At 71.4% G+C, this 55,867-nt stretch carries 50 protein-coding genes, 7 tRNA genes and 2 pseudogenes (2 of these 59 cut by a window edge); 16 read left to right on the top strand and 43 right to left on the bottom strand.

Annotated elements, in window-relative coordinates; genetic code table 11:
- Positions 1-396 carry the 3' portion of a response regulator transcription factor gene (locus Q8A52_RS24575; RefSeq protein ID WP_316755207.1) on the top strand. The gene continues 231 nt to the left of window position 1, outside the view, so only the last 396 of its 627 coding nucleotides appear in the window; the start codon falls outside the window, past its left edge; its stop codon occupies positions 394-396.
- Positions 397-676: 280 nt separating this feature from the next.
- Here the strand turns inward: Q8A52_RS24575 and hisS are convergent, their stop codons facing one another.
- Positions 677-1,939 (bottom strand): histidine--tRNA ligase, encoded by a 1,263-nt coding sequence (gene hisS, locus Q8A52_RS24565; protein WP_316755205.1) that lies wholly within the window; start codon positions 1,937-1,939, stop codon positions 677-679.
- A gap of 11 nt (positions 1,940-1,950) precedes the next feature.
- The gene (locus tag Q8A52_RS24560) at positions 1,951-2,661 is read right to left on the bottom strand and encodes an MBL fold metallo-hydrolase (RefSeq protein WP_316755203.1); all 711 of its coding nucleotides are present in this window, start codon (positions 2,659-2,661) and stop codon (positions 1,951-1,953) included.
- 168 nt (positions 2,662-2,829) lie between these two features.
- Here Q8A52_RS24560 and Q8A52_RS24555 point away from each other — a divergent pair, with 168 nt between their 5' ends.
- Both Q8A52_RS24555 and Q8A52_RS24550 read left to right on the top strand, forming a co-directional pair.
- Positions 2,830-3,651: a peptidylprolyl isomerase gene (locus Q8A52_RS24555; RefSeq protein ID WP_316755202.1), complete on the top strand. Its 822-nt coding sequence runs from the start codon at positions 2,830-2,832 to the stop codon at positions 3,649-3,651.
- A gap of 144 nt (positions 3,652-3,795) precedes the next feature.
- Entirely contained in the window at positions 3,796-5,025 is a 1,230-nt protein-coding gene (locus tag Q8A52_RS24550; protein WP_316755199.1) for a DUF349 domain-containing protein, read from the top strand.
- A gap of 105 nt (positions 5,026-5,130) precedes the next feature.
- On the opposite strand, the gene relA is transcribed toward Q8A52_RS24550, so the two are convergent.
- The 19 genes from relA to pgsA form a co-directional block, all read right to left on the bottom strand.
- Positions 5,131-7,662 (bottom strand): GTP pyrophosphokinase, encoded by a 2,532-nt coding sequence (gene relA / locus Q8A52_RS24545; protein ID WP_316755197.1) that lies wholly within the window; start codon positions 7,660-7,662, stop codon positions 5,131-5,133.
- Between the two features lie 792 nt (positions 7,663-8,454).
- Positions 8,455-8,994 carry an adenine phosphoribosyltransferase gene (locus tag Q8A52_RS24540; RefSeq protein WP_316755195.1) on the bottom strand — a complete coding sequence of 180 codons (540 nt, stop codon included), beginning with the start codon at positions 8,992-8,994 and terminating at the stop codon, positions 8,455-8,457.
- Positions 8,991-10,100 (bottom strand): protein translocase subunit SecF, encoded by a 1,110-nt coding sequence (gene secF / locus Q8A52_RS24535; RefSeq protein WP_316755193.1) that lies wholly within the window; start codon positions 10,098-10,100, stop codon positions 8,991-8,993. The genes Q8A52_RS24540 and secF overlap by 4 nt, the downstream gene beginning before the upstream one ends.
- Position 10,101: 1 nt before the next feature.
- Positions 10,102-11,898, bottom strand: a complete 1,797-nt coding sequence (secD, locus tag Q8A52_RS24530) for a protein translocase subunit SecD (protein WP_316755192.1) — start codon at positions 11,896-11,898, stop codon at positions 10,102-10,104.
- A gap of 140 nt (positions 11,899-12,038) precedes the next feature.
- Complete coding sequence (gene yajC, locus Q8A52_RS24525) at positions 12,039-12,536, bottom strand: preprotein translocase subunit YajC (protein WP_316755190.1); 498 nt, start codon at positions 12,534-12,536, stop codon at positions 12,039-12,041.
- Between the two features lie 167 nt (positions 12,537-12,703).
- Entirely contained in the window at positions 12,704-13,774 is a 1,071-nt protein-coding gene (gene ruvB / locus Q8A52_RS24520) for a Holliday junction branch migration DNA helicase RuvB (protein WP_316755189.1), read from the bottom strand.
- A 33-nt stretch (positions 13,775-13,807) separates the two neighbouring features.
- Positions 13,808-14,413, bottom strand: a complete 606-nt coding sequence (gene ruvA, locus Q8A52_RS24515; RefSeq protein WP_316755187.1) for a Holliday junction branch migration protein RuvA — start codon at positions 14,411-14,413, stop codon at positions 13,808-13,810.
- Positions 14,410-14,949: a crossover junction endodeoxyribonuclease RuvC gene (ruvC, locus tag Q8A52_RS24510; protein WP_316755184.1), complete on the bottom strand. Its 540-nt coding sequence runs from the start codon at positions 14,947-14,949 to the stop codon at positions 14,410-14,412. Before ruvC ends, ruvA begins: the two co-directional genes overlap by 4 nt.
- Before the next feature lie 154 nt (positions 14,950-15,103).
- Positions 15,104-15,856 carry a YebC/PmpR family DNA-binding transcriptional regulator gene (locus Q8A52_RS24505; protein WP_316755182.1) on the bottom strand — a complete coding sequence of 251 codons (753 nt, stop codon included), beginning with the start codon at positions 15,854-15,856 and terminating at the stop codon, positions 15,104-15,106.
- A 49-nt stretch (positions 15,857-15,905) separates the two neighbouring features.
- Entirely contained in the window at positions 15,906-16,511 is a 606-nt protein-coding gene (gene pdxT / locus Q8A52_RS24500) for a pyridoxal 5'-phosphate synthase glutaminase subunit PdxT (RefSeq protein ID WP_235458862.1), read from the bottom strand.
- Between the two features lie 20 nt (positions 16,512-16,531).
- Positions 16,532-17,437, bottom strand: a complete 906-nt coding sequence (gene pdxS / locus Q8A52_RS24495; protein ID WP_316755177.1) for a pyridoxal 5'-phosphate synthase lyase subunit PdxS — start codon at positions 17,435-17,437, stop codon at positions 16,532-16,534.
- Between the two features lie 137 nt (positions 17,438-17,574).
- Positions 17,575-18,006, bottom strand: a complete 432-nt coding sequence (locus Q8A52_RS24490) for a lasso peptide biosynthesis B2 protein (protein ID WP_316755175.1) — start codon at positions 18,004-18,006, stop codon at positions 17,575-17,577.
- The gene (locus Q8A52_RS24485; RefSeq protein WP_316755173.1) at positions 18,003-18,236 is read right to left on the bottom strand and encodes a lasso peptide biosynthesis PqqD family chaperone; all 234 of its coding nucleotides are present in this window, start codon (positions 18,234-18,236) and stop codon (positions 18,003-18,005) included. Before Q8A52_RS24485 ends, Q8A52_RS24490 begins: the two co-directional genes overlap by 4 nt.
- Before the next feature lies 1 nt (position 18,237).
- Positions 18,238-20,073 carry a lasso peptide isopeptide bond-forming cyclase gene (locus Q8A52_RS24480; RefSeq protein WP_316755171.1) on the bottom strand — a complete coding sequence of 612 codons (1,836 nt, stop codon included), beginning with the start codon at positions 20,071-20,073 and terminating at the stop codon, positions 18,238-18,240.
- Positions 20,074-20,106: 33 nt separating this feature from the next.
- Positions 20,107-20,247, bottom strand: coding sequence for a lasso RiPP family leader peptide-containing protein (locus Q8A52_RS24475; protein ID WP_316755169.1), 141 nt, complete (start codon positions 20,245-20,247; stop codon positions 20,107-20,109).
- Positions 20,248-20,464: 217 nt separating this feature from the next.
- The gene (locus Q8A52_RS24470) at positions 20,465-21,010 is read right to left on the bottom strand and encodes a LemA family protein (protein WP_316755167.1); all 546 of its coding nucleotides are present in this window, start codon (positions 21,008-21,010) and stop codon (positions 20,465-20,467) included.
- A 173-nt stretch (positions 21,011-21,183) separates the two neighbouring features.
- Positions 21,184-22,344 carry a glycosyltransferase family 4 protein gene (locus Q8A52_RS24465; RefSeq protein WP_316755165.1) on the bottom strand — a complete coding sequence of 387 codons (1,161 nt, stop codon included), beginning with the start codon at positions 22,342-22,344 and terminating at the stop codon, positions 21,184-21,186.
- Entirely contained in the window at positions 22,341-23,249 is a 909-nt protein-coding gene (locus Q8A52_RS24460; RefSeq protein ID WP_316755163.1) for a phosphatidylinositol mannoside acyltransferase, read from the bottom strand. Before Q8A52_RS24460 ends, Q8A52_RS24465 begins: the two co-directional genes overlap by 4 nt.
- Entirely contained in the window at positions 23,246-23,932 is a 687-nt protein-coding gene (gene pgsA, locus Q8A52_RS24455; protein ID WP_316755162.1) for a phosphatidylinositol phosphate synthase, read from the bottom strand. The genes Q8A52_RS24460 and pgsA overlap by 4 nt, the downstream gene beginning before the upstream one ends.
- A 284-nt stretch (positions 23,933-24,216) precedes the next feature.
- Between pgsA and Q8A52_RS24450 the strand changes: the two genes are divergently transcribed.
- Both Q8A52_RS24450 and Q8A52_RS24445 read left to right on the top strand, forming a co-directional pair.
- Positions 24,217-26,415, top strand: coding sequence for an elongation factor G-like protein EF-G2 (locus Q8A52_RS24450; protein ID WP_316755160.1), 2,199 nt, complete (start codon positions 24,217-24,219; stop codon positions 26,413-26,415).
- A 217-nt stretch (positions 26,416-26,632) separates the two neighbouring features.
- Positions 26,633-28,279, top strand: a complete 1,647-nt coding sequence (locus tag Q8A52_RS24445; RefSeq protein ID WP_316755158.1) for a hypothetical protein — start codon at positions 26,633-26,635, stop codon at positions 28,277-28,279.
- A gap of 105 nt (positions 28,280-28,384) precedes the next feature.
- Here Q8A52_RS24445 and Q8A52_RS24440 read toward each other — a convergent pair whose 3' ends face one another.
- The 4 genes from Q8A52_RS24440 to Q8A52_RS24425 form a co-directional block, all read right to left on the bottom strand.
- Positions 28,385-28,945 (bottom strand): HIT family protein, encoded by a 561-nt coding sequence (locus Q8A52_RS24440; protein ID WP_316755156.1) that lies wholly within the window; start codon positions 28,943-28,945, stop codon positions 28,385-28,387.
- A 108-nt stretch (positions 28,946-29,053) separates the two neighbouring features.
- Complete coding sequence (thrS, locus tag Q8A52_RS24435; RefSeq protein WP_316755154.1) at positions 29,054-31,030, bottom strand: threonine--tRNA ligase; 1,977 nt, start codon at positions 31,028-31,030, stop codon at positions 29,054-29,056.
- A gap of 160 nt (positions 31,031-31,190) precedes the next feature.
- Complete coding sequence (locus Q8A52_RS24430) at positions 31,191-32,426, bottom strand: hypothetical protein (RefSeq protein WP_316755152.1); 1,236 nt, start codon at positions 32,424-32,426, stop codon at positions 31,191-31,193.
- The gene (locus tag Q8A52_RS24425; protein ID WP_316755150.1) at positions 32,423-32,989 is read right to left on the bottom strand and encodes a DUF4365 domain-containing protein; all 567 of its coding nucleotides are present in this window, start codon (positions 32,987-32,989) and stop codon (positions 32,423-32,425) included. The genes Q8A52_RS24430 and Q8A52_RS24425 overlap by 4 nt, the downstream gene beginning before the upstream one ends.
- Positions 32,990-33,157: 168 nt before the next feature.
- On the opposite strand from Q8A52_RS24425, the gene Q8A52_RS24420 reads away from it, so the two are divergent.
- A complete protein-coding gene (locus tag Q8A52_RS24420) occupies positions 33,158-33,883 on the top strand; it encodes a 3'-5' exonuclease (protein WP_316755148.1) in 726 nt (241 codons plus the stop codon).
- 239 nt (positions 33,884-34,122) lie between these two features.
- Here the strand turns inward: Q8A52_RS24420 and Q8A52_RS24415 are convergent.
- Together Q8A52_RS24415 and Q8A52_RS24410 are read right to left on the bottom strand one after the other, a co-directional pair.
- Positions 34,123-34,194, bottom strand: a tRNA-Val gene (locus Q8A52_RS24415).
- Between the two features lie 39 nt (positions 34,195-34,233).
- Positions 34,234-34,680, bottom strand: coding sequence for an SRPBCC family protein (locus tag Q8A52_RS24410; RefSeq protein ID WP_316755146.1), 447 nt, complete (start codon positions 34,678-34,680; stop codon positions 34,234-34,236).
- 102 nt (positions 34,681-34,782) lie between these two features.
- Between Q8A52_RS24410 and Q8A52_RS24405 the strand changes: the two genes are divergently transcribed.
- Positions 34,783-37,191, top strand: coding sequence for an SCO7613 C-terminal domain-containing membrane protein (locus tag Q8A52_RS24405; protein WP_316755144.1), 2,409 nt, complete (start codon positions 34,783-34,785; stop codon positions 37,189-37,191).
- A gap of 130 nt (positions 37,192-37,321) precedes the next feature.
- Here the strand turns inward: Q8A52_RS24405 and Q8A52_RS24400 are convergent.
- From Q8A52_RS24400 to Q8A52_RS24390, 3 genes and pseudogenes are all read right to left on the bottom strand, one after another.
- Positions 37,322-37,714 (bottom strand): annotated as a pseudogene (locus Q8A52_RS24400) (ABC transporter substrate-binding protein); the annotation flags it as partial.
- Between the two features lie 275 nt (positions 37,715-37,989).
- Positions 37,990-38,061, bottom strand: a tRNA-Val gene (locus Q8A52_RS24395).
- 63 nt (positions 38,062-38,124) lie between these two features.
- Positions 38,125-38,577, bottom strand: a complete 453-nt coding sequence (locus Q8A52_RS24390) for a TIGR02611 family protein (protein ID WP_316755142.1) — start codon at positions 38,575-38,577, stop codon at positions 38,125-38,127.
- A 191-nt stretch (positions 38,578-38,768) separates the two neighbouring features.
- Between Q8A52_RS24390 and Q8A52_RS24385 the strand changes: the two genes are divergently transcribed.
- Complete coding sequence (locus tag Q8A52_RS24385; RefSeq protein WP_004002642.1) at positions 38,769-39,182, top strand: SsgA family sporulation/cell division regulator; 414 nt, start codon at positions 38,769-38,771, stop codon at positions 39,180-39,182.
- A gap of 273 nt (positions 39,183-39,455) precedes the next feature.
- Positions 39,456-40,016, top strand: coding sequence for a CGNR zinc finger domain-containing protein (locus Q8A52_RS24380; protein WP_316755140.1), 561 nt, complete (start codon positions 39,456-39,458; stop codon positions 40,014-40,016).
- An 83-nt stretch (positions 40,017-40,099) separates the two neighbouring features.
- Here Q8A52_RS24380 and Q8A52_RS24375 read toward each other — a convergent pair whose 3' ends face one another.
- Together Q8A52_RS24375 and Q8A52_RS24370 are read right to left on the bottom strand one after the other, a co-directional pair.
- Complete coding sequence (locus tag Q8A52_RS24375) at positions 40,100-40,252, bottom strand: hypothetical protein (RefSeq protein ID WP_263206696.1); 153 nt, start codon at positions 40,250-40,252, stop codon at positions 40,100-40,102.
- 190 nt (positions 40,253-40,442) lie between these two features.
- Positions 40,443-40,877, bottom strand: coding sequence for a hypothetical protein (locus tag Q8A52_RS24370; protein WP_316755137.1), 435 nt, complete (start codon positions 40,875-40,877; stop codon positions 40,443-40,445).
- A 224-nt stretch (positions 40,878-41,101) separates the two neighbouring features.
- On the opposite strand from Q8A52_RS24370, the gene Q8A52_RS24365 reads away from it, so the two are divergent.
- Complete coding sequence (locus tag Q8A52_RS24365) at positions 41,102-41,629, top strand: DsbA family protein (RefSeq protein ID WP_316755135.1); 528 nt, start codon at positions 41,102-41,104, stop codon at positions 41,627-41,629.
- Positions 41,630-41,631: 2 nt separating this feature from the next.
- Here the strand turns inward: Q8A52_RS24365 and Q8A52_RS24360 are convergent, their stop codons facing one another.
- From Q8A52_RS24360 to Q8A52_RS24350, 3 genes are all read right to left on the bottom strand, one after another.
- Positions 41,632-42,456 (bottom strand): GNAT family N-acetyltransferase, encoded by an 825-nt coding sequence (locus Q8A52_RS24360; RefSeq protein WP_316755133.1) that lies wholly within the window; start codon positions 42,454-42,456, stop codon positions 41,632-41,634.
- 73 nt (positions 42,457-42,529) lie between these two features.
- Positions 42,530-43,351 (bottom strand): aminotransferase class IV, encoded by an 822-nt coding sequence (locus Q8A52_RS24355; protein WP_316755132.1) that lies wholly within the window; start codon positions 43,349-43,351, stop codon positions 42,530-42,532.
- On the bottom strand, positions 43,348-44,400 hold the full coding sequence (locus Q8A52_RS24350) for a chorismate-binding protein (protein ID WP_316755129.1): 1,053 nt from the start codon (positions 44,398-44,400) through the stop codon (positions 43,348-43,350). Before Q8A52_RS24350 ends, Q8A52_RS24355 begins: the two co-directional genes overlap by 4 nt.
- A gap of 177 nt (positions 44,401-44,577) precedes the next feature.
- Here Q8A52_RS24350 and Q8A52_RS24345 point away from each other — a divergent pair.
- The 5 genes from Q8A52_RS24345 to Q8A52_RS24325 all read left to right on the top strand — a co-directional run bounded on the left by Q8A52_RS24345 (position 44,578) and on the right by Q8A52_RS24325 (position 45,026).
- Positions 44,578-44,650, top strand: a tRNA-Gly gene (locus tag Q8A52_RS24345).
- Positions 44,651-44,688: 38 nt separating this feature from the next.
- Positions 44,689-44,762: transfer RNA gene (locus Q8A52_RS24340), tRNA-Cys, on the top strand.
- Position 44,763: 1 nt separating this feature from the next.
- A tRNA-Val gene (locus Q8A52_RS24335) sits at positions 44,764-44,835 on the top strand.
- A gap of 35 nt (positions 44,836-44,870) precedes the next feature.
- Positions 44,871-44,942, top strand: a tRNA-Val gene (locus Q8A52_RS24330).
- A 12-nt stretch (positions 44,943-44,954) separates the two neighbouring features.
- Positions 44,955-45,026 (top strand) — tRNA-Val (locus tag Q8A52_RS24325).
- A 53-nt stretch (positions 45,027-45,079) separates the two neighbouring features.
- Here Q8A52_RS24325 and Q8A52_RS24320 read toward each other — a convergent pair.
- The 4 genes and pseudogenes from Q8A52_RS24320 to Q8A52_RS24305 form a co-directional block, all read right to left on the bottom strand.
- On the bottom strand, positions 45,080-45,382 hold the full coding sequence (locus Q8A52_RS24320) for a TFIIB-type zinc ribbon-containing protein (protein ID WP_316755127.1): 303 nt from the start codon (positions 45,380-45,382) through the stop codon (positions 45,080-45,082).
- 80 nt (positions 45,383-45,462) lie between these two features.
- A complete protein-coding gene (locus Q8A52_RS24315; RefSeq protein WP_316755125.1) occupies positions 45,463-46,578 on the bottom strand; it encodes a phosphotransferase in 1,116 nt (371 codons plus the stop codon).
- 243 nt (positions 46,579-46,821) lie between these two features.
- Positions 46,822-47,013 (bottom strand): hypothetical protein, encoded by a 192-nt coding sequence (locus Q8A52_RS24310; RefSeq protein WP_316755123.1) that lies wholly within the window; start codon positions 47,011-47,013, stop codon positions 46,822-46,824.
- 203 nt (positions 47,014-47,216) lie between these two features.
- Positions 47,217-47,517 (bottom strand): annotated as a pseudogene (locus Q8A52_RS24305) (hypothetical protein).
- A gap of 196 nt (positions 47,518-47,713) precedes the next feature.
- On the opposite strand from Q8A52_RS24305, the gene Q8A52_RS24300 reads away from it, so the two are divergent.
- Positions 47,714-49,048, top strand: coding sequence for a serine/threonine-protein kinase (locus Q8A52_RS24300; protein WP_316755121.1), 1,335 nt, complete (start codon positions 47,714-47,716; stop codon positions 49,046-49,048).
- Between the two features lie 221 nt (positions 49,049-49,269).
- Here the strand turns inward: Q8A52_RS24300 and Q8A52_RS24295 are convergent, their stop codons facing one another.
- The 4 genes from Q8A52_RS24295 to cobT all read right to left on the bottom strand — a co-directional run.
- Entirely contained in the window at positions 49,270-49,701 is a 432-nt protein-coding gene (locus tag Q8A52_RS24295) for an NUDIX domain-containing protein (protein WP_408649242.1), read from the bottom strand.
- 11 nt (positions 49,702-49,712) lie between these two features.
- Entirely contained in the window at positions 49,713-50,531 is an 819-nt protein-coding gene (locus tag Q8A52_RS24290) for a TrmH family RNA methyltransferase (RefSeq protein WP_316755119.1), read from the bottom strand.
- Positions 50,532-50,594: 63 nt separating this feature from the next.
- Positions 50,595-51,839, bottom strand: a complete 1,245-nt coding sequence (cobA, locus tag Q8A52_RS24285) for a uroporphyrinogen-III C-methyltransferase (RefSeq protein ID WP_316755117.1) — start codon at positions 51,837-51,839, stop codon at positions 50,595-50,597.
- Between the two features lie 144 nt (positions 51,840-51,983).
- Positions 51,984-55,867, bottom strand: the 3' portion of a protein-coding gene (gene cobT / locus Q8A52_RS24280) for a nicotinate-nucleotide--dimethylbenzimidazole phosphoribosyltransferase (protein WP_316755115.1). 124 nt of this gene lie beyond the right edge of the window; only the last 3,884 of its 4,008 coding nucleotides appear in the window; its start codon lies off the right edge, out of view — the gene reads right to left on this strand; its stop codon occupies positions 51,984-51,986.

The raw sequence follows: 55,867 nt of genomic DNA, 5'->3' as shown, positions 1-55,867 counted from the left end.
GTGATCGTGCTCACCACGTACGAGACCGACCGCGACATCCTGCGGGCCGTGGAGGCGGGGGCGGCGGGCTATCTGCTGAAGGACCTGCCCCGCGGCCAACTGGCAGACTCGGTACGGGCCGCGGCCCGGGGCGAGACCGTCCTGGCACCGTCGGTGGCGGCCCGCCTGGTGGACCAGCTCCGCGCCAGGCCGGAACGACCGCGGCTGTCGGAGCGGGAGAAGGCGGTGCTGCGGCTGGTGGCGGAAGGCTGCACGAACGCGGAGATCGGGAGACGTCTGTTCATCGGGGAGTCGACGGTGAAGACGCACCTGCTGCGCATCTTCGGAAAGCTGGGAGTCGACGACCGAACAGCCGCCGTGACGAACGCCATGCGCCATGGACTGCTGGACCACTGACACAGCGCACCGGACACCGAGCGGACGCCGGCTTCGGGCGGCGGCCCACGCGGCGGCAGCCGCACATGGACACAGCATCGGTGAGTCGACGGTGAAGACCCATCTGCCGCGCATCTTCGGCAAGTTGCGCGTGGACGACCGGACTGCGGCGGTCACCGGCGCGATGCGGCACGGGCTGCTCGACCAGTGAGCGAAGCGAAGGGGCGCCGGATTCCCGGCGCCCCTTCGTGAACCGCCACCGGCCCAGCCGCTTGCTGTACCGGCCCAGCCCCTTGCTGTACTAGCCGAGCCTCGACTCCAGCTCCGCCACGATCTCGTTCACGCCGATCGCCGTCTGCTCACCGGACTCCATGTCCTTGAGCTGGACGACGCCCTCGGCGAGGTCGCGCTCGCCGGCGATGAGCGCGTAGCGGGCCCCACTGCGGTTGGCGTTCTTCATCGCGCCCTTGAGCCCCTTCACGCCGTAGGAGAAGTCGGCCGCGACACCGAGCCTGCGCAGCTCCGTGACCTTCGCGAACAACAGCCGACGGGCGTCCTCGCTCAGCGGGACCGCGAAGACCGAGGTCGAGGACGGGAGGGCGAGCTCGAGGCCCTCCGCCTCCAGGGCCAGGACCGTGCGGTCGACGCCCAGCGCCCAGCCCACGGACGGAAGTGCCGGGCCGCCGATCATCTCCGACAGGCCGTCGTAACGGCCGCCGCCGCCCACCGCGGACTGGGAGCCCAGACCGTCGTGGACGAACTCGAAGGTCGTACGGGTGTAGTAGTCCAGGCCGCGCACCAGCTTCGGGTCGTCCTCGAAGGCCACGCCCGCCGCCGTGATCAGCTCACGGACCTCCTCGTGGTAGGCCTTGCAGGCGTCGCAGAGGTAGTCCCGCAGGAGCGGCGCGTCCCCCAACTGCTTCTGGACCGACTCACGCTTGTCGTCGAGCACCCGGAGCGGGTTGATGTCGACGCGGCGGCGCGTGTCCTCGTCCAGGTCCAGGCCGCGCAGGAAGTCCACCAGCGCGGCCCGGTACACCGGACGGCACTCCTTGTCGCCCAGGCTGTTCAGCAGGATGCGGAAGTTGCGCAGGCCCAGCGAGCGGTACGCCTGGTCGGCCAGGATGATCAGCTCGGCGTCCAGCGCCGGGTCCTCCGCGCCGATCGCCTCGGCGCCGACCTGGGAGAAGTGCCTGTAGCGGCCCTTCTGGGGTCGCTCGTAGCGGTAGTACGAGCCCGAGTACCAGAGCTTGACCGGGAGGTTGCCCGCCTTGTGCAGGTTGGCCTCCAGCGCCGCGCGCAGCACCGAGGCCGTGCCCTCGGGGCGCAGGGCGAGCCGGTCGCCGCCCTTGGTCTCGAAGGCGTACATCTCCTTCGTCACGATGTCGGTCGACTCGCCGACACCGCGCGCGAAGAGCTCCACGTTCTCGAAGCCGGGCGTCTCGATGTAGCCGTAGCCGGAGTTGCGCAGCGGCGCGGCGATCGCCTCGCGGACCGCGAGGTACTTGGCGGACTCCGGCGGGATCAGGTCGTACGTGCCCTTGGGGGCCTTGAAGGTGCTCACGGAAGGTCTCGTCACATTCCTCGTCGGGGAGCGTCGACATTCGCTCCCAGGCCGGCGGCCACCTGCCGCAGATACGGGTTGGTGGCGCGCTCCTGGCCGATGGTCGTCTGGGGGCCGTGGCCGGACAGCACCACGGTCGAGTCGTCGAGCGGCAGGCACACGCGGGCCAGCGAGTCGAGCATCTCGGCCATGTCACCGCCGGGCAGGTCGGTGCGTCCGATGGAGCCGGCGAAGAGCAGATCGCCCGAGAAGAAGACCGACGGGATGTCCGCGGTCTCGGGCATCTGGAAGGTCACCGACCCCTTGGTATGGCCGGGCGCGTGCGCGACGGAGAGTTCCAGACCCGCCAGTTCCAGCCTGGCGCCGTCGGTCAGCTCCTTGACGTCGTCGGGCTCCCCCACGGTCAGCTCGCCGATGAGCGGCATGCCGATGGAACGGCCGAGCGCCTTTCCGGGGTCGCTCATCATGTACCGGTCCTCGGGGTGGATCCACGCGGGTACGTCGTGCGCGCCGCACACCGGGACGACCGAGGCCACGTGGTCGATGTGGCCATGGGTGAGGACGACGGCGACGGGCTTGAGCCGATGCTTCTTCAGCGTTTCCTCGACTCCTTGGGCGGCCTGGTGGCCCGGGTCGATGATCACGCACTCCTCACCGGCGGCGGGGGAGACGAGATAACAGTTCGTCCCCCAGGCCCCGGCGGGGAACCCGGCAATGAGCACGATCGTCCTTCGTTGTGTCGATACGGGCGGGCTGATGCTGCTGTCAGAGCCTACCGGCGCTGCCGATTCCTCAGCGAACCCATATACGGTACGGGGCTACACGCTGCGATCGGCTCACAGGACGCACGCGTACCGGTCGACACACGACACTCATGAGGAGAGAACCCGGTGGTCAGCCAGGAACAGCGGAAGCGTCAGCTCGCCCGGGAGAAGTTCTTGCGGCAGCAGCAGCGGCGCACGACCGCGCGGCGCAAGGCACGTATGCGCAACTCCGTGATCGCGTCGGCGCTCGGCGTGATCGTCATCGGCAGTGTCGCCCTGTACACGACCGGGGTACTCAAGAACGACGACGACAAGACGAACGCGAGCGCGCACGTCACGCCCAGCGCTTCGGCGCCCAGCAAGGCGCCGGACCCGTGCGAGAAGGCCGCCGCGGGCTCCGTGAAGAAGCTCAGCTGGAAGAAGGAGCCGGCGGTCACGATCGACAAGTCGGCCAAGTACACGATGAAGCTGGCGACGACGTGCGGTGACATCGACGTCGCGCTGAAGACGTCCGCGGCGCCGCACACCGTGAACTCGTTCAACTTCCTCGCCGGCCAGGGCTACTTCGACCACACCAAGTGCCACCGGCTCACCACCAACGGCATCTACGTGCTCCAGTGCGGCGACCCGACGGGCACCGGCAGCGGCGGTCCCGGCTACACGATCCCGGACGAGAACCTGAAGGACAGCAGCCTGAAGGCCAACGTCTACCCGGCGGGCACGGTCGCGATGGCCAACACCGGCCAGAAGCACACCGGTGGCAGCCAGTTCTTCCTGGTGTACGCGGACTCCCAGTTGCCGCCCAGCTACACACCGTTCGGTACTGTCGACGCGGCGGGCCTGAAGGTGCTGAAGAAGATCGCCACCGCGGGCGAGAACACGGGCGCCGGTGACGGGGCCCCGAACGCGACCGTCGTGATCAACAAGGCGACGGTCACAAAATCCTGAACGACATGACGGCCAGCTGCGGAATTTCGGTCGCGCGGGATGCGGACAGGCAACCCGCCGGTCGCCTATGTTGGCCGTGACGAAACTGTGGACGATGCCCGGGGGCGCCGAGACCCCTCGCAGGCATCATGTGGAGGAGGCGCTGTGAGCAGCGACCCGTGGGGCCGCGTCGACGAGACGGGGACCGTGTACGTGCGTACGGCCGACGGCGAGCAGGTCGTCGGTTCCTGGCAGGCCGGCTCCCCCGAGGAGGCGTTGGCCTACTTCGAGCGCAAGTACGAGGGCCTGGTTGTCGAGATCGGCCTCCTCGAAAAGCGAGTGCAGACCACCGACCTGTCGGCGAAGGACGCCCAGACCGCCATCGACCACTTGCGGGAGCAGGTGGAGGCGCACCACGCGGTGGGCGACCTGGACGCGCTGCGGGCCCGGCTGGACAAGCTGGTGGCGACCGTCGAGTCGCGCCGCGAGGAGCGCAAGGCACAGCGGGCGAAGCAGTCCGACGAGGCCCGCAAGGCCAAGGAGGACCTGGTCACCGAGGCGGAGCAGCTGGCCCAGTCCGACCAGTGGCGGGCGGCCGGCGAGCGGCTGCGCTCCCTGGTGGACACCTGGAAGGGGCTGCCGCGGCTGGACCGCAAGTCCGACGACGAGCTCTGGCACCGCTTCTCGCACGCCCGCTCGGCGTTCTCCAAGCGCCGCAAGGCCCACTTCGCGCAGCTCGACGCGCAGCGCGAGGATGCCCGCAAGGCCAAGGAGAGACTGGTCGCCGAGGCCGAGGCGCTGTCCGACTCCACGGACTGGGGTCCGACGGCCGCCCGCTACCGCGAGCTGATGGCGGAGTGGAAGGCCGCGGGCCGCGCCCAGCGCGAGCACGAGGACGATCTGTGGAACCGCTTCCGCGGCGCCCAGGACGTCTTCTTCGCCGCCCGCAGCTCGGTGTTCGCCGAGCGGGACGCTGAGCAGTCGGAGAACCTGAAGCTGAAGGAGGAGCTGGCCGAGGAGGCCGAGAAGCTCCTTCCGATCACGGACCTGAAGGCCGCGCGGGCCGCCTTCCGCTCGATCAACGAGCGCTGGGAGGCCATCGGCCACGTCCCGCGTGACGCGCGCCCGAAGGTCGAGGGCCGGATGCACGCGGTCGACCGGGCCATCCAGGAGGCCGAGGAGGCCGAGTGGCGCCGGACCAACCCGGAGGCACGCGCGCGTGCCGAGGGTCTGACCGGTCAGCTGCAGGCGGCCGTGGACAAGCTGAAGGGCCAGATCGAGCAGGCCCGCGCCCAGGGCAACACGTCCAGGGCCGACAAGCTCGAGAAGGAGCTGGAGGGCCGCCAGGCGCTCCTGGACCAGGCTCTGAAGGGTCTGCAGGAGTTCGGCGGCTGATGGGCTGCTGACCACGCCTCACGCTTGCGAGAGGGCTCCCGTACGCGATGTACGGGGGCCCTCTCGTCGTATGCGCCGGTGTGATGCGCTACCGCGGTGCGGAGATCATGACCGGCTGCGCGCCGAGGTCACGCGGTACACGTCGTACACGCCCTCCACGCCGCGTACGGCCTTCAGGACGTGTCCGAGGTGCTTCGGGTCGCCCATCTCGAAGGTGAAGCGGGAGGTGGCGACGCGGTCGCGGGAGGTCTGGACGGCCGCGGAGAGGATGTTGACGTGCTGGTCCGACAGAACGCGGGTGACGTCCGACAGGAGCCGGGAGCGGTCCAGCGCCTCGACCTGGATGGCGACCAGGAAGACCGAGGACTGGGTGGGCGCCCACTCGACGTCGAGGATGCGCTCGGGTTCGCGGGACAGTGACTCCACGTTGACGCAGTCGCTGCGGTGAACCGATACGCCGCTACCGCGTGTGACGAAGCCGATGATCGGGTCGCCGGGTACGGGCGTACAGCAGCGGGCCAGCTTGACCCACACGTCGTCGACGCCCTTGACCACGACGCCCGGGTCGGCGCTGGAGCGGCGCTTGCGGCCTCGGGTGCGCGTGGGCGGTACGGACTCGTCGATCTCCTCGGTGGCGGCCTCCTCGCCGCCGAGGGCCTGGACGAGCTTCTGCACGATGTTCTGCGCGGAGACATGGCCCTCGCCGATCGCCGCGTACAGCGCGGAGATGTCCGAGTACCGCATCTCGTGGGCCAGCGTCACGAGCGAGTCGCCGGTCAGGATGCGCTGGATCGGCAGGTTCTGCTTGCGCATCGCGCGGACGATGGCGTCCTTGCCCTGCTCGATCGCCTCGTCGCGGCGTTCCTTGGAGAACCAGGCCCGGATCTTGTTGCGGGCGCGCGGCGACTTGACGAAGCCGAGCCAGTCACGGGACGGACCCGCACCGGGCGCCTTGGAGGTGAAGACCTCCACCAAGTCGCCGTTGTCCAGGGTGGATTCGAGCGGTACGAGCCGGCCGTTGACCCGTGCTCCTATGGTGCGATGGCCGACCTCGGTGTGAACCGCGTAGGCGAAGTCGACCGGAGTGGCCCCGGCCGGCAACGCTATGACATCGCCCTTGGGAGTGAAGACGAAGACCTCGTTGCGGGACAGGTCGAAGCGCAGCGACTCCAGGAACTCGCCGGGGTCCTCGGTCTCCTTCTGCCAGTCGAGCAACTGGCGCAGCCACGCCATGTCGTTGAGGTGGTCGTCCTTGCCCTTGCCGGACGACTTGGGCGCGTCGGTGCGCACCTTGGAGGCGCCGGCGACGGCCTCCTGCTTGTACTTCCAGTGCGCGGCGATGCCGTACTCGGCGCGGCGGTGCATGTCGAAGGTGCGGATCTGGAGCTCAACGGGCTTGCCGTTGGGGCCGATCACCGTCGTGTGCAGCGACTGGTACATGTTGAACTTGGGCATCGCGATGTAGTCCTTGAACCGGCCGGGGACCGGGTTCCATCGCGCGTGCACGGTGCCGAGGGCCGCGTAGCAGTCGCGGACGGTGTCGACAAGTACACGAATCCCCACCAGGTCGTAGATCTCCGCGAAGTCCCGGCCGCGGACGATCATCTTCTGGTAGACGCTGTAGTAGTGCTTCGGGCGGCCGGTGACCGTCGCCTTGATACGCGCGGCGCGCAGGTCGGCCTGGACCTCGTCGGTCACTATGGCCAGATACTCGTCACGCTTCGGTGCCCGCTCGGCCACCAGCCGTACGATCTCGTCGTACATCTTGGGGTAGAGGATCGCGAACGCGAGGTCCTCCAGTTCCCACTTGATGGTGTTCATGCCGAGGCGATGGGCGAGCGGCGCGTAGATCTCCAGGGTCTCGCGCGCCTTCTTCTCCTGCTTCTCGCGCTTGAGGTAACGCATGGTGCGCATGTTGTGCAGGCGGTCGGCGAGCTTGATGACCAGGACGCGCGGGTCCTTGGCCATGGCGACGACCATCTTGCGCACGGTCTCGGCCTGCGCGGCCTCGCCGAACTTGACCTTGTCCAGCTTGGTGACGCCGTCGACGAGGAGGGCGACGGTGTCGCCGAAGTCGCGGCGGAGCTGGTCGAGGCCGTACTCGGTGTCCTCCACGGTGTCGTGCAGCAGGCCGGCCATGAGGGTGGCCGGGTCCATACCGAGCTCGGCGAGGATCGTGGTCACCGCGAGCGGGTGGGTGATGTACGGGTCGCCGCTCTTGCGCTTCTGGCCGCGGTGCCAGCGTTCGGCGACCTGGTAGGCGCGTTCGATCTGGCGGAGCGTGGCATTCTCGATCTTGGGGTCGTTGCTGCGCACTATCCGCAGCAGCGGCTCGAGAACCGGGTTGTACGGGTTCGCTCGCTGGACGCCGAGGCGGGCGAGGCGGGCGCGGACGCGGTTGGAGGAGCCGGAGCGGGCGGGCTGGCCCGCGGAGGGGCGGACCACGGGCGGCTGCGCGGAGCGCTCGGGCGGGGCCGGTTTGGGGCGCGAGGCCGCGGCCGGCTTCTCGACGGGCGCCGGCTGGGCGTGCTCGACCGTCCCGCGGGTGTCGTTCTTCGCGTGCGGCGCGGGCTTGGCCGCCGATGCCGAGGCGGACTCGGGCTTGGCGGCGGTCAGGTGCTGGGCCTCGTCTGGCAAGAGGACTCCTCGTGCGCGATCCGGGTCCCCCGGTCAGGCTCCGGAGACCCCATGGTAGCGATCCTGAGCTCCGGCATCGCGTTCAGGCCGATGTGAGGACCGACTACCAGAGAAACACGAGAGGCTGCCGCCGGATTCCACCGGGGCGGCGGGCGGGTGGTCGGCGGGTGTCCTGGGGGTTGCGAGAGCCTTGCGGCGGCCGCCCGGGACCGAAGCCGATTTCCGCGGACGCAGGCTTGCGGCAGCCGCACCGAGGGCGAAACCGACTCCGCAGGCACACACGGACTCCGCAGGCACACACGGACGAACGGCTGCCGCCGGACCCACGCGGGCCGCCTGCCGGCGCTCGGGGCGCTCGGGGATTGCGGACGCCCCGCGGCAGCCAGCCGGTAACGAAGCCGATTTCCGCGGACGCAGGCTTGCGGCAGCCGCACCGAGGGCGAAACCGACTCCACGGACGCAAGAACGAAAGGCTGCCGCCGGACTCGACGTGGGTGCCTGCGGGCGCTCGGCGGCTGGCCTGGGGGTTCCGGAAGCCGGCCGACGACCGCCCCGAAGGCGTAGGCGACTCATCGAACGCACGGACAAAAGGCTGCCGTCAGATTCCACGCGAGCGTTCGACGGCCGGCCTGCGGATTGCGGAAGGCTTGTGGGGGCTGCCCGTGGGGTGGCGACGGGGCCCTTCTGGGTGTTGCCGGTGGGAGCGCTCACGGTGCTGCCCAGGGACAACGCGGTCGAACGCGAACGGCCGCCCCGGGTGCCGGGGCGGCCGTTCGGTCGGTTCTGCGGGGCTCAGATCTGGAGGAGAGCCTCCAGGGGAGCTCCGTCCAGGGCCCCCTCCAGGCGGGAGCGGCCATCGAGGAAGCCGAGTTCCATCAGGACCGCGACGCCCGCCACCTCGGCACCCGCCCGGTGGATGAGCTGGATCGCGGCCTCGGCCGTGCCGCCGGTGGCCAGCACGTCGTCGACGATCAGGACACGGTCGCCGGACGTGAGGTCCTCCGCGTGCACCTCGATCTCCGCCGAGCCGTACTCCAGGTCGTACGCCTGGCGCAGCGTGGCACCGGGAAGCTTGCCCGCCTTGCGCACGGGGATGAACCCGAGGCCCGCGCGGACGGCGACCGGGGCGCCGAGGATGAAGCCGCGGGCCTCCAGGCCGACGACCTTGGTGGCACCGGTGTTCCCGCCGATCTCCGCCAGCGCGTCGGTGAGCGCGGTGAACGCCGCCGGGTCGGCCAGGAGCGGAGTGATGTCCTTGAACATCACACCCGGCTCCGGGTAGTCGGCCACATCGCGGATACGGCTGAGCAGCAGTTCCTCGATGTCCGTCATCGGCGCTTCCCCGAGGGTCGCCCACGGCCCCGGCTGCGGGACGCGGACTGGCTGCGGGGGCCGACGACGGCGGCGGCTGCGTCCTCCGGCTCATCAGTGTCCATGGAGCGGCTCTCCGCCAGCTCCTCCTCCGCGGCGGCCTGGGCCCGCTTGGCCAGGACTCGCTTCCGGAGGGCCTTCATCTGCGGCTCGCGCTCCTTGAGGTCGGCGACGAGCGGCGTGGCGATGAAGATCGAGGAGTACGCACCGGCCGCGAGGCCGACGAACAGCGACAGCGAGATGTCGTTGAGCGTGCCGGCGCCGAGGAAGCCGCCGCCGATGAACAGCAGACCCGCCACCGGCAGCAGCGCGACCACCGTGGTGTTGATCGAGCGGACCAGGGTGCCGTTGATCGACTGATTGGCGATGTCGCTGTAGGTGAAGCGCGTCTGCTTGGTGATGTCCTTCGTCTGCTCCTTGAGGCTGTCGAAGACGACGACCGTGTCGTAGAGCGAGTAACCGAGGATCGTCAGCAGACCGATGACCGTACCGGGGGTGACCTCGAAGCCGACCAGGGCGTAGATACCGGTCGTGATCGTGATGTCGTGGATCAGCGCGACGAGTGCCGCGACAGCCATGCGCCACTCGAAGGCGATCGCCAGATAGATCACGACGAGGACCATGAAGATCGCCAGGCCCTGCCAGGCCTTGGAGGCGATCTGCTCGCCCCAGCTGGGGCCGACCAGGTCGGCCGCGAGCTTCTCCGGGTCGAGGTTCAGGTCCTTGGCCAGCGTCTGCTTGACCTGGTCGGACTTCTCCGTCTCGATGCCGGCGATCTGGATGCGCATGCTGCCGTTGCCGAGCTTCTGCACGATCGCCGCATGGCCGGAGGCGTCCTTCGCGTACTCCTCCGCTTGGGACACCGAGACGGTCATGCCCTTGGGCGTCGTGAAGACCGCTCCGCCCTGGAACTCGATGCCCATGTTCAGGCCGCGCACCGCCAGGCCGACGATGGCCGTGATGGTGATCAGGATGGAGATGCCGTACCAGAGCTTGCGGTGGCCGATGAAGTCGTAGCTGACCTCACCACGGTGCAGTCGGGCGCCGAGGTTGCCGAGTTTCGACATCTCACGCTTCCTTCGGGTCGACAGGGCCGGCGGCAGGACCGGCGGGACGGCGGGTGCGGCGCAGCGGAGCCTTGGCACCCAGGCTCTTCGGGTCGAGGCCGGACCACTTGTGGCCGTTCGCGAAGAACTTGCGGCGGGCGAGCAGCGTCATCAGCGGCTTGGTGAAGAGGAAGACGACGACCACGTCGAGCACGGTGGTCAGGCCGAGCGTGAACGCGAAGCCCCGCACCTTGCCCACGGTGACGATGAACAGCACCGCGGCGGCCAGGAACGACACGAAGTCGGAGACCAGGATGGTGCGCCGGGCACGCGGCCAGGCCCGCTCGACGGCGGGTCGCAGCGAGCGGCCCTCGCGGATCTCGTCCCGGATGCGTTCGAAGTACACGATGAACGAGTCCGCGGTGATACCGATGGCCACGATGGCACCGCAGACCGCCGGCAGGTTCAGCGCGAAGCCGATGGCCGGACCGAGCAGCGCCATGATCACGTAGGTGAGAATGGCGGATACCAGCAGCGAGGCCATCGCGACGAGCGACAGGCCCCGGTAGTAGACCACCAGGTAGATCACGACCAGGGCGAGGCCGATCGCGCCGGCGAGCAGGCCGGCGTGCAGCTGGTCGCCACCGAGCGCGGCGGTCACGGTGGTGACGCTCTGCTCCTGGAAGGACAGCGGGAGCGCACCGTACGAGAGCATGTTGGCGAGGCTCTGGGCCTCCTGCTGCGAGAAGCTGCCGGAGATCTCCGCCTGGCCGCCGGTGATGGACTGCCGGACGTACGGGCTGGAGACGACCTCGCCGTCGAGGACGATGCCGAACTCGTTCTGCGGCTGCTGCTTCTTGGACAGTTCCGCGGTGATGTCCGCGAACTTCTTGGCACCGCTGCCGTTGAAGTTCATCTGGACCTGCCAGCCGGAGGCGCCCTGGGTGTCGTACACGGCCTGGGCCTTCTTGACCTCGGTGCCGTCCACGGCGGCCGGGCCGAGCACGTACTTGTACCAGACCTTGTCGATCTGTCCGCAGGCCACCGTGGGCTCACCGGGCTTGGCCTTCTTGCCGGCGGTGGCGCGAGCGGTGGGCTTGGAGCAGTCCAGGGCGGCGTACTCGGCCTGCAGCTTCGCGGCGGCCGTGGCGTCGGCGCCGCCGCTGGCGGAGGCGGACGGGCTCGCGGAGGACGAGGGGCTCCCGGAGGACGAGGGGCTCCCGGACGCGGAGGACGACGGCGTGGCGTCGGCCTTCAGGGCGTCGGTGACGGCACGGCCCTGCGAGGTGGCGCCGGCCGTCGGGGACGCGGAGGAGGGCGAGGAGGCCTTCTCGTTCGAGGACGCGCTGCTCGACGGGCTCGGCGAGGAGCTGCCGCTGGAGGAGGCGCTCGGCGAGGGGCTCGCCGAGGCCGGCACGCTGGCCTGGCTGGCCAGGACGGGCCGGAAGTACAGCTTCGCGGTGGTGCCGACCTGCTCCTGGGCCTCCTTGGAGTTGGTGCCCCTGGGGATGTTGACGATGATGTTGTCGGTTCCCTGGGTCTGCACCTCCGCTTCGGAGACGCCCAGGCCGTTGACACGGCGGTTCATGATGTCGACCGCGGTGTCCATGTTGGCCTTGTTGATCGCGGACCCTTGGTCGGCCTTCGCCTTGAGCGTAATGCTCGTGCCACCGGCAAGGTCGATGCCGAGACGCGGGGTGGTGTGCCCAGAGGCGAACATGCCTCCGGTGAGCGCCACGATGGCGATCAGGATGAGGGCCAGCGAGCGCCCCGGCTTGCTCTGGGCGCTCGCGCTCCGGCCCCTCTTAGGTGCTGCCACCTTCTCGTACTCCCTCTCGGGCCGCTTCGCGCCGGTCGGCGCGGTCGGCCATGACATGGTGTCGGGATCCCGTCCGGGAAACAGACGCGCCCGGGGCGCGCTGGGCGCGAACGGATCGCGCCGCGCTCCCCGGGACGTGACTACTTCGCGTCGGAGTCGCCGTCGGTCTTCTTCGGCTCGTCGTCGGCCTTCGCCTCGGCGGACTCGGCCTGGTCGGCCTGCTCGTCCGCCTCGTCCTTCTTACCGAGGTCGACGGCCTTGTCGTCGGAGGCGGCGGCAGCGTCGGCGGCGGACTCGTCGGTCTCGGTGAGGGAGGAGGCGTCGTCCGGGACGACGTCGGACTTCAGGTCGTGCTCGATGCCGTGGACGATGCGGTTGTACTCGTCGTCGGTGAGGACGGCGCCGATCGCGTTCTTCGCGAAGAGAAGCTCGACACCCGGGCCGGCGTCAAGGAGGACCGTGTCCTCATTGACCTCCTTGACCGTCGCGTACATGCCCCCGATCGTGCGGACGCCGGAACCGGGCTGCATCTCGTTCCGCATGTTGGCGGCCTGCTGCTGCTTCTTCTTGGCCGAGCGCGTCATCAGGAACATGGCCGCGATGAGCACGATGAACGGGAGAAGGGTCAAGGTATTCACGGGACGGGATTTCCTTCGCACGACCGCGGCGGGGAGCGGCCTGGTGGATGGGGGTGTGGTTGACGCCGCCGGTAAGAGCGGCATCGGCGGAGTCTAAGCGAGTCCGCATGCATGGAACAACGCTCAGCATGGCACCTGGGTTCCTGCCCCGGCCAATGCCCTCGCCGTCAGGTACCGAAGAGCCCCTGTTGTCCGGTCCCCGAGGCGGTCGGGCCGGGTGGGGTGAGGCCGAGATGCGCCCATGCCGCGGGCGTGGCGACGCGTCCGCGCGGGGTCCGGGCGAGCAGACCCTCCCGGACGAGGAAGGGCTCGGCCACCTCCTCTACGGTCTCGCGCTCCTCCCCCACCGCGACGGCGAGCGTCGACAGGCCGACCGGGCCGCCGCCGAACAGCTTGAGCAGCGCCTGCAGGACGGCGCGGTCCAGGCGGTCGAGACCGCGGGCGTCGACCTCGTAGACCTGCAGGGCGGCCGCGGCGATCTCCTTCGTGATGATCCCGTCCGCCTTGACCTGCGCATAGTCGCGGACCCGGCGCAGCAGACGGTTGGCGATGCGGGGCGTGCCGCGGGAGCGGCCGGCGATCTCGGCGGCGCCGTCGGACTCGATCTCGACGTCGAGCAGGCCCGCGGAGCGGTGGACGACGCGCTCCAGTTCGTGCGGCTCGTAGAACTCCATGTGCGCGGTGAACCCGAAGCGGTCGCGCAGCGGGGGCGGCAGCAGGCCCGCGCGGGTGGTGGCGCCGACCAGGGTGAACGGGGGCAGCTCGAGCGGGATGGCGGTGGCACCGGGGCCCTTGCCGACGATGACGTCGACGCGGAAGTCCTCCATCGCCATGTAGAGCATCTCCTCGGCGGGCCGGGACATGCGGTGGATCTCGTCGAGGAAGAGGACCTCGCCCTCCTGGAGGGAGGAGAGGATCGCGGCGAGGTCGCCGGCGTGCTGGATGGCCGGGCCGCTGGTGATGCGGATGGGAGCGCCCATCTCGGCCGCGATGATCATCGAGAGGGTGGTCTTGCCGAGGCCGGGAGCGCCGGAGAGCAGCACGTGGTCGGCGGTGGCGCCACGCGCGCGTGCGGCGCGCAGGACCAGGTCCAGCTGCTCGCGGACCTTCTCCTGACCGATGAACTCGCCCAGGTCCTTGGGACGCAGCGCGGCCTCGACGGCCTGGTCCTCACGGTCGGCGACAGGGCCCACCAGCCGCTCGGCGGCGGAGGTGTCGGTCGTGTCGTCCCAGTTCACTGAGGTCTCCTAGCTGAGGGTGGCGCAGATGGGTCAGCGGGCGCGGTTCAGGGTCTGCAGGGCGGCCCTCAGCAGCTGACCGACCTGCAGCGTCCCTCCGGCCGCCTCGGCCTGCGGTGCCACTGCGGACACGGCCTCGTCGGCCTCGCGGGTCGCGTAGCCGAGGCCGATGAGGGCCGCGTGCAGCTGGTCGCGCCAGCCGCTGGTGACCGGTGCGCCGATCGCGGGGGCGCCGACGGGCTCGCCCAGGCGGTCCTTCAGTTCCAGCAGCAGCTTCTGGGCGCCCTTCTTGCCGATGCCCGGGACGGCGACGAGGGCCTTCTCGTCCCCCGTGGCGACCGCCCTGCGCAGCGCGTCCGGCGTGTGCACGGCGAGCATCGCCTGGGCCAGGCGCGGGCCGACTCCGCTGGCGGTCTGGAGCAGCTCGAAGACCTGGCGCTCGTCGTCGTCCACGAAGCCGTACAGGGTCAGCGAGTCCTCGCGGACGACCAGGGAAGTGGCGAGCTTGGCGGGCTGGCCCATGCGGAGCGTGGACAGGGTGTTCGGCGTGCACTGGACGGCCATGCCGACCCCGCCCACCTCGATCACCGCTGCGTCGGGAGCGAGTGCGGCGACCGTGCCGCTGACGAAGGCGATCATGCCGTACGGCCTTTCGTTGCTTGGGCTGCGTGCAGGGCGACGGCCTGCTGGAGTCGGTTCTGGGCGGGGGCACGCCAGATGTGGCAGATGGCGAGGGCGAGGGCGTCGGCGGCGTCGGCGGGCCTGGGCGGCGCGCCGAGCCGCAGCAGACGGGTGACCATGGCGCCGACCTGGGCCTTGTCGGCGCGGCCGCTGCCGGTGACGGCGGCCTTGACCTCGCTGGGGGTGTGCAGGGCGACGGGGATGCCGCGGCGGGAGGCGCAGAGCAGGGCGACGGCGCTGGCCTGGGCGGTGCCCATGACCGTACGGACGTTGTGCTGGCTGAAGACGCGCTCCACGGCGACGAGCTCGGGCCGGTGTTCGTCCAGCCACTGCTCGATGCCCTGCTCGATGGTGACCAGCCGGTGTCCCAGGTCGGCGTCCGCCGGTGTACGGACGACACCCACGCCGAGCATGGTGAGCGGGCGTCCCGCCACGCCTTCGACCACCCCGACACCGCATCGGGTCAGTCCCGGGTCCACCCCCAGTACGCGCACCGGCCCCTCCCTCTCGATCTCCCCCAGCTACTACCGCTGGGCGGTACCCCCGGTTTGTGCAGGCTATCGGGTACCACCGACAACGGCCGACACGGCGACGGGCCGACGGGGTGTGTCCCGTCGGCCCGTTGAGGCTGTGGAGGTCGCGACAGCGTTACGCGTCGACCTTCTCCATGATCTCGTCGCTGACGTCGAAGTTGGCGAAGACGTTCTGCACGTCGTCGCTGTCCTCGAGGGCGTCGATCAGCTTGAAGATCTTCTTGGCGCCCTCCTCGTCAAGTTCGACCTGGACGGACGGCACGAAGCTGGACTCGGCGGAGTCGTAGTCGATGCCGGCCTCCTGGAGGGCGGTGCGGACCGCGACCAGGTCGGTGGCCTCGCTGATGACCTCGAAGGTCTCGCCGAGGTCGTTGACCTCCTCGGCACCCGCGTCCAGGACGGCACCGAGGACGTCGTCCTCGGTCAGCTCGCCCTTGGGCACGATGACGACGCCCTTGCGGCTGAACATGTACGACACCGAGCCCGGGTCGGCCATGTTGCCGCCGTTGCGGGTCATGGCGACGCGCACGTCGGAGGCGGCACGGTTGCGGTTGTCGGTGAGGCACTCGATGAGCACCGCGACACCGTTCGGGCCGTAACCCTCGTACATGATCGTCTCGTAGTCGGCGCCACCGGCCTCGAGACCGCCACCGCGCTTGATGGCGGAGTCGATGTTCTTGTTCGGGACCGACTGCTTCTTGGCCTTCTGGACGGCGTCGTAGAGGGTCGGGTTGCCTTCGAGGTCGACGCCGCCCATACGCGCCGCGACCTCGATGTTCTTGATCAGCTTCGCGAAGAGCTTGCCGCGCTTGGCGTCGATCACGGCCTTCTTGTGCTTCGTCGTGGCCCATTTAGAGTGGCCGGACATCTGCCTGTCTCCTTCGCGTAACCCATCTCTGCAACGAACTCCAGAGATCCTACAAGGACTCCGGTGTCCGGTCGGCGCGCACCATGTCGACGAACAGGGCGTGCACGCGGTGGTCGCCGGTCAGTTCCGGGTGGAACGACGTGGCGAGCGCGTTGCCCTGGCGGACCGCGACGATGTGGCCGTCGTGCTCGGCGAGCACCTCGGCCTCGGCACCCACGGACTCGACCCAGGGGGCGCGGATGAAGACGCCCTCTACAGGATCGCCCTCGACACCGCGGACGTCGACCGCCGCTTCGAAGGACTCGTTCTGCCGTCCGAAGGCGTTGCGGCGCACGATCATGTCGATGCCGCCGATGGTCTCCTGGCCCGAGCGCGGGTCGAGGATCTTGTCGGCGAGCATGATCATGCCCGCGCAGGTGCCGTAGACCGGCATGCCGTCCCGCACGCGCGCGCGGAGGGGCTCCATCACTCCGAAGAGGATGGCCAGCTTGGAGATGGTCGTGGACTCGCCGCCGGGCAGGACGAGACCGTCCACCTCGGCGAGTTCTTCGGGGCGCCGCACCGGCCTGGCCACGGCGTCCGCCGCGGCCAGGGCGATGAGGTGCTCCCGTACGTCGCCCTGGAGTGCCAGGACGCCTATGACAGGAGTGCTCATGGGGTCTCTACCAGGGCCTCTTACCAGCCGCGGTTGGCGTAGCGCTCGGCCTCGGGCAGGGTGTCGCAGTTGATGCCGACCATGGCCTCGCCGAGGTTGCGCGACGCGTCCGCGATGATCTTCGGGTCGTCGTAGAAGGTGGTGGCCTTCACGATGGCGGCGGCGCGCTTGGCGGGGTCACCGGACTTGAAGATGCCGGAGCCGACGAAGACGCCCTCGGCGCCGAGCTGGCGCATCAGCGCGGCGTCGGCCGGGGTGGCCACGCCACCGGCGGAGAACAGCACGACCGGGAGCTTGCCGAGCTCGGCGACCTCCTTGACGAGCTCGTACGGGGCGCGCAGCTCCTTGGCGGCGGCGTACAGCTCGTGGTTGTCGAAGCCGCGCAGGCGGGCGATCTCGTTCTTGATCTGGCGCAGGTGGCGGACGGCCTCGACGACGTTGCCGGTGCCGGCCTCACCCTTGGAACGGATCATCGCGGCGCCCTCGGCGATACGGCGCAGGGCCTCGCCCAGGTTGGTGGCACCGCAGACGAAGGGGGTCGTGAACGCCCACTTGTCGGAGTGGTTGACCTCGTCGGCCGGGGTGAGGACCTCGGACTCGTCGATGTAGTCGACCCCGAGGGCCTGCAGGACCTGGGCCTCGACGAAGTGGCCGATGCGGGACTTGGCCATGACCGGGATCGAGACGGCGTTGATGATGCCCTCGATCATGTCCGGATCGGACATACGGGCCACGCCGCCGTCCTTGCGGATGTCGGCCGGGACCCGCTCCAGGGCCATGACGGCGACGGCGCCCGCGTCCTCGGCGATCTTCGCCTGCTCCGGCGTGACGACGTCCATGATCACGCCGCCCTTGAGCTGCTCGGCCATGCCGCGCTTCACGCGGGCGGTGCCGGTCTCGGGAGCCTGGTTCTCGATGGTGGACACGGGTGACCTCACTGAGTGAAAGACAGTTTCTGCTGCAGAGCAGGAAACGTGAGTGGACCAGTCCACAGCAAGGGCCAATGGCGAGCCGGTGGATCCTTTTGGGTCGGCCCGCGTACGGTTTCCCCCTTCCCGCGAGGTCAGCGATCCGGGTCGTGGGACACCGGCGCGATGGACATCAGGGTCTTGAAGTGGCCCTTGGGGTGGCCTTCGCCGACGAGTTGGCCCTCGGCCTCGACCCAGGCGTGGGCGGCGAAGGGGTGCGTGCGCACGCCGGTGCACCAGGTGGGCCAGGTGCCGCGCACCCGGCAGAGGAGGGCGGTGGCGATCGAGCGTTGCAGACAGCCCTGCCCGGCACAGCGCAGGCTGACGGACACGACCGCCTCGCGGGCCGTGAGCGCCTGGGCGAGCGTCGCCGGCGCCGCGCCGCGGCGGGCGAACTCCAGGACGGCCCGCAGTCGGGCGGGTTTGACCCTGGCCAGCAGCCGGGCAACGCCGACCACCAGCAGGGGAATTACCCGGCGGTGCGGAGGAAGCCTGCGCCGTTCGGCCAGCACGACGGACATGCTCACGAGACCACCAGCTTTGCGCCGCTCAGGCGCTCGATCACGGCGGTCACGTCGCGCTCGGCCTGCTGGAGGTCGATGCCGTACCGGTCCGCGAGCTCGGCGGCGATGCCGACGGCCTCCTGCCCGTCCAGCAGACCGTGGAGCACGCGGGCGCCGGTGTTGTTCAACTGCCAGTACTGTCCGGTGCGTTCGTTGAGCAGAACCGTTCCGTCGTCGGTGTCGGTGCTGATCACGTCAGGATGAAGACGCACGGGCGTCGAACCTCCAGGCAAGGGCGGGTCGGGTGGCGGCGCGCAGCCAGGTCTCGCAGCCGATCAGGGGTTCCAGCGCGATACTCGTGGCGTTGTCCGGCTGCGGCGCGAGCAGCCGAGCGCGCAGTTCGCCGGGGTCGATCAGTCCGTGGGCGGCCAGGGCCGAGTCGTCGAACAGCTCCAGGATCCCGGGCAGATTGCGGCGGAGCCCCCTGTTGGCCTCGTCGCTGAACTCGCCCTTGGTGGAGCGGCCCAGCACGGCCTGCGGCACGACGCCGCGCATCGCCTCGGCCAGCAGGGGCTTGTACCGCCATGGCCCGGCGTGCTCGTGCACCCGAACCGCCAGGACGGCTTCGACCACGCGGTCATCGAAGAACGGCGAGTCGAGCTGCACACCGGCGTCGGCGAACACACGGGCCAGCAACCGGTACCAGGGGGCGCTGGAGCGCATAGCGACGAGCAGTTGGTGCTGGGCCAGGTCGGTGGAGAGCGGCCGCACCCGGCTCGCGGTGTGCCGCAGGGCCTCGCGGGTCGCCTCGATCGCCGCGCTGGTGGCCCACGCCGGTGCCCGCATCGGCCACACGCCCCACCCCAGGGCGGGCCGGCGTCGTGGCGGGGGCGGGGCGGTGAGCCCTTCGGCCTGGGCCCGCCACCAGGCAGCCTCGTCACCCGGGCGGGCCAGCGCGGCCATGGTGGGCAGCACGGGCCAGCGTTTCAGGGCGGCGTAGCCGCGGACATGCCGCAGGGCGGTCAGCGGGCGGCGCCGGAGCAGCCCGTGAAGGTAGCCGGGGAACGGCGTGAACAGCTCGTCCCCGCCATGTCCGGCGAGGTGCCGGCGCGAGCCTGTGCCGGCGAGCAGCCGCGCCGTGTGACGGGTGCGCGCGAGGGTGCGGACGAACGGATAGGGCTCCTCGGAGTCCACCGGATCGTCCGCGTCCGTGAACAGCGGCGGGAGTTCACCGGGGGGTACGACGAGGTGCTCGGCGCGGTCCAGTACGGCGATGGCCCGGGCGGCGAAGGCGGCGTCGTCATTGCCGGCTTCGGCCTCACCCCACCGGAAGGTCACCAGGTCGGGCGCGCGGCGGGCGGCCAGGAAACACAGCGACGTCGAGTCCATGCCGCCGGACAGGTCCGAGCTCAGTCGGCCGTTGCCGGGGGCACGCTCCTCCAGGGCGCCGACGAGGGCCTTCCGGACGGCTTCGGCGCCCGCCGCCAGGGACAGCTCCGGAGCCGGCGGCTGCCACCATCTCACCTCGCGCACCCGGTCCCGCTCCCACACCAGGCAGTGGTCCGGCGCCGGCGCGGAGATCCCGGACCACAGCGGTCGGTCGGCCAGCGGGGGCGGCAGGAATCCTCCCGTGGCCACGCGGAGGGCCAGCGTCGCTTCGTCGATCCCGGCGCCCGTCATCGCCGCGAGCACATCGGCCCGGTCGGCGGCCACGTCCACCTGGTTCAGCCCGGTGTGGAACACCCGGCGCAGTCCGGTCGCGCTCCCCTGGAAGCGGACCTGTCCGTCGACCGATGCCGCCACATGGCAGGAACCGGGCAGGGCCGCCGCCAGCGCGTCCACATCGGACACTCTCCGGATCCGGGCGGCGAGCTCGGTGAGCCGGGAGGCGGTGACCGGGCAGACCCCGATCACCGCCAAGCGCACCCGGCCCGCGGCGACGGCTGTGATGTCACCGGGTGACCACCGGCCCACCAGCCACGGCCGCCCCGAGGCGTGCGAGAACTCCTGCGGCGACGCCCATGGGACGGCCGCGCGAGCCTCGGCCGCAGCCGCCGTGTCCGGCAGGACCACGAACCCGGCGCTACTCATTCGCTCAGCTCTCCGAGGACCGACGACCGTCGATCAGAAGCCGCCCGAGTAGTGGCCGAAGATGTCCTTGCCCCAGCCGATGAAGCCAAGGGTGTCCTCGCTGAACTCGCCGACCTCCACCAGGGCCGGCGGCTCGTACGGCTCGGAGTTCGAGAGCTCGCTGTGCTCGTTCATAGCGTCCTCCTCAGTCACGAACGGCAGCCGGAGGGCTACCGATTGCACCGTACATATGATTGAAGCCCATGATCCATTCGGTTTTCACTCAAGTCACAGGGGACCCTCGACTTGACCACAGAAACCGGCAAGAAGGCCGGTGATCTGCGGAAATGATCACCGAGGCGACCGGACACGCGTTCGCTCCACCGTCGTGCGGGTGACTTGAATCCGACGCTCACGCCCTCGAACGGTCCGTCAGCACCGCCGGCGGCTCGTCGTCCATCTCGAAGGCCATCGGAAACGGAGCGTGGCCGGCCAGCCGGAACCAGCGCACCTTGCGGTGCTCGCGGAGTCTGCGGGCGGCGCCCACGGCATCGTTGTGGAAGCGGCGTGCCATGGGAACACGGCGGACGGCCTCGGTCAGCTCCCGGGCCGCGGCCTCTCCGCCGGGCGCCTCGTGGACGACCTCCAGTTGCTGCGCGTCCGCGAACACCGCCCGCAGCGCCTGGCTCAGCTCGCTCTCGGCGACCTCCCGCTGCTCCTCCTCCGCCTGCCGGGCGGCGTGCGCGGCCTCGTACAGGACAATCGAGGCGGCGGGGTCCAGCACGCCGGAGGTGGCCAGTTCCTGGGTCACGGAGGCCCGCCGCAGGAGCTGGGCGTCGAGCGCGGCGCGCGCGGCGTCGATGCGCGCGTGCAGCCGATCCAGCCGGCCCGCCGTCCAGCTCAGGTACAGGCCGATCGCGACGAGTGCGACGAGGATCCAGATGAGTGTTGCGGTCACGGGCCGCAAGGCTACCGGGGCGCTCCGCCGGGTTGGCCGGGTGCGGTGCTGTTGCCGACGCTGCCATGGCCGACCGGGGGCTGCCGCCCCCGGGCTCCCGCTTCGGCCCGAACTGCCACGCCCTCACACGCCGGACGTGCTGGATTCTGCAGACCCGGCCGTGGGTTCAGGCGTCAGTCCCGGGCCAGCCCCAGGCGTGCTCTCAAGCCCGACCGTTCGTCCGTGGCCACCGCGGCCGCGCCCGTCGTGACCGTCTCGTAGACCGAAAGGATGTCCGCGCCGACCGTCGACCAGTCGAAGCGGCGCACATGGGCGCTGCCGTGGTCGCGGAGTGCGGCACGGCGGGCCGGGTCCGCCAGGAGGCGTACGGCCGCGTCGGCCAGTGCGTCCGCGTTCTCGTTGGTGAAGAGTTCACCGGCCGCGCCCTGGTCCAGGACCTGGGCGAAGGCGTCCAGGTCGGAGGCGAGGACCGGCGCGCCCGCCGACATCGCCTCGACGAGGATGATGCCGAAGCTCTCGCCACCGGTGTTGGGCGCCACGTAGAGGTCGATGCTGCGCAGGAAGCGCGCCTTGTCCTCGTCGCTGATCATGCCGAGGAACTCGACGCGGGAGCGGAGTTCGGCGGGGAGGGTTTCCACCGCCTCCTCCTCGTCGCCGCGGCCGGCGACGAGGAGCCGGGTCTGCGGGCGGGCGGCGAGGATCTTGGGGAGGGCCTTCATCAGTACCGGCAGGCCCTTGCGCGGCTCGTCGATGCGGCCGATGAAGCCGATGGTGTCGCCCTGCCAGTCGGGATTCGGCTCCGCCTTGGCGAAGAAGTCGACGTCGACGCCGTTGGGGATGACCACGGCGTCCCCGCCGAGATGTTCGACCAGCGTGCGGCGGGCGTACTCACTCACGGCGATCCGCGCGCTGATCTTCTCCAGCGCCGCCTGCAGGATCGAGTACGCGGCGATCATCGCCCGGGAGCGCGGGTTCGAGGTGTGGAAGGTCGCGACGATGGGGCCCTGGGCCGCCCAGCAGGTCAGCAGGCCCAGCGAGGGCGACGTCGGCTCGTGGATGTGGACCACGTCGAACTCGCCGTCGTGCAGCCAGCGCCGTACCCGGGCCGCGGAGAGGAAACCGAAGTTCAGCCGGGCCACCGAGCCGTTGTACGGCACCGGGACCGCGCGGCCGGCCGAGACCACGTACGGCGGGAGCGGGGTGTCGTCGTCGGCCGGAGCGAGAACGGACACCTCGTGGCCGAGGCGGATGAAGTACTCGGCCAGGTCGCGGATGTGGAACTGGACGCCGCCCGGCACGTCCCAGGAGTACGGGCAGACGATGCCGATCCTCACGGCGTCCCCTTCGCGGGATCGAGATCGGCGAGCCACAGCCGCTGGAGCATGTGCCAGTCCTCCGGATGTTCGGCGATACCCGTGGCGTAGGCGTCGGCCAGCGCCTGTGTCATGACAGACGTCTTCTCGTCCCGCGTACCTGTCTCGGGTACCTCGATCGGGGGATGGATCCGGCCCTGCATGACGGGTGAGTCGTCGTACCAGAGGGTGACGGGCAGAAGCAGTGCGCCCGTCTGCTGGGCGAGCAGGGCCGGGCCCGCGGGCATCCGCGCCGCCTCGCCGAAGAACTTGACCTCCACACCGGAGGCGGACAGGTCACGGTCGGCGACCAGGCAGACCAGGCCGCCGTCGCGCAGCCGCCGGGCCAGCGTGCCGAACGCGGAGCCGCCGCTGTGCGGCAGGACCTCCATGCCGAGGCCCTCGCGATAGGCGACGAAGCGGTCGTACAGGGTCTCCGGCTTGAGGCGCTCGGCGACCGTGGTGAACGGGGTCTCCAGCTTGGTGGTGACCCAGGCGCCCGCGAGGTCCCAGTTGGCCAGGTGCGGCAGCGCGAGGATCACGCCCCGGTCGGAGGCCAGACCGTCGGTCAGGTAGTGGACGTCCTGGCACTCGAAGCCGGTCCTGATCCGCTCCTGGCTCCAGGAGGGCAGCCGGAAGGACTCCATCCAGTAGCGCAGGTACGAGCGCATGCCCGCGCGCGAGAGCTCGGCCAGGCGCTCGGGGGTCGCGTCGGGCACCACGCGCGCGTAGTTGCTCTCCAGGCGCTGGACGCCCTTGCCCCGCCGCTTCCAGGCGAGGTCGGCGACGCCGTGGCCGAGACGCACGGCGACCGGCTCGGGGAGCTTCTTGACGGTGCTCCAGCCGAGGCCGTACAACGCGTCGGTCAGCCGCTCCGCGGTGCTCACTTCGCCGCCTCGCTCCCCTGGGACGCGTTGGCGTCGTCGTCGGCCCCGGCCGCCGCCTCCGCCTCGGCGGACTCCCTGCGGACCGTGACCACCCGCTGGATCAGGGTGACCAGGCTGCCCACGGCGACGATCCACAGGGCGATCGGCAGCAGCACCTCGATACCGGGGACGCCGAACTTGTGGAGGCCGGCCAGACCGGCGGCGACCAGCGAGATCACCAGCCGCTCGGCCCGCTCGACGAGCCCGTTGACGGCGACCGGCAGGCCGATCGACTCGCCGCGGGCCTTGGTGTACGACACCACCTGACCGCTGGCCAGGCAGAAGATCGAGACGGCGCACAGGACGTTGTCGTTGCCGTTTCCGGCATACCACAGCGCGAAGCCGCCGAAGATCGCTCCGTCGGCGACCCGGTCGAGGGTGGAGTCCAGGAAGGCGCCCCAGCGGCTGGAGCGGCCCAGCTGGCGGGCCATGTTTCCGTCGACCAGGTCCGAGAAGACGAACAGCGTGATCACGATCGTGCCCCAGAAGAACTCGCCCCTGGGGAAGAAGACCAGCGCGCCCGCGACCACACCGGCCGTGCCGATGAGCGTCACCGTGTCGGGGCTGACGCCCCTGCGGATGAGAAATGCGGCGAACGGCGTGAGGACACGCGTGAAGAATGCACGCGCGTACTTGTTCAGCATGGCCTTCCCGACGGTCGGTGTCGCCGCGCGGCCCTGGTGGCCGCCGGCTGGCCCATCGTAGTCACGCGCGCGTGCGGGTGACCGCCGGGCACCCGGAGCCGGTCTCCGGATCCGGCGGATGGCCCGCAAGTGACGGTGGGCCACGCGATCGGCGTCCGTCGTATGGACGCACCGTGACGGGAGTGGAAAGCTCGAAGGACCGCGGGCGTCATCGGAGCCGCCACCGCACGCGGCCCGGCATGCCCGCGCCCACAGTGACCTCACCGTGCACGGGAGGCAAGGCCATGGGCGACAAGGCACAAGCACACCCCGGGGCCGCCGGCAGGGCTACGGCGGCCGACCATCCCGCGTCCGTACGGAATGTGGTGCTGGTCGGCCACTCCGGTTCGGGCAAGACGACTCTGGTGGAGGCTCTCGCGCTGACCGCGGGGGCCGTGAACCGGGCGGGCCGTGTGGAGGACGGCGGCACCGTTTCGGACTACGACGAGATCGAGCACCGGCAGCAACGCTCCGTGCAGCTCTCTCTCGTGCCCGTCGAATGGGACGGGTTCAAGATCAATCTTCTGGACACCCCCGGATATGCCGACTTCGTCGGAGAGCTGAGGGCCGGTCTGCGAGCGGCGGACGCGGCCCTTTTCGTCGTCTCGGCATCGGACGGCGTGGACGGCTCGACCCGGATGGTGTGGGAGGAGTGCGCCGCGGTCGGCATGCCGCGGGCCATCGTCATCACCCACCTGGAAGCCGCCCGCGCGGACTTCGAGGAGATGACACGGGTGTGCGCGCAGGCGTTCGGCGCCGACGACCCCGACGCCGTGCTCCCGCTCTATCTGCCGCTGCACGGCCCGGAGGCGCCCGACGGGCACGCGCCCGTGACCGGGCTGATCGGGCTGCTGTCGCAGCAGCTGTTCGACTACTCGTCCGGGGAGCGCAAGGAGTCCGAGCCGGGTCCGGACCAGCTGCCGCAGATCGAGGAGGCGCGCAACCGGCTCATCGAGGGGATCATCTCCGAGAGCGAGGACGAGACCCTCATGGACCGCTACCTCGGCGGGGAGCAGGTCGACATCAAGACATTGATCGAGGACCTGGAGCGGGCCGTCGCCCGCGGGGCCTTCTTCCCCGTCCTGGCCGCCGCCCCCGCGGCCGAGGGCGCCAAGCAGGGCATCGGCACGGTCGAGCTGCTCGAGCTGATCACCCGCGGCTTCCCGACCCCGCTGGAGCGGGAGGCGCCCGGGGTCACCACGGTCGACGGCAAGCCGCGTGAGCTGAAGGTGTGCGATCCGAACGGGCCGCTGGTCGCGGAGGTCGTGAAGACCTCTTCCGACCCGTACGTCGGCCGGGTCTCCCTGGTCCGGCTGTTCTCCGGCACAGTGCGCCCCGACGAGACGGTGCATGTCTCCGGACACGGGCTCGCCGACCGCGGGCACGAGGACCACGACGTCGACGAGCGGATCGGCGCCCTGTCGACGCCGTTCGGCAAGCAGCAGCGCCCGGTGACGCACGCCGTCGCGGGCGATCTGGTGTGCGTGGCGAAGCTGGGCCGCGCCGAGACCGGGGACACGCTCTCGGCCAAGGACGACCCGCTGCTCATGGAGCCGTGGCAGATGCCCGACCCGCTGCTGCCGCTGGCCATCCACGCGCACAGCAAGGCGGACGAGGACAAGCTCTCGCAGGGCCTGAGCAGGCTGGTCGCCGAGGATCCGACGATGCGCCTGGAGCAGAACCAGGACACCCACCAGGTGGTGCTGTGGTGCCTGGGCGAGGCCCACGCGGACGTCGCCCTGGAACGGCTGCGCAGCCGCTACGGCGTCCAGGTCGACGTCGTACCGCACAAGGTCTCCCTCCGGGAGACGTTCGCGAGCAAGTCCGCGGGACGCGGGCGGCATGTGAAGCAGTCCGGCGGGCACGGGCAGTACGCCATCTGCGAGATCGAGGTCGAGCCGCTGCCCGGCGGCTCCGGCATCGAGTTCGTGGACAAGGTGGTGGGCGGAGCCGTGCCCCGGCAGTTCATCCCGTCGGTGGAGAAGGGGGTACGGGCCCAGGCGGCCAAGGGTGTCGCGGCCGGCTATCCCCTGGTCGACGTGCGGATCACGCTGCTCGACGGCAAGGCGCACTCGGTGGACTCCTCCGACGCCGCCTTCCAGACGGCCGGCGCGCTGGCGCTGCGGGAGGCCGCGGCGGACGCCAAGATCCATCTGCTGGAGCCGGTGGCCGAGGTGAGCGTGCTGGTCGGCGACGACTACGTGGGCGCCGTGATGAGCGACCTGTCGGGGCGGCGCGGCCGGGTGCTCGGCACCGAGCAGGTGGGCTCCGGGCGCACGCTCGTACGGGCCGAGGTGCCCGAGTTCGAGATCGGCCGGTACACGGTCGACCTGCGGTCCCTCTCGCACGGCACCGCCCGCTTCAGTCGTGCGTACGCGCGGCACGAGCCGATGCCGCCCCAGGTTGCCGAAAGGATTCGCGAACAGGCCAAGGAGGCCTCGTAGTCGGCGTTCCCGGAGGGCACAGCACATCCTTCCGGAACGTCATCCTCCGTACGGGCGGGCGGCTTTGGCCGTCCGCCTACGGATGTCGGTGCCTGCGGATACGCTGATCACCTGATCCCGTCGTGCTGGATCAGGACGATGACCTGTTCAACAGGTGTGCGGGGCAAGGAAGTCGGGAAAGCCGCAGGAGCGACACCGGCGGCGATCGGGGGCGGGAATGTCGATTGGAACCGAGTGGGACGGGCCACAGGTGCCCATCTCCGGCGACGAGAGCCAGGCGGCGACCTTCGCACTGGCCTCGGCCGCCTACCGGGACAGTCCGTTCGACGAGATCAAGAAGGCCGACAACGAATGGCACAAGTCGACCGTCAAGGCCGGCCGGATCGCGCTGTTCCGGCCCAACCTGGGCGAGGCCTTCTCGCGGGCCGTGGCCGACCGCATGCTCCGTTCCGGCCGCGCACCGCTCATCCAGTCCTTCGGGATGGATCCCCAGGTGGTCGTGGAGCACAGTCTCGCGGCCAACAACATCCGCAAGGCGCGTGACAACCGGCTGAGCACCGTCATGGTGCTGTGCGGCCTGCTGTTCCTGCCCGGACTGCTGCTCTGGCTGCTGGTCTTCCAGCTCCGTACGTTCGTCGCCAAGCGCGACGACAAGCGGGCCGGGGCGCTCGCCACCACGCTGCTCGTCGCGGTGGGCACGGTCGCCGCGATCTTCCTGGTCCGTATGCCGTTCACGGGGTTCTGGGGCTGGTATGCGCGCGGGTGCGTCGTCGCCCCGGTGCTGGGCTGGTTCTGGGCCAAGCAGATCTGCGAGCGCACGGCGCAGGACCTGCGCGGGCGCTGGGAGGGCCTGCTCTCCGGCAGCAGCGTCGGCGCCAAGGTCCCCGAGACCGTGCCGAGCAGCCCCGGTGAGACCGCGGCCGAGCAACTGCGCCAGTCCCTCGCCCGGCTGAGCGCCGAGCAGCAGTCCAACTCCGTCTTCTACGCCGGGCCCAAGGGCATACTCGGCATGGGCACGCGCTGGGGTTCCTGGCAGCTCGCCGAGGACCTGCTGCCGGCCGATCCCGGCCGGGAGATCCATCCGTTCCGCAGCTGGGACGTCATACGGTCCATCCACGACCAGCTGCGCATGCTGGAGCGCGGCCCGCTGAACACCGGCGGCTTCCCCAAGCCGTCCATCAAGCACTGGATCGTCACGCCGATCGCGGAGAACGCGACGGCGGTGTCCCGGCCGGAGGGCACGGACGTCGAGGCGTACTCGGTCAAGTCCCACGCGATACAGGACATCTGCAACAAGCAGCAGTTCGGCAGCGGCGACCGGCACTACCTGGGGGTGCAGTGGACGCTGTGGGACGGCCAGCTGGTGCTCACCATGCTGATCACGGTGACGGTGCTGCACCAGACGCTGCGCATCGAGGTGACCGGCCATGCACTGGGGCCGGTGCACGCGCTGTTCACCACGAAGCCCGCGGCCCCGACGAAGGAGGTCGCCAAGTCCTTCAAGCCCTGGGAGAACCGGACGATCAAGCTCCCGCTGGTCGGTACGGACGAGGTGGTACGGCTCACCGCGAGGGCGCCGCTGACCTGGTATCCGCCGCTGCTCAACTGGCTCGGCGGCTCGCTCGGCCTGCCCGAGCCGTTCGGTCTGCGGCACGCGTGGGCGGACAAGCCGTGGCGGCACCGCTTCATGGCCGACGATGCGCTGCGCGCGGCCACGCCGGTGCTGCGGGTGGTGCACTCGGCGGCGATCCGGGTGCTGGAGGAGAACGGCGTCGACACGGAGAAGTTCGGCACGCGGTCGGCGTTTCTCAGTACGGCCGTGCAGGATCCTGCGCCGAAGAAGGCCGACCTCTACGACGCGTAGGCCTCCGGCGGTTCGGCGGGATCTTGCGGTGCGTGGCGAGGGGGGGTTGCTGTTCCTGGGGGCTGCCGCCCCCGGACCCCCGCTTCGGAGTGCCGGAAGCGTCGCTCACGTCGTCGGCCAGGCCTCTGCCAGCATCTTTCTCGTGTCGGCCAGGAGCTGTGGGAGCACCCTGGTGTGGCCGACCACCGGCATGAAGTTCGTGTCGCCGCCCCAGCGGGGGACGATGTGCTGGTGGAGGTGGGCCGCGATGCCCGCGCCCGCGACGGTGCCCTGGTTCATGCCGATGTTGAAGCCGTGGGCGCCGGAGGCGGTGCGCAGGGCCGTCATGGCCTGCTTGGTCAGCTCGGCGAGTTCGGCGGTCTCCGGGCCGGTCAGGTCCGTGTAGTCGGCGACGTGGCGGTACGGCACCGTCATCAGGTGGCCACCGTTGTACGGGTACAGATTGAGCACGGCGTAGACCTGTTCGCCCCGGCGGACGATCAGACCGTCCTCGTCGGACTTGGCCGGAATCGAGCAGAACGGGCAGCCGTCGTCGGCACCCGGGCCGCTCGGCTTGTTCTCGCCCTGGATGTACGCCATCCGGTGGGGCGTCCACAGGCGCTGGAACGCGTCCTGCGTCCCCACTCCGATCTGCTGCTCCGGCTCACTCGTCATGCTAGGCAGCATATGGCTTCGCCCGTTCGTGGCGTGTCGCAGGGGCGTCGCAGGACAGGACGGGGAAGGGTGGGGCCCCGGGGATGTCGTCCATCCGCCGGGGCCCCGGGGCGAGCATGGTCAGACCTGCGTCCGGTCCTGCACCACCTTCACGATCTTCGCGATCGCCTCGTCGAACGGGATGCCGTTCTCCTGCGAGCCGTCGCGGTAGCGGAAGGAGACCGAGCCGGCCGCCATGTCGTCGTCGCCCGCGATGACCATGAAGGGCACCTTCTGCTTCTGGGCGTTGCGGATCTTCTTCTGCATACGGTCGGAGGAGGCGTCCACCTCCACGCGCAGGCCGTGCTTCTTCGCCGTGGCGGCGAACTTCTGCAGGTACTCGATGTGTGCGTCACCGATCGGGATGCCGATGGCCTGGACCGGTGCCAGCCACGCCGGGAAGGCACCCGCGTAGTGCTCCAGGAGCACCGCGAAGAAGCGCTCGATCGAGCCGAAGAGGGCCCGGTGGATCATGACGGGGCGCTGCTTGGAGCCGTCGGCGGCCGTGTACTCCAGGTCGAAGCGCTCGGGCAGGTTGAAGTCGAGCTGGATGGTCGACATCTGCCAGGTGCGGCCGATCGCGTCCTTGGCCTGGACGGAGATCTTCGGACCGTAGAAGGCGGCTCCGCCCGGGTCGGGTACCAGGGGCAGGCCCTGCTTCTCGGCGACCTGGCGGAGGGTCTCGGTGGCCTCCTCCCAGACCTCGTCGGAGCCGACGAACTTCTCCGGGTCCTTGGTGGACAGCTCCAGGTAGAAGTCGGTCAGACCGTAGTCGCGCAGCAGGTTCAGGACGAAGGTGAGCGTCTTGTCGAGCTCGTCCGACATCTGCTCACGGGTGCAGTAGATGTGCGCGTCGTCCTGGGTGAAGCCGCGGGCCCGGGTCAGGCCGTGCACGACGCCCGACTTCTCGTACCGGTACACGGTCCCGAACTCGAAGAGGCGCAGCGGCAGTTCACGGTACGAGCGGCCGCGCGCGTCAAAGATCAGGTTGTGCATCGGGCAGTTCATGGGCTTGAGGTAGTAGTCCACGCCCTCGTCGAGCTGCATGGGCGGGTACATGCCCTCGGCGTACCAGTCCAGGTGGCCCGACGTCTCGAAGAGCTTCCCCTTGGTCGCGTGCGGGGTGTAGACGAACTCGTAGCCCTCTTCCTCGTGGCGGCGCCGCGAGTAGTCCTCCATCACACGGCGGACGATGCCGCCCTTGGGGTGGAAGACGGCGAGGCCGGAGCCGATCTGCTCCGGGATGGAGAACAGGTCGAGCTCGTTGCCCAGCTTGCGGTGGTCGCGCTTCTCGGCCTCGGCGAGGAAGTCGAGGTACCCCTTGAGCTCGTCCTTGGACGGCCAGGCGGTGCCGTAGATGCGCTGGAGCATCGGGTTCTTCTCGCTGCCGCGCCAGTAGGCGGCCGCGTTGCGCATCAGCTTGAACGCCGGGATCAGCCGGGTGGAGGGCAGGTGGGGACCGCGGCAGAGGTCCTTCCAGCACAGCTCGCCGGTCTTGGCGTCCAGGTTGTCGTAGATCGTCAGCTCGCCGGCGCCGACTTCCACGTCCGCGCCGTCGTCGGAGGAGGCGGAGCCCTTCAGGCCGATCAGTTCCAGCTTGTACGGCTCGGCAGCGAGCTCCTCGCGGGCGGCCTCGTCGGTGACCACGCGGCGGGAGAACTTCTGGCCCCGCTTCTGGATCTCCTGCATCTTCTTCTCGATGGCCTTGAGGTCCTCGGGCGTGAACGGCTTCTCGACGTCGAAGTCGTAGTAGAAGCCGTCCTTGACCGGCGGGCCGATGCCCAGCTTGGCCTCGGGGAAGATCTCCTGCACGGCCTGGGCCATGACGTGCGCGGTGGAGTGGCGCAGGATGCCGAGCCCGTCCTCGGAGGAGATCTCGACGCCCTCGACGGTCTCGCCGTCCTCGATCTCGTAGGTGAGGTCCTTGAGCTCGCCGCCCACGCGCGCCGCGATGATCGAGCGCTCGCCGGCGAAGAGGTCGGCGGCCGTAGTGCCCGTCGTCACCACGCGTTCTTCCCGCTCGGAATCGCGTTGGATGATCACACGGACGTCTGACACCGGTCTCTCCTGACTGCAGGTGGGGTGCGGCGCCATACCGGGAGCGCGCGCAATAGGGGATCGTACCGACCCGGACCGGCCGACCGCGAAACGGTCACCCACAGTCCCCGGCCGGTCGCAACCCCGCGCGAGTCACAACCTGCGCCGGTCACAGCCCCCGTCAGTCGCAGTCCTCCCCGCTGCACGCCTCCTCGAAGAAGTCGAGGTTCTCCTGGAGCGACTTCATCAGCCGGTCCCGCTCGGCCTCGTCCACCTGCACCGGTACTACCCCGGAGGCCCCGGTCAGCCGCCGGAAGCCGCCCCGGCTCTCCAGTCGCCCGTGCACCCGCACCGGCAGCCCGACGAGGTGTGCGTGCCCGGCTAGCCGGTAGTCCTCCTCGTCCAGCGTCACGCGGACGTGCGGCACCTCGGCGCCCGCGATCACCCGCAGTCGTACGCTGCCCTCGCCGCGCGGCCCCGACCGGCGCATCCGGACGACCGCACCGGTGACGCGCACCGGCACGGACGGCTCGTCGCGCAGATAGCGGGCGCCCGCCTCGCGCAGGACGGGCAGGTCGCCGGGCGAGAACTCGACCGGTTCGGCGGACCCCGCGCAGTCCTCGGGAACGCCCGCGGCCGGCGCCCACTCGACGGCGATCCGGGCGCCCTCGGTGCCGCGCACCAGGGCGACGAGGGACTCGGTGAGCTCACGGCTGACGCCGGCCTCGACCGCGCCGTCGAAGGCGTCCATGCCGCCGGTGGCCCGCTGGTAGTCGATGGCCTCGCGGGTGGCGTACAGGGCCTGCTGGAGGCGTACGGCGAGCGGGCGCACGGCGGCCACGGGGGCGAAGGCGGTGAGCCGGCGGCCACCGGTCGCCGGGCCGACCAGGACGTTCTCCAGCATCGCGGCCGCCGACCGGCGGTGCCGGGCGCCGTAGTAGCCGGCATGCGCGCGGGTGGCGAGCGCGCCCGCGAGCAGCATCTGCCGGGCCGCCGTGCGCAGCTGTTCCTCGACGGTCCAGGGCGCGGTGTCCACCGGTCCGGGCGGGACGTCCCGCCACCAGCGGATCTCGTCGCTGGGCACGGCGAGTCCGACGAGGACCTCGCGCGCCGAGGGGTTGCCGCTGCGGGAGAGGGCGACCAGGGCCTCGCCGAGCAGGTCGTCGCTGTCGGGGAAGGCCCGGCTCTCGGGCACCAGCAGGCTGGTCCCGCCGCCGCCCGGCCCGGGCGGGGTCCAGCGGCCGTAGCGCCCGGGGGCGCCGCCGCGCCGCTGCCAGCCGTGCCGGTGCAGCAGGGCGCCGAGCACGGCGGGGTCGACCTCGGCGGGCTCGGGGGGACGGTTCCAGTGGGCGGCGTCCCCGTTGACGGGATGCGGCCTGCCCTCCCGCAGGGGCTCGTCGTACGGACGGTGCCTCATGGCCTGCCTCCCGTCCCGACCCGCGTCATGATCTCGCACAGCGCCCGGTCGTCGAAGATGCGCGAGGTCGGGATCCGCACGGTGGTCCGGTGCCGGCCGGTGATCGGGTGGCCGGCCAGGTTGACCCAGTAGCAGCAGTGCCGCAGATCGAGCCGGTCGTGGCTGGCGCGCAGCCAGTCGTCCTGGGAGCGCGGCACCAGCATCACCACGAGGATCTTGTGCACCGAGACCGGGGTGCGGGCGAGCTTGCGCAGATGGTCGTTGTCGAGCGTGAAGGAGAAGAAGCGGCCAGGCGGGTTCGGCGCGATCTGGTACGTGCACTTCAGCTGCACCTTGATGGTCACCTCGTCGTCGACGGTGTGCCCGGGTGAGCCGTGACTGACGTGCCAGTCGATGCCGTTGTCCGGGAACGGCTGCGACAGCGAGCAGCCGGCCGCCGCGGCGACCGCGTGCAGATAACCCACCTGCAGTGTCTCCATGCAGGCGGTGGTGGCGAGTGTGCCGCGATGGGGTGCCGTCCGTTCGGGCAGCAGCCCGCCCCGCTCGGGCTGCGCTATCACCATGACCAACAGCCTTCCAAGCCAAGTGTTTCCCCGCTGCGGGCCGCTGAACTGCAAAGACCCGCACTCCTGTTGTGTCCTTCCGGCGTACGGCGCAAACAGCCCGGGTATCACCAAACAGGCAGAAGACGGGATGTCAGCTGCCGTGGGTGAACGAGGAGTTGTGTTGCGATGACGTGCTGGTACGAGGGGCCGCTGGCCGCCTTCGACACGGAGACCACGGGCGTGGACGTCGAGACCGACCGGATCGTGTCGGCCGCCGTCGTCGTCCAGGACGCCCCGGGCACCCGGCCCCGGGTGACCCGCTGGCTGGTCAACCCGGGTGTGCCGGTGCCGGAGGCGGCGACGGCGGTGCACGGGCTGACGGAGGAACATCTGCAGCGCAACGGCCGCTGGCCGGCGCCGGTGATGTTCGAGATAGCGGAGGAGCTGGCCGAGCACGCGACCATGCACCGCCCGCTGGTGGTGATGAACGCGCCGTTCGATCTGACGCTGCTGGACCGCGAGTTGCGCCGCCATCGCGCGTCGTCGCTCGACCGCTGGTTCGAGTCGTCACCGCTGTTGGTGCTCGACCCGCGGGTCCTGGACAAGCACCTCGACCGCTACCGCAAGGGCCGCCGCACACTGACGGACCTGTGCGCGCACTACGGCGTCTCGCTGGAGGGCGCGCACGACGCGGGCGCGGACGCGCTGGCGGCGCTGGAGGTCGTACGGGCGCTCGGGCGGCGCTTCGCCACCCGGCTGGAGCGCCTCTCCCCCGCCGAACTGCACACCCTGCAGACCACATGGCACGCGGCCCAGGCCCGCGGCCTGCAGGCATGGTTCGCGCGCAGCGGCTCGGACGAGTCAGTGAGCACGGACTGGCCCCTGCGACCGGAGTTGCCGGCGGCGGCGTAGGGGCTCAAGGGCCCGGCGCAGGAGCTCAGGGGTCCCGGCGCCGGGCCCCTGACGGTGGCGGTGACCTTGGCATGGTCCTCGTCGTTCCACGTTCCCGCCCATGCGGAAGAGCACGACGCGAGGAAATGCCCCCTCCTGTCCCGGCGCCTCCCCTCCCCCCACGAAGATCGGAAGCGTATCCCCGATGGTGGGCCAACAAGAAGAGCCGGTCCGCGAGTTGCGGACCGGCTCTTTCCCGGTGGGCGATACTGGGTTCGAACCAGTGACCTCTTCGGTGTGAACGAAGCGCTCTCCCACTGAGCTAATCGCCCGGGAACGCACTGAACAATACAGGTCCGGACGGGCTTCCTTCAAACCGCTTCGAGGTACGCGGCGAGGCCGCGCCGCCCGGCCCGCATCATCAGCCGGTGGTTGGCGCGGAAGAGCGGGCGTCCGGGTACCGCCAGTCGCCGCAGCAGGGGCTTGCTGACGTCGACCACCTGGTCGTAGCGGGCGAGGGTCCCGGAGCCGTCGGGGGTGACCGTCCAGCGGGCCCAGCCGTCCATGTCGCCGGACAGCGCCGTCTCCAGAACCCCGGCCACCGGGTCACGGCGCACTTCGCGCGCGATGAAGGTCAGGTCGTACGGGAGGAACGAGCGGATGGTGAACAGGCCCGTGGTGTCGTCGAGACGGTTCACCGAGCGCACCTGGGGCCACCAGCGCGGGTAGTCCTCGGGCCGCTCCAGCGCTCCGTAGACGACGGCGGTCGGCGCGGTGAGGGACCACAGGCTGAGGAAGCGGTAGTGGGTCCAGTCCATGGGCGGAGTCTGCCCGTACCCAGCGCCGTGCGCCGGGATCTGAGTACGTTCTGAGTACGCGCACTCATGCCGGGTGACGTGACGCGGACCACACTCCAGGGCATGACGTACCTCCCGCCCCCGGCCGAGGAGCTGCGGCTCATCGATGCGGAGCTGTGGCAACTCGACGCCCGCCGGGCCCAGTTGCTGGCCCGCCGCGCCCGGCTGGTCGCCGCCCTGCACCGACCGGTGCCGCCGATGCCCCTCGCGCCGCCGCGCCCCGAGACCTCCGCGCCGCGCGTACAGAACGTGCTGCTCCTTCTCGGCGGTGTGCTCCTCACCATCGCGGCGGTGGCGTTCACGCTGGTCAGCTGGGGGCATCTGGGCATCGCCGGGCGGGCTCTGGTGCTGGGCGCGGTCACGCTGGCCGCGCTCGCGGCGCCGGTGCCGCTGCTGAAGCGGGGGCTCGGGTCGACGGCCGAGTCGGTGGCGGGTCTGGGTCTCGCGCTGACCGTGCTGGATGCGTACGCGCTGCACGAGGTGGCGTTCCCCGGCACGGGCGGCACGGCCTACGCGGCGCTCGCCGCGGCGGCACTGGCGGGGCTGTGGGCGGCGTACGGGCTGCTGCCGGTGACGGCACTGCTGCGCTCGCCCGTCCCCGCAGCGCTGCTATCGGCCCAACTCCCGCTGCTTCTCTGGGCGATGGCGGTGGGCGCGGGCCCGTACCGCATCGCGTCGGCGCTCCTGGCGACGGCCGGATTCGACACGGTCGTGGCACTCCTGAGCACCGCCAAGGCCGTCCGCCTCGTCGCCGCCCTCGGCGCGTGCGGTACGGGCGGCCTCGGCGCGTGGACGGCCGGCTGGCTCTCCTGGGACGCAGCCGGCCCGAGCGCCGCCGCCCGTGCGGCGGCGCTCCTCGCCCTCGCGGCGGTGATCGCGCTCGGCGCCGCACGGCGCCTGGAGCAGCCGGTCAACGCCGCGGGTGGCGCTGTGGTGGGAGGTCTGCTGCTGGTGACGGCGTGCGGCAGCCTCCTGCGTGTGACACTGCCGGAGGATTGGACGGTCCCCGGCCATCTGGTCTGCGGAGTCGCTCTGTTGGCGGCCGTTCGAGCTCCGCTCCCCGAGCCCGTACGCCGTGGTCTTCTCCTGGCCTCGGGCGGTGTCCAGGCCCTGGCGCTGCTGTGGGCCGCCCCGTTGGTCGCCGTCACCCTCCTGGGCCCCGTCGACTGGGCGACGCACGCCTGGTCCGGTGCCCCGTCCGACGCGCGCGCCACGGTGACGGCGGACGCGCCGTGGCCGCCGCACGCGGTGGCGGTGCCGGTCGTCCTCGCGGTGGTCGCCGCCGTACTGGCCCTGGCGGTTCGCGACACGACCTGGCGCCCCCGGGCCCTCATGGGCGCCCTGACCCTGGCGTGGGCCACGGTTCTCGTGCTCCCGGCGGTGCTCGAACTGCCGTATTCCGCCGGGCTGTCGATCCAGGGAGCCACGACCGCGGCAGCCCTGCTGGCTACCGGATCCCTGCGCCGCCACGCCCCCACGCGGGAGCCCGACCGCCCGACCGCGCAGCCGACCTCCTCCCTGTCCGCTCAGGTGACCGCCCTGGTCCTGGCCCTCCTCGCCTCCTTCGCCGTCTCCTTCGGCGCGCTCGCGACACGGACGGCGACCTTGACCGTGCTCTGCGCCCTGACTGCGCTGTTCGCGGGGGCGTCCCTCATCTCGCGTCTCGCCCCGGTCACAGCCCCCGCCGCGCTCGGCCATGCCACCGCGCTCGCCGCCGCCACGGGCGCCGCGGCCGGCTGGCAGCCGTCGCACACGGCCCTGCTCGTCCTGGCGGTGCCCGTGGCCGCCGCGTTCCTCGCCACGCGTCTCGGCGACTCCCCGGCGTCCGTCCCGGTGGAGGCGGCGGGAGCGGCGGCCGGCCTGCTCGCGACCGGGCTGGCCCTCGCCGACCCGCCGATGCTGGCCCTGGTGCTCGGCCTGTGCGGAGTGATCACCGCGGCCGTGGCGGTCCGCCCCGCCCGCCGCCCCGTCGGCTATGCGTCCGCCGCTCTGTTCGTCCTGGCAGCCTGGGTGCGTCTGGCGTCCTGGGATGTCCTGGCCCCCGAGGCGTACACCCTCCCGGTCACGCTCCCGGCGCTGTTCATCGGCGTACTGCGCAGGCGGCACGATCCGCGGACGTCGTCCTGGACGGCGTACGGCCCCGGACTCGGCGCCGGCTTGCTGCCGAGCCTCGCCGCCGCCTGGGGCGACCCGCACTGGACCCGTCCGCTGCTGCTGGGCACGGCGGCACTCCTGCTCACCCTGCTGGGCGCCCGGCACCGACTGCAGGCGCCGCTCGTGCTCGGCGGCGGTGTGCTCACCCTGGTCACGCTGCACGAACTCGCCCCGTATCTCGTCCAGATGGCGGGCGCGGTTCCCCGCTGGGTGCCCCCCGCCCTCGCCGGACTGCTGCTGCTCGCGCTCGGCGCGACGTACGAGCAGCGCATCCGGGACGTCCGGCGGGTGCGGGAGGTCCTGGGGAAGATGAACTGAGCGCCTACGACGGCACCAGCTCGCCACACTGCCCGCGACCAGCGTGGCCGGGCCGGTCAGCTGCCCCGTCTTCCCCGGCGAGGACTCCGAGTAGCCGCCGGAGCTGCAGAACTTCGTCCTGACGCGCCTTGACGTACACGCCGAGCTGCTTGCCGTCCAGCTCCCCGGTCTTGATGACACCGGCGCGGAAGTGATCCAGGCTCAGATTGCCTGCCTGCACCTGGGGCTTCAGGTCGAGAAGAATGCCTCTCCTGTCGTACTTCGAAGAAATCCGACGGCATTTGGAAAACGTCCGGCGGATTTCCGCCCGCGGCCTGCGTCTGAAACTTCTCCCAGAAGGAGAGACACGTCCGGAAGTCGGTCTTGACCTTGATCTTCGGATACTTCTTCCCGAAGAGCGCGATGCCCTGATTGATCTTTTTCGCCGCTCCTCGGCACCCCACCCCGAGTAACGGATCGTCACTGCCCACCCCGTCGTGCCGGCGAGCCCGAGCGCGGCCGCCGACACCCCGGCCGCCTTCAGGAGGAGTCAGGCCCTCCCTGCGTGTCACCGCCACACGCATGAACCGTTTCAAGCAAGCCTTGCTGACGCGGCCTGGGGGAACCGGGAGCGATGGGAAGCTTTGGGCCATCCCGGAGCCGCTGGACCCGGCAGTTCGACGCTCGCAGCCGGCCCGGATCGTCCATGCCCCAGTCGCTACCCGCGGAGCGGACGGAGAGCAGTTCCGCCGGAGGCGAGCCGGCCCAGGACGAACGACGGCCCGCCTGCAGTGATGCAGGCGGGCCGTCGGTTCCGGGTGGGCGATACTGGGTTCGAACCAGTGACCTCTTCGGTGTGAACGAAGCGCTCTCCCACTGAGCTAATCGCCCGGGCGCAGGAAGAACATTACCCCATGTCAGGGGGTGCCTCCGACCAGCGCCGACCGGTGCGGATCACTGGTCCTTGATCTTCCAGGGCATCACGACGCCGAACTTCCAGACGTAGATCCCGACGAGGACGGCCACGCCCACCACGCCGATCACCGTGAGGGTGATGTTGCGCCGACGGACCTTCGGGTCCAGCGCCTTCTGTGCCGCCTCGGTGACCTTGCGCTTGGTCCAGCGGAGCACCAGCTGGGCCCAGACGAACTCGGTGGCCCAGATCGCCAATCCGCCGAAGATCACCACCCAGCCGGGTCCGGGCAGCGGCAGCATGATGATGCCGGCGACCACGACCGCCAGACCGACGACGAAGACTCCGACCTGCCAGCTCACGTGCAGGGCGCGCCGCGCCTTGATGAACTCCGGCGCCTTGGATCCGAGCCCGCGCTCGAGGTGCACCCCGTCTGCCTCCGCCTCGCCGGACGCCACCGCGACGTCGCTCGAGTCGTTACTCCCCGTATCCATACGGCCAAACCCTACCCGAGTGAAACCGGTCACCGGAATGGTCGTACCTCGCGTACTGGTTCTCGGCCGGAAGAGTTACGTAAAGACACGCAAAACACTCAGAGGGGTTTACAACGGCACCGTAGGTGGCATGTCGATTTCGCCGACGTGCGAATCCCCGAGCGCACACTGAGCGAAAGGCCCTGGCGCTTATGAACACCACGGTCAGCTGCGAGCTGCACCTGCGCCTCGTTGTGTCGAGCGAGTCCTCCCTGCCTGTCCCCGCAGGCCTGCGGTACGACACGGCCGACCCCTACGCCGTGCACGCCACCTTCCACACCGGAGCCGAGGAGACCGTCGAGTGGGTGTTCGCCCGCGACCTCCTCGCAGAGGGTCTGCACCGGCCCACAGGCACCGGCGACGTCCGCGTCTGGCCGTCCCGCAGCCATGGTCAGGGCGTCGTGTGCATCGCCCTGAGCTCCCCGGAAGGGGAAGCCCTGCTCGAGGCCCCTGCGCGGGCCCTGGAGTCCTTCCTGAAGCGGACGGATGCCGCCGTGCCCCCCGGCACGGAACACCGGCACTTCGATCTGGATCAGGAGCTCTCGCACATCCTGGCGGAAAGCTAGGTCGCGGCCACTCGAAGCCGCCCGGCGCCGTCCACTCGGGGAGACGGCTCGGGCCCAAGACAATCGCATACGGGATGCGCACCGGCGCCGTCACCGTGGGTTTCCGCGGGGGCGGCGCCGGTGTGCGCGGGCGTCCGGCGTCCGGCGCCCGCGGTCACGGAGCGTGCTCCTGGGAACCCCTTCGGCCACGGGAACGTTCTACCGACAGCCAGCCACTACCATCGGCCAGCATCGGCGGGCGCCCGCCCGACCCCCCAGGCCAGGGAGCGAAACGTGCTGATCACCCACGACACCCGGTGCGCCCTCGACACCGTGGTGGATCTGGTGAACACCGTGCCGGAGGACGACACGACGGCGGACGGACTGCCGGATGTCGCAGCCCTCGAACATTTCGTACGAACGCACAAAATAAGTGATGTCGGGATCCTGTCCGAGTTCGATCTGTCGGCGGTGCGCAAGATCCGCGGACGGTTCGCGGGGATCTTCGCGGCCCCGGACGCCAGGTCCGCGGCCGGCCTGATCAACGAACTGGTCGCCGCCGCGGGCACAACGCCCCGGCTGACGGACCACGACGGCTACGACTGGCACGTGCACTACTTCGCCCCCGGAGCCTCCGTGGCCGACCACCTCGCGGCCGACTGCGGAATGGCACTGGCCTTCTTCGTGGTCGCCGGGGAGCAGGAGCGGCTGCGGCGCTGCGAGGCCCCCGACTGCCGGCGCGCCTTCGTCGATCTCTCCCGGAACCGCTCGCGCCGCTACTGCGACAGCCGCACCTGCGGGAACCGGCTGCACGTGGCCGCGTACCGGGCGCGACGCAAGGAGGCGGCGGGCTGATCGCCCGGCCTGTCTTCTCGATACGGGACACCTCGGTGCCGACGCCCGTCCCGGCGGGTGGCGCCGGGAGGGGCGTGTACGGCTCAAAGCCACAGCAGGTCGTGCAGCGCGGCCATGAGGAGCAGACACCCGATCACCGCTAGGAAGATCATCAGCGGTGGCTGGGAAAGGGCGAAGAGGCATCCACGCGGCTCGTCCTTCGGCGGCGCGGCATCGCTCTGTGTCGTGTCCAGCATCTCGCGGGCGATGATGGCCCAGGGGACGCCTCCCGCGCGATCAACACGCCCGTTAAATGCGGGAGTTCGCCGAATTCCGTGATCTCCGGTCCGGTTCCGGTCCAGCCATGATCACTTCCGGGCACGGTCTCGACGCACTGTGTCGTTTCAGTGCATCACGCGACCGGCATATGCGGTGCTTCCTGAACCGTCATATGCCGTGCTTCTTGAGGATGGCCTCGATGTCGCTGAAGTCGTCCGCGGAGCCGGTGGCCCGGGGCGCGGCCGTCGGCCGGGTCGCCGGACCGAGGGAGGGCGCGGAGGCCGTCGGGGCCACCGCCGTCTCGCTCCGGCCACCGCGAGCGGCCTTGCGCTCCGCACGGGTGCTCCCACGCCGGCGTTCGACGGCGCGTGTGGTCGCGAGCAGGGCCCAGGCCCCGCCCAGCAGGCCGAAGCCCGCCCAGGCCGTGGGGCTGAACGCGGTGTCGGCCAGCCAGCCGACGACACCGGTCATCACCAGGCCGACGGGGATGAGCGAGTAGGCCGCGATCCGGGCAGCCGCCAGGAACCGCTTGCGGTAGGCGGTGACCACCGCGATGCCCAGGCCGGCCGCGGACACGGCGGAACAGACGGTCTCGGCAATCATCCGGTCCTCCTGGCGGGCTCGGTCGGGCGGGACCGAAGAGCAAGGCGCGCTCGCGGAAGAGCACGGTGCGCTTCGTCCCTTCCATCCTGCACCGCCCGGTACCCGCGATGCCATGGTCGGGTCCGACATCAGGGACATCTCCGGGTCGCGTCCTCCCCAGGTGCCGGTCGCCGTCGTACGGTCCCGATTCGGCCCCCGGAGGCTCGCCTGGGAGACTGGTGCCCATGAGCGACTCCTCCCCCGCACCCACCGGCACCCCCGTTCCCGTACTCGACGTGTGGTGCGAACTCCAGTGCCCGGACTGCCGCAGCGCCCTGGACGACCTGCACGCCCTGCGCGCCCGCTACGGCGACCGGCTGGAGCTGCGGCTGCGGCACTTCCCGCTGGAGAAGCACAAGCACGCCTTCGCCGCCGCGCAGGCCGCCGAGGAGGCTCTGGAGCAGGGGAAGTCCTGGGAGTACGTGGAGGCCGTGCTCGGCCGGGTCGAGGAACTGGACCGCAAGGGAGAACCCTTCCTGGTCGAGGTGGCCGGCGAACTCGGTCTGGACGCCGAGGAGTTCGACACCGCGCTGATCGACGGGCGGCACATCCTGATCGTCGACGCCGACCAGGCCGAGGGCAAGGCGATCGGCGTGACGGGCACCCCGACCTATGTCATCGGCGGCGAGCGCCTCGACGGCGGCAAGAGCCAGGAGGGGCTGCGCGAGCGCGTCGAGGAGATCGCGGACCGGCTGCTGGCCGAGCAGGACTGACCTCAGAGCAGGTTCTTGTACATCGAGTACGACGTCGGCACGTATCCCAGCGACTCGTACAGCCGCTCGGCCGGTGTGTTGCCGGCGAAGACATTGAGGCCCAGGACGCGCTTTCCGGCGGCGATCGCCCGGGCCTCGGCCAGCAGCATCAGCGAGCGTCCGTGGCCTCGGCCGCGGGCGTGCTCGTCAGCCTCGACGTCGTAGACGTACGCCGAGTCCCCGGCGAGCGACACCCACAGGGTCCCGACCCTGACTCCCTCCTGCTCCAGCACGCTCACCAGCATGTTCTCGGTCGCAAGGCCCTGGGGCAGCAGCTGCGCGTGGTCGTGTTCCGACTTGGCCCGCGCCTCGGCCTCGGGTACACCGCGGTCGATCCAGTCCTGCGCATACTCCGCGAGCTTGCGCGCGAGCCAAGGCCCGTACTCGGCCTCGGTCATGGGTCTGCCCCGGCTGCCCGCGGGCAGTCCGGGCGGTGTGTCGCCGAGCGCCTTCTGCATGCCGCGATTGCGGTGGACGTAGCCGAGCGCCGTGGCGAGCCGCAGCGCGCCCTCGGCCTCGGCGGGCACCGATACCTCGACACGCTTGCAGCCCCAGCCACGCACCACCTCCTCGGCGGCGAGCGCGGCCACCGCGCCCCGGCCGCGTCCGCGGTCGGGCTCCTCGATGCGCAGATCGTCGATCCGGGCGACGGACGGCCCGAAGACGGGGTGCGTGGAGAGGTGCACCACACCGACGGGACGGCCGTTCACGCACACCTGGAAGTGGCGCGACAGCACCCCGTCGGCGGCGCGCTGAAGCGGCTCGGTCGGCCGCAGGGTAGTGGTCATCACGGGTGTTCTACCCGTTCCCGGGTCCCGGAGCAGCCCAATATCCGGGGCCTTGCGGGAGCGTCAGGGCCGCTCAGGGATCGAGGTCGTCCCCGGACCGCTCGTCGAAGATCCGCATCGCCTTGGCGGTCACCGGGCCCGGCGCGCCGGGCAGTTCGCGGGCGTCGACGCGGTGCACGGCCTGGACGTCGCGCAGGGTGGACGTGAGGAAGACCTCGTCGGCGCGCTCCAGGACGTCCAGCGGCAGGTCGGTCTCCTTCGCGCCGGTCCACTCGACGGTCAGCGCGCGGGTGATGCCGGGAAGGCAGCCGGAGGCGATCGGCGGGGTGTGGATCTCGCCGTCGAGGACGACGAAGACGTTCGAGCCCGTGCCCTCGCAGAGCTGCCCGACCGTGTTGGCGAACAGCGCCTCGGAAGCGCCCTGTTGGCCGGCCCGGGCGAGGGCGACGACGTTCTCGGCGTACGAGGTCGTCTTCAGGCCGGTCAGCGCGCCCCGCTCGTTGCGGGTCCAGGGGACGGTGATCACGGCGGTGGAGTCGGCGCGGCGGCCGGTCTCGCCGAGGGCGACCACCAGGGTCGGGCCGTGCTCTCCGCGGTCGGAGCCGAGGGGGCCGTGACCGCCGGTGTAGGTGATGCGCAGCCGGCCCAGCGGCATCGGGTTGGCCTCCAGGACGGCGGCGCAGGCGCGGCGCACCTCGTCGTGGTCGGGGTCGGGCAGCCCCAGTCCCCGGGCCGAGCGGGTCAGCCGGTCCAGATGGCGGGTGAGCGCGAACAGCTTCCCGTCGGTCGCCTTCACCGTCTCGAAGATGCCGTCGCCCACGGTCAGCCCGTGGTCGAAGACGGAGACGCGGGCGGATTCGATGTCCTGCAGCCCGCCGTCCAGCCAGATCTTCACCCGAGACCCCTTCCACTCTCGTCGTACGTACCCGACGCTACCGCGAGCAGCCGGGACGCCTTCAGCTCGGTCTCCCGCCACTCCCCCTCGGGGTCGGATCCCCAGGTGATGCCGGCGCCGGTGCCGAAGCGCAGTGTCGCCGCGCCCCGGGCGGACCGGTCGATCCAGAAGGTGCGGATGCCGACGGCCAGCTCGCCGGTGCCCCGGTCGGCGTCCACCCAGCCGATGCCGCCGCAGTACGGGCCGCGGGGCGCCGTCTCCAGGGCGTCGATGATCCGCAGGGCGCTCGACTTGGGCGCGCCGGTGACGGAGCCGGGCGGGAAGGCGGCGGCGAGCAGTCCGGGCCAGCCCGCGCCGTCACGGAGCTCGCCGCGGACCGTGGACACGAGGTGGACCAGGCCGGGGTGCTTCTCCACGGCGCACAGGTCGGGGACGGTCACGCTGCCGGTGGCGCAGACCCGCCCGATGTCGTTGCGGACCAGGTCCACGATCATCACGTTCTCGGCGTAGTCCTTCTCCAGGAGATCCGCCTCGGTACGCCCGGTGCCCTTGATCGGCCCGGACTCGACGATCAGTCCGTCACGGCGCAGGAAGAGCTCGGGCGAGGCGGTGGCGATCTCCACCCCGTCCCCGGGCAGCCGAATCGTTCCCGCGTACGGCGCCGGGTTGCCGCGGGCCAGCAGTGCGGTCAGGGCGTCCACGTCGGCGTCCGGGGCGACCGGTGCCGAGAGCACACGGCAGAGGTTGGCCTGGTAGACCTCGCCGGCCGCGATGTACTCGCGTATCCGGTGCACGGCCGCGATGTACGCCGCGCGGTCGAGGGACGACGTCCAGTCGCCGGTGGCCGGGCCCCGCCACCGGCCCGGCACCGGGGCGGGCACCGGCTCCTCCCGTACGTCCGCGAAGCGGGCACAGGTCAGCCGCCCCTCGAAGTCCGCGCAGACCGCCCAGAAACCGGAGGAGTCCAGGGCCGCGGGATCACTGGTGACGTCGAGGAGGCCGGTGGCGACGCGGTCGCCGAAGCGGGCAAGAGGAGCAAGGTCGAGCACGGGGTCGAGTCTATGGCGGGTGTCGTGAGGGTGGCCCGGGCATGTCCCGCTGGTGCCCTGACCACGTCCTTCGGCGGGTGCAACGCAGCACGCTGCGCAAACGCGTTTTTGTGCTGGCCGGGGAATCCGCTAGAGTTCAACACGTCGCCGGGACGCGGAAGCGGACCGAAACGACAAGCGGACGTAGCTCAGTTGGTAGAGCGCAACCTTGCCAAGGTTGAGGTCGCGAGTTCGAGCCTCGTCGTCCGCTCGAAGGAACCAGGGGTCTTCCCGATCCCCTACACTCCTGGTGGAGTGGCCGAGAGGCGAGGCAACGGCCTGCAAAGCCGTCTACACGGGTTCAAATCCCGTCTCCACCTCCAAGGACGATTAGCTCAGCGGGAGAGCGCTTCCCTGACACGGAAGAGGTCACTGGTTCAATCCCAGTATCGTCCACTGATCCGCAAGGATCTTGATCCGCAAGGATCCCCGCGCGATTAGCTCAGCGGGAGAGCGCTTCCCTGACACGGAAGAGGTCACTGGTTCAATCCCAGTATCGCGCACGCAGTACTCCCGGACGATTAGCTCAGCGGGAGAGCGCTTCCCTGACACGGAAGAGGTCACTGGTTCAATCCCAGTATCGTCCACACACCGGAGCCCCCGGCCGTCTCGTACGGCCGGGGGCTCCGTCGTGCGTGGCTCAGCTGGAGAACAGCATGTGGCCGAAGCTCTTGTGGCGGTGGTGGCCGCCGTGACCGCCGTAGTGGCCACCGTGGTGACCACCGTGCGGGGCGCCCCAGGCCGGGGCGGCCGGGGTGGCCGGGTACGCCTGCGGGGCGGCCGGGGGCGGCGGGGCGGGCTGCGACCACTGGGACTCCAGGCGAGTCAGCGCCTCGAGCTCGCCGTAGTCGAGAAAGATGCCGCGACAGCCGCTGCACTGCTCGATCTGGACGCCGTTGCGGTTGTAGGTGTGCATCGGCGCATGACACTTCGGACACTGCATGGTCGGCTCAACTCCTCGCCGGTAGGTCCTGCTTCGTGTTTCCCCAGGACAGACTCAGTCCGGCCCCGGTCGGTTGCACCCTACTTCGTGAACCCGTGCGACAACTCGGGCGGTACGGAACCCATTCGGTCACAGGCGTCGACCAGGGACTGCTCCACCTCGTCCAGGGGGCGGCCGGCCGCGAGCGCTTTCGTGACAAATAGGGCGGCGGTCTGTGCGGTGAGGGCACGGGCCGGAACGTCCAGGGCCGGCCAGGGGTCGCCGTCCGTGGGCACGGCCGGGCCGCCGGCCGCACGGTAGGCGGTCAGGAAGCGGGTCCACTCGTCGGGCGGGAGGAGTCCGCAGGCGTACCAGGCGGCGGGCCGCGCGAGATCCCAGGCCGGGACTCCCACGCCGAGGTCGTCGACGTCGATGAGCCGCCAGGGACCGTCCGGGGACGGGTGCCGTACCAGCTGGCCGAGGTGCAGGTCGCCATGGCAAAGGGCCGGGGTGCCGGGCATGGCGGCCTCGGCACGGGCCCAGGCCGGGAGCGCCGCCCAGGCCCGCAGTATCGGGGGTACGGCGGGGTGGGGGGCCGGTGCCGCGACGAGGGCCGCCCGGAGGCGGCCGATCGCGCGCGCGGCCTTTGCGGGGCCGCGCATGGGAGGCAGGGGCAGGGCGGTGGCGGTACTGGTGGCGGTGGCGCTGCCCGCGAGGGTCGCCGCCACCGGGCTCCGAGGGGCAGGGACGGCGGGGGGCTCGGTGGGAAGGTCGCACCGGGTGCCGGAAGTTCCGGTGGCGGAACCTCCGGTGGCGGAAGTTCGCTCAACAGGGGCGAAGTCGGTGGCCGGGATGCGATGGAGGCGGGCGAGCAAGGTGGCCGCGGCCTCCCAGGGGGCCGCGTCCGGGTCGTCCGGGTTCACGGGGGTGCCGTACGGCCAGAAGGTCACGAGGCGGTCGTGCAGGGCGACGGGGGCCGGGGTCAGCGGGGGAAGGAGGATGTCCGGGTGGCGGGCGGCCACGGTGAGCCGGAGGGCCAGCTCGGCGGGGTCGGTGCGCGGGGCGTGGGCCTTCACGACGGTGTCGGCATGGCGGACGACGGTGGCGTCGGGACGGTCGGCGAGGGTGACGGTCGCGCCGCAGGCACAGGGGGCTCCGCCGGGGTGGGCCGCGGCTGTGGCCTTCGCGGTCAGCTGCGGCAGTACGTCTGCGGTCACGGGGTTCCCTGAATGCGTGCGGCTGTGTCCGGCGAGCGTACGCGGCTGCGGAGCGCCGTGCCGTGCCCGAGCCGGCGCCGTCCCCTCGAAGGAGCTCGACGCCGGCTCGGGCGCGCAAAAGCAATGCCGGCGCAGCTCCCCAGCTGCGCCGGCATTTGTGCCGTCCGCCGCACCCCCGTCCCCACGGGGTTTCATGGGTGGATGTCCCCGCCCGGACCGCTCTTCCGGGCCTGGGGTCGCCGCTCAGCGCCCCAGCATCACGCCCACGGACGACGCCTGTGTGGCCACTGTCTCCCAGCCGTCGAAGACGAGGAGGAGCAGGGCCGCCAGGGGAAGGGCCATGATCGTCGCCACCAGGGGGTGGCGGCGGCCCGTGCGGCGGGGCGCTGGGCGCCCGTGCGTGCGGATCAGTGTCCGCGGTGCCGTCAAGGCCATGGTCCCTCTCCTGACCGTCTCGGTTGTCATTGGCAGCGGCGGGTGTCTGACCTCGGGGGACGAGTGCTGCACCCGCCGCTTGACCTCAAATCTAGGCTCGTGGCGCCCACCGGGCGTCATGCCTTCGTACCGAATCGCGGGCCTCCCGGAGGATGAGCCATGACCTGCGGAGTACTCCCCTGGGTGGAGACGAGGTCCTAGGTCTAGGGGTCTTCCCTGAGGGGTCGCCCGGTGTGTCCGGGCTTTTCCGAGCTGTCCTCGCGGGGGCACCGGCTGCGCCACGAGGGCCAGGACCCGGTTCGCCATGAAGCGGGCCGTACGGACGACGGAGCCTCCCCCACTGCCTGAAGGGCGTGGGGGGACCCCCAGCGTGACTTCGCTCACTTCCATGACACCTCGGCGTACCGCCGTCTCCACCCGCCGGCCCGCTCTGCTCGCCGCCACTTCGTAGGTGCGCGTCGTGTCGCCGGCATCCACGACTATCTCCACGCGGTCACCCTTCACGGGTTCAATCCCCGTTCTGCGACAGGTGGTTGAGGTCACAGCAAGGTCAAGCCCGCCCCGATCGCGGGCTTCCTGACCACCCTTCAAGTCTCCCACCCGGCACTGACAATCCTTGGGGCCGAGAGGGCGCGGCCTCTGCGCGCAGGCGGCCGCGGAAACGTAAGCTGTGCCACGTCACACGGACCGGGCAGCGGGGATGAACATGGCGATGATGCGCCTGAGGCGCGAGGACCCGCGCGTCGTCGGCTCGTTCAGGCTTCACAGACGGCTGGGCGCGGGCGGGATGGGCGTTGTCTACCTGGGTTCCGACAAGAAGGGGCAGCGGGTCGCCCTGAAGGTCATCCGGCCTGATCTGGCGGAGGATCAGGAGTTCCGGTCGCGCTTCGCCCGTGAGGTCTCGGCGGCACGGCGGATCAGGGGTGGGTGTACGGCGCGGCTCGTCGCGGCGGATCTCGACGCGGACCGGCCGTGGTTCGCCACACAGTACGTGCCCGGCCCGTCCCTGCACGACAAGGTCGCCGACGAGGGAGCACTCGGTGCGGCGGAGGCAGCCGCGATCGGTGCCGCCCTGTCCGAGGGACTCGTCGCGGTGCACGAGGCCGGGGTCGTGCACCGGGACCTGAAGCCGTCCAACATCCTGCTGTCCCCGAAGGGGCCGCGGATCATCGACTTCGGCATCGCCTGGGCGACGGGGGCCTCGACGCTCACGCACGTCGGCACGGCGGTGGGCTCTCCCGGGTTCCTCGCGCCCGAGCAGGTGCGCGGTGCTGCGGTCACTCCCGCCACGGACGTGTTCTCGCTGGGCGCGACCCTCGCATACGCCTCGACCGGTGACTCGCCCTTCGGGCACGGCAGTTCCGAGGTGATGCTGTACCGCGTGGTGCACGAGGAGCCGCACCTGCACGGCGTACCGGACGCGCTCGCCCCGCTGGTACGGGCATGTCTGGCGAAGGATCCCGAGGAGCGGCCCAGCACGCTCCAACTCTCCCTCAGGCTCAAGGAGATCGCGGCCCGCGAGGCCCAGGGCCTGTCCGACGTACGGCCGCCCACGCCTCGGCCCGGCGAGGTCGACCGGCCCACCGGTCGGCTCACCGACAACCACCCGGAGCAGCAGCGCACACTACGACGTCCGCAGCCGTCCCCGAGCTCGACCCCCGCACCGCGCGGCGGCACCCCCGCACGGGGCGGCACCCCCTCGCGCGGCGGCGGTGCCCAGTCGCGGGGCGGATCCCGGCCGACCCCGGCGGCCCGCAATACGACACGGTCCGGCAGCGGCAGCCGACCCGCCCCCCGCAGCGGCACCGGCCGCCCGGGACCGCGCGCCACCGGGACCGGACGACGGCCGGCCAATCCGCGGCTGCTGCGGCAGCGGCTGTTCGTGTTCGTCGTGGTGACCCTGCTGGTCGCCCTCGGCATCGCGACGGCCCAGGGCTGTCAGGGACCGTCGCGGGGGCTCGGCGGTGTGGGGGGAACCGTGTCGCCGCGGCACGCGCACGTGCATGCGCCACCGCCGGAGGTCAGGGCGGCCTGAGAAGGCTGTGCGCCCTGGGCCTGTGCCCCGACCCGCCGGACCAGGGCCGGCACGGGGCAGCTGTGCGGACGACCACCTGGACCGGGATGCGGGCAGCCGCGTCGCCGGGCCGCCCACTCGGAGCTCGGCCGGACGGTCGGCAGGCGTCACCCCCGGCCCTGGACCTGTCCGCGGCCGCCCGCGTCCTCACGCCCGCCATGCATCACGCGGGCAACCCCTGCTCAGGGAGCGGTGCGCCGGAGTTGCGGCAGGATCCGTTCGAAGAACTCGCGGTCACCGTCGAAGACGGGGTCCAGGTGCAGGTACTCCTCCGCTGTCACCCAGCGCAGGTCGGCGACCTCGCCGGGGTCGGGGACCGGGTCGGCGGTGCCGGGGTCCGCGGTCCACCAGTGGAGGCGGAAGGTGCCGTCGTCGGTCACCGACTCCCAGACCTTCTCCCCCGCGGTCACCTCGAGGCCGACCTCCTCGCGGACCTCGCGCACGAGCGCCTCCGCCTGTGTCTCGCCCGGTTCGAGCCTGCCGCTGAGGGGCGCCCAGTAGCCGGAGCGCTCGGCGGCCGGGCCGCGGCGGATGACCAGCACCCGGTCACCGCGCGGGAGGACCGCGACGATCGCGTCCCGCATGCCGGACCCCGCGAGGCCGGGATGATCCAAACGACACCCCCCTAGGCCACGGGGCGGCCGGTGGCCACCGCGTAGAAGGCGACCGCGGCCGCAGCGCCCACGTTGAGGGAGTCGACGCCGTGGGACATCGGGATGCGTACCCATTCGTCGGCGGCGACCAGCGCCTGGGTGGACAGGCCGTCGCCCTCCGCGCCGAGCATCAGCGCCACCCGGTCCATCCGGTGCGGGGCGGCCTCGTCGAGGCTCTTCGCCTTCTCGTCCGGGGTGAGCGCGAGCAGCGAGAACCCGGCCTCGCGGACGGACTCCAGCCCCTTGGGCCAAGTGTCCAGGCGGGCATAGGGCACGGAGAAGACCGCGCCCATGGAGACCTTCACGCTGCGGCGGTAGAGCGGGTCCGCGCAGTCCGGGGAGAGCAGGACCGCGTCCATGCCGAGGGCGGCCGCCGAGCGGAAGATCGCGCCGATGTTGGTGTGGTCGTTGACGGACTCCATGACGACCACCCGGCGGGCGGAGCGGAGCAGTTCGGCCGCCGTCGGCAGCGGCTTGCGCTGCATCGAGGCGAGGGCGCCACGGTGCACGTGGTAGCCGGTGACCTTCTCTGCGAGCTCCGGGCTGACCGCGTACACGGGCGCCGGGAGCTCGTCGATGACGTCGCGCATGACGTCGACCCATTTGGCGGAGAGCAGCATGGAGCGCATCTCGAAACCGGCGTCCTTGGCGCGGCGGATGACCTTCTCGCCCTCCGCGATGAACAGGCCCTCGGCCGGTTCTCGCTTGCGGCGCAGCTCGACGTCGGTCAGGCCCGTGTAGTCGCGCAGGCGCGGGTCGTCGGGATCCTCAACGGTGATGAGATCGGCCACAGGGTGATACTGCCTTGTCCTGGGTGTGGTGCCAACGGCTCTGACGGGACAGGTTACCCGCGGTTACGCGGGCGGTGCCGGGACGGTCTGCGGGCCCACGCCGACGACCGCGCCGATGACGATGACCGCCGGCGGCTTCACGTCCTCGGCGCGTACGCTCTCGGCGACGGTCGCCAGGGTCGCGTCGACACGGCGCTGGGCGGCGGTCGTGCCCTCCTGGACCAGCGCGACCGGGGTGTCGGCGGACTTGCCGTGGGCGACCAGCGTCTCGGCGATCTTCCCGATCTTGTCGACGCCCATCAGGATCACCAGTGTGCCGGTGAGCTTGGCGAGCGACGGCCAGTCGACCAGGGAGCGCTCGTCGTCGGGCGCGACATGACCGCTGACCACAGTGAACTCATGGGCGACGCCCCGGTGGGTGACGGGGATGCCGGCCGCGCCCGGCACCGAGATCGAGCTGGAGATGCCCGGGACGACCGTGCAGGGGATGCCGGCCTCCGCGAGAGCCTGGACCTCCTCCATGCCCCGGCCGAAGACGAAGGGGTCGCCGCCCTTGAGGCGTACGACGGACTTGCCCTGCCGGGCGTGCTCGATGAGCGCGTTGTTGATGGCCTCCTGGGCCATGTAGCGGCCGTAGGGGATCTTCGCCGCGTCGATCACCTCGACGTGCGGCGGCAGTTCGGCGAGCAGGTCGCGCGGGCCGAGGCGGTCGGCGATGACGACGTCGGCCTCGGCGAGGAGACGGCGGCCACGGACCGTGATCAGGTCGGGGTCGCCCGGGCCGCCGCCGACCAGCGCCACTCCGGGCGTACGGGTGCGGTGGTGCGGGGCGACGAGGGTGCCGTCGCGCAGGCCCTCCACGACCGCGTCGCGGATGGCGGCGGTGTGGCGGGGGTCGCGACCGCGCGCGTCCGTGGTGAGCACGGCGACCGTGACGCCCTCGCTGTGACCGGTCGCCGGGGTCCAGGCGGTGGCCGCGTCGGCGTCGTCGGAACGGACGCACCAGACACGGTGACGCTCCGCTTCGGCGGAGGCCGCGGTGTTCGCCTCCGCGTCGCTGGTGGCGATCAGGGCGTACCAGGCATCGGCCAAGTCGCCGTCCGCGTACGGGCGCCGCTCCCAGACGATCTCGCCCGCGTCCGCCATCGCCTCCACCGAGGGCGTCGCCTCGGGGGACACGAGGACGATGTCAGCGCCCGCTGCGATCAGTGCGGGCAGGCGGCGCTGGGCGACCTGGCCGCCACCGAGGACGACCACTCGGCGGCCGGAGAGGCGGAGGCCTACGGGGTAGGCGGGGTGTTCGGCCATGAGGGGCGGCTCCTCGTAAAGGCAGCGGTGCGGTGGGCGCGCTGCGACTTCGGAGCGGCCCTGACGTGCGGATTTTAAGGTGCGGGCGGGACATGCGGCTCGGTGGTCCGATGACTGAACACCGGACCACCGCCGCCGTGCCGCCTACTTCTCGGTCACGCCGGCCGAATCGAACGTGGCCACCTCGTGCATCGCCCGTGCCGTGCTCTGTACCAGCGGCAGGGCGAGCAGTGCGCCCGTGCCCTCGCCGAGGCGCAGGTCGAGGTCGACCAGCGGGCGCAGGCCCAGCTTGTTGAGGGCGGCCACATGGCCGGGCTCGGCGCTGCGGTGGCCCGCGATGCAGGCCGCGAGGACCTCGGGGGCGATGGCGCGGGCCACCAGGGCGGCGGCTCCGGCGCTGACGCCGTCCAGGATCACCGGCGTACGCAGCGAGGCGCCGCCGAGGAGCAGGCCGACGATCGCCGCGTGCTCGAAGCCGCCGATCGCCGCGAGGACGCCGATCGGGTCGGCCGGGTCCGGCTGGTGGAGCTCGATGGCCCGGCGGACGACCTCGGTCTTGCGGGCCAGGGTCTCGTCGTTGATGCCGGTGCCACGACCCGTGACCTCGGCCGGGTCGGCGCCGGTGAAGACGGAGATCAGGGCCGCGGAGGCGGTGGTGTTGGCGATGCCCATCTCGCCGGTGAGCAGCGCCTTGTTGCCGGCCGCCACCAGGTCGCGGGCGGTCTCGATGCCCACCTCGATGGCCGCCTTGGCCTCCTCACGGGTCATCGCGGGACCGGTCGTCATGTCGGACGTGCCCGCGCGGACCTTGCGGGGCAGCAGACCGGGCGTGGCGGGCAGGTCGGAGGCCACGCCCACGTCGACGACGCAGACCTCGGCGCCCACCTGGTTGGCGAAGGCGTTGCAGACCGCGCCCCCGCCGAGGAAGTTGGCCACCATCTGGCCCGTGACCTCCTGCGGCCAGGGGGTGACGCCCTGGGCGTGCACCCCGTGGTCGCCGGCGAAGATCGCGACGGCCGCGGGCTCGGGGATCGGCGGCGGGCACTGCCGGGACAGCCCGGACAGCTGCGCGGAGATGATCTCCAGCATGCCGAGCGCACCGGCCGGCTTGGTCATCCGCTTCTGCCGCTCCCAGGCCTCGCCGAGCGCCTTGGCGTCCAGCGGGCGGATCCCGGCGACCGTCTCGGCGAGCAGGTCGTGCGGGTCCTCGCCGGGCAGCGCGCGACGGCCGTACGTCTCCTCGTGCACGACCCAGGACAGCGGACGCCGCTTCGACCAGCCCGCCTGCATCAGCTCGGGCTCGTCCGGGAACTCGTCGACATAACCGACGCACAGGTAGGCGATGACCTCCAAGTGCTCGGGCAGGCCGAGGGCGCGGACCATCTCGCGCTCGTCGAAGAAGCTGACCCAGCCGACGCCGAGGCCCTCGGCGCGGGCGGCGAGCCAGAGGTTCTCGACCGCGAGCGCCGCCGAGTACGGCGCCATTTGCGGCTGTGTGTGACGGCCCAGGGTGTGGCGGCCGCCGCGGGTCGGGTCGGCGGTGACGACGATGTTCACCGGGGTGTCGAGGATCGCCTCGATCTTCAGTTCCTTGAACTGCTTCGCCCGGCCCTTGGGCAGCGACTTGGCGTACGCGTCGCGCTGACGCATGGCCAGTTCGTGCATCGTGCGGCGGGTCTCGGCGGACCGGATGACGACGAAGTCCCAGGGCTGCGAGTGGCCGACGGAGGGCGCGGTGTGGGCGGCCTCCAGGACGCGCAGCAGCACCTCGTGCGGGATCGGGTCGTTGCGGAAGCCGTTGCGGATGTCGCGGCGCTCGCGCATGACCTTGAGGACGGCCTCGCGCTCGGCGTCGTCGTAGGCGGGCGCGGCCGAGCCGGTGGACTGTCGTGCTTCTGCCACTGCGGCCGTGCTCTCTTCCTGGTCGGCGGCCCTGGTCTCCAGGTCCTCCGCGTGCTGTACGACTTCGGGGCTGGGCTCCACGTCCGGCGCGGCCGGGACGGGCGCGGGTTCGGCCTCGCGGGGTGCGGGGACCATGGCCGCGGGCTCCTCCGGCGCCGCGGCGGGCGGCTCCTGGAGGGGGAGGATCAACGGCTGCGGCGGGGTCGGGGCCAGGTGCGGAGTGGTCGGCACCGATCCCTCGACGGGCACGAACTGGCCCAGGGGCTGGTCCGGGTGCGCCACCAGCGGGACACCACCCGGGAGGGAGTCGCCGGGGGCCACCTGCTCGGGGACGGCCGCGGCAGCGGGGGCGTCGGCCTCCGGCGCGGCTTCGGGAGCGCCTGCCTCGGTGGCGGCCTCGTCGGTCGCGGGCAGCGCGACGGCCGCGGGCGGCACGGACTGCGGCGCCTCGGCCACGACGGGCCCGGACGGCTGGGCCTGGGGCTGCGCGTGCGGCGCGGCCGGTTCGACCGCCGGCTGAGCCGCGTCGGCCTCCGGGCCGACGGGCTCCTGCGGCGGTACGGCGATGACGGCCGGGGCTTCCTCGGTGCGAGCGGAGTCGGCCGCGACGGCCTGCGGCTCCTGGCCGGGCTCGGGCTGCTGCGCCTCTTCGGCAGGCGGCTGCTCGCTCACGGGCCCGACGGCCTGCGGCGTCTCGTCGGCAGCGGGGTGCGCGGGCTCGAGTGCCTGGGCGACGGCGTCCGGCTGCGTGGGCTGGGTATCCGCAGGCACCGGGGTGCCCGCGGCGGGCGTCGCAACGGTGGCGCCGGTGGGCGCGGTCGGTACGGCGTCCGGGGCGGACACGATCGCCTCGGCCTCCGGCGTCTCCTGGACGACGGCGACGGGCTCGGGTGCCTGGACGGCCTCGGCGGCGGAGGCCGGGCCGGGCACGCCGGGCTGCGCCGGTCCCGCCCCGGCGACGGGCGCGACGGGGGCGACGGGGGTAACCGGGGCGACGGCCTGAGCCGGCGGCACGGCGACCTGGACACCGGGTACACCGGCGGCGGGCGTCTGAGTCCGAGCCCCCTCGGCCTCCGTGAGCTGCGCCCCCTCGGCCTGCGGGAACTGCGGGCCTTCGGCCTGCGGAAACTGCGGGCCTCCGGGCGCCTGGCCCTGCGGGACCTGCGGGAACTGCGGCCCTTCCGGGGCCTGCTCCTCGAGGACCGGCGCGTCCTGTGCCTCGGCGCCCTCCGCGCCTTGAGGGACGACGGGGCCCTGGGCACCGTCCGGAGCCCCGGCGACCCGCGCGGCCGCGGCCTCCTGCTCGCCGGTTCCGCCGGGCACCTGCGCGCCCGCTGAAGGCTGGGCGGCCTCCGCGCCCTGGCCACCCTCGGCGCCCGGCGCGGCCGCCGGACCCTGAGCCGGTCCGGTCTCCTGCGCGGCCGGTGCGCCGTACACCCCGTCGTGTCCGTGCACGGGCTGCATCCCGTCGTGTCCGTGCACGGCCTGCGGACCCTCTGGTGCGGCGCCCTGGACGGACACCGCCGCATCCGCCGGAGCGGCGGCGGTCGCGAAGCCCGGCGCGGGCGTCGGCTCCGCCGTACCGCCCACGGCGGCCTCCGTGGCGAGCCGGGCCACGGCCGCCTGAGCCGCGCCGGGTAGGCCGACGGCCGGTTCAACAAGCGGAGTCACCGCCTCCGCGACCGGGGCCGGAGAGCCCCCCTGTGCCGCGGGGGCCTGCGCCGCGCCCCAGGGGGCCGCGCCCTGCGGGGCCACCTCGGGCAGCGCCTGGACGTCGAGGTACTCGGGGCCGGTGGTCGGCGGGCCGGGCTGTCTCACGGGCGCGCCCGCAGGACCGCGGTCGGCGAGCGAGCGGACCGGGCTGGCCGAGGCGTTGGGGATCGGTGGGCCCATGTGCAGCGGGCGGCGCGGGGTCGCGGCCTGGTCGTGCGGGGCCGAGAGGATCGGGGACGGCGGGACGGACACGGGCGAGTCGGGCAGGCGGACGCCGCCGAGGTCGACGGAGCCGCTGTCGCGCCCGGAAGCCTCATGCGGTCCCGGCTGGTGCACGGCCTCGACGACCGGCTCCGGGGCGGGCGGCGGCACCTCGTTGCCCCATGCGCTCTGGGCGCCCGGCATGAGCAGGT

It is taken from the genome of Streptomyces herbicida (assembly GCF_032656585.1).
Classification (GTDB): Bacteria; Actinomycetota; Actinomycetes; order Streptomycetales; family Streptomycetaceae; genus Streptomyces; species Streptomyces herbicida.
This window is presented reverse-complemented; position numbering and strand designations above follow the sequence as displayed.

What these genes read in the sequence shown, in the direction of transcription:
- Q8A52_RS24540 (WP_316755195.1), bottom strand. Translation starts at nt 8,994, where the DNA reads ATGACGGACATCGAGGAACTGCTGCTCAGCCGTATCCGCGATGTGGCC.
- secF (WP_316755193.1), bottom strand. Translation starts at nt 10,100, where the DNA reads ATGTCGAAACTCGGCAACCTCGGCGCCCGACTGCACCGTGGTGAGGTC.
- ruvA (WP_316755187.1), bottom strand. Translation starts at nt 14,413, where the DNA reads ATGATCGCCTTCGTCAGCGGCACGGTCGCCGCACTCGCTCCCGACGCA.
- Q8A52_RS24505 (WP_316755182.1), bottom strand. Translation starts at nt 15,856, where the DNA reads ATGTCCGGCCACTCTAAATGGGCCACGACGAAGCACAAGAAGGCCGTG.
- pdxT (WP_235458862.1), bottom strand. Translation starts at nt 16,511, where the DNA reads ATGAGCACTCCTGTCATAGGCGTCCTGGCACTCCAGGGCGACGTACGG.
- Q8A52_RS24480 (WP_316755171.1), bottom strand. Translation starts at nt 20,073, where the DNA reads ATGAGTAGCGCCGGGTTCGTGGTCCTGCCGGACACGGCGGCTGCGGCC.
- Q8A52_RS24475 (WP_316755169.1), bottom strand. Translation starts at nt 20,247, where the DNA reads ATGAACGAGCACAGCGAGCTCTCGAACTCCGAGCCGTACGAGCCGCCG.
- pgsA (WP_316755162.1), bottom strand. Translation starts at nt 23,932, where the DNA reads ATGCTGAACAAGTACGCGCGTGCATTCTTCACGCGTGTCCTCACGCCG.
- Q8A52_RS24450 (WP_316755160.1), top strand. Translation starts at nt 24,217, where the DNA reads ATGGGCGACAAGGCACAAGCACACCCCGGGGCCGCCGGCAGGGCTACG.
- Q8A52_RS24445 (WP_316755158.1), top strand. Translation starts at nt 26,633, where the DNA reads ATGTCGATTGGAACCGAGTGGGACGGGCCACAGGTGCCCATCTCCGGC.
- Q8A52_RS24440 (WP_316755156.1), bottom strand. Translation starts at nt 28,945, where the DNA reads ATGCTGCCTAGCATGACGAGTGAGCCGGAGCAGCAGATCGGAGTGGGG.
- Q8A52_RS24430 (WP_316755152.1), bottom strand. Translation starts at nt 32,426, where the DNA reads ATGAGGCACCGTCCGTACGACGAGCCCCTGCGGGAGGGCAGGCCGCAT.
- Q8A52_RS24425 (WP_316755150.1), bottom strand. Translation starts at nt 32,989, where the DNA reads ATGGTGATAGCGCAGCCCGAGCGGGGCGGGCTGCTGCCCGAACGGACG.
- Q8A52_RS24420 (WP_316755148.1), top strand. Translation starts at nt 33,158, where the DNA reads ATGACGTGCTGGTACGAGGGGCCGCTGGCCGCCTTCGACACGGAGACC.
- Q8A52_RS24410 (WP_316755146.1), bottom strand. Translation starts at nt 34,680, where the DNA reads ATGGACTGGACCCACTACCGCTTCCTCAGCCTGTGGTCCCTCACCGCG.
- Q8A52_RS24405 (WP_316755144.1), top strand. Translation starts at nt 34,783, where the DNA reads ATGACGTACCTCCCGCCCCCGGCCGAGGAGCTGCGGCTCATCGATGCG.
- Q8A52_RS24390 (WP_316755142.1), bottom strand. Translation starts at nt 38,577, where the DNA reads ATGGATACGGGGAGTAACGACTCGAGCGACGTCGCGGTGGCGTCCGGC.
- Q8A52_RS24385 (WP_004002642.1), top strand. Translation starts at nt 38,769, where the DNA reads ATGAACACCACGGTCAGCTGCGAGCTGCACCTGCGCCTCGTTGTGTCG.
- Q8A52_RS24375 (WP_263206696.1), bottom strand. Translation starts at nt 40,252, where the DNA reads ATGCTGGACACGACACAGAGCGATGCCGCGCCGCCGAAGGACGAGCCG.
- Q8A52_RS24370 (WP_316755137.1), bottom strand. Translation starts at nt 40,877, where the DNA reads ATGATTGCCGAGACCGTCTGTTCCGCCGTGTCCGCGGCCGGCCTGGGC.
- Q8A52_RS24365 (WP_316755135.1), top strand. Translation starts at nt 41,102, where the DNA reads ATGAGCGACTCCTCCCCCGCACCCACCGGCACCCCCGTTCCCGTACTC.
- Q8A52_RS24360 (WP_316755133.1), bottom strand. Translation starts at nt 42,456, where the DNA reads ATGACCACTACCCTGCGGCCGACCGAGCCGCTTCAGCGCGCCGCCGAC.
- Q8A52_RS24320 (WP_316755127.1), bottom strand. Translation starts at nt 45,382, where the DNA reads ATGCAGTGTCCGAAGTGTCATGCGCCGATGCACACCTACAACCGCAAC.
- Q8A52_RS24310 (WP_316755123.1), bottom strand. Translation starts at nt 47,013, where the DNA reads ATGGCCTTGACGGCACCGCGGACACTGATCCGCACGCACGGGCGCCCA.
- Q8A52_RS24300 (WP_316755121.1), top strand. Translation starts at nt 47,714, where the DNA reads ATGAACATGGCGATGATGCGCCTGAGGCGCGAGGACCCGCGCGTCGTC.
- cobA (WP_316755117.1), bottom strand. Translation starts at nt 51,839, where the DNA reads ATGGCCGAACACCCCGCCTACCCCGTAGGCCTCCGCCTCTCCGGCCGC.